Origin of the sequence: Allomesorhizobium aridi, assembly GCF_043769475.1 — a bacterium.
GTDB lineage: Bacteria > Pseudomonadota > Alphaproteobacteria > Rhizobiales > Rhizobiaceae > Allomesorhizobium.
The window spans coordinates 6066020-6123690 of the sequence record NZ_CP171729.1; the positions used below are offsets into that span (position 1 = coordinate 6066020).

Consider the following 57671-nt stretch of genomic DNA (forward strand, 5'->3'; position numbering starts at 1 on the left):
ACATGGTCGCCAGTTCGCGCCTGTATCTCGCCATCGCTCCAATGACGCTCTTTGCCCCCGGTATCTGCCTTGCCGTCACGGTCCTTGCGGTCAACCTGCTCGGGGACGGACTGCGCGACATGTTCGATCCCCGCGCGAAGCGGAGGCGCTAACATGCAGATGCATCAAACCGCAGGAAACGATGTGCTGCTGGACGTTCGAGATCTCGAGACGCACTTTTTCGGCGAAGAAAGCGTCACCCGTGCCTTGGGGGGCATCAGCTTCCAGGTGAAGAAAGGCGAGACGCTCGGCGTCGTAGGCAGATCGGGATGCGGAAAGAGCGTCACCGCCCTCTCCATTCTTCGCCTGCTGCCGAAGCTGACCGCCAGGACTGTCGCCGGCGAGGTGTGTTTTCACGGACGCGACCTCCTGGAACTGTCCGATCGGGAGATGCGACGGATCCGCGGCAACCAGATCGCGATGATTTTCCAGGAGCCGATGACGAGCCTCAACCCGGTCTACACGGTTGGCCGCCAGATCGCCGAGGCAGTGCAAATCCACACCAAAGCATCCCGCTCCGCGGCCATGAAGAAAGCAGAAGACATGCTGCGGCTAGTCCGCATCGCTGACCCGGAACGGCGCGTCCGCAACTATCCTCACGAAATGTCCGGCGGAATGCGCCAGCGCGCAATGATCGCCATGGCTCTCGCCTGCTCACCGGAACTTTTGATTGCCGACGAGCCAACCACTGCGCTTGACGTTACTATCCAGGCGCAGATCCTGCGGCTCATCGTGGATCTGAAAGAGCGCACGGGAACGGCCGTGATATTCATCACGCATGACCTGGGGGTTGTGGCCGAGACATGCCAACGCGTGATCGTGATGTATGCTGGCCGGATCGTAGAGCAGGCGACCGTAACTGATCTGTTCGCGCGTCCCGCGCATCCCTACACCCAGGGTCTTATGCGATCAGTGCCTGACCGGCGGCGCGGCCGACAGCGCCGCCTTCCAGAAATTTCCGGCATTGTCCCAAGCCTGCGCGAGCCCATCGTCGGGTGCAGCTTTGCTCCTCGCTGCCCGTTCGCCATCGACATTTGCCGCGATCAGACCCCCGCCCTACGTGTTGTTGGGTCGAGCCACGCCGCAGCTTGCTGGCGAGCCGAAGAGGTGATGGTCGGATGAACGGTCCTCTGCTGAAAGTTGAGAATCTGACCAAGCATTATCCGCTTGGCGCGGGAATCCTGAAGAAGACCATTCCGGTGATCCGGGCGGTGGAGGATGTATCCTTTTCCGTCGAGGCGGGCGAGACGCTTTGCATTGTCGGTGAATCTGGCTGCGGCAAGTCCACCGTCGCGCGGCTTCTGATGCGACTCGTGGAGCCGACGGGCGGTCGCGTGCTGGTCGACGGGATCGATATTGCGGGACTCAAGAAACATGCGCTTCGGAATTGGCGCCGGCGGATGCAGATGGTCTTTCAGGATCCTTACTCGTCGCTGAATCCGCGCCTCACCGCTGGACAGATCATCACCGAACCCGTCGAGAATTTCGACCGCTTCAGCCATAAGCAGCGCAATGCGCTTGCTGCGGACCTTCTCCAGAAGGTGGGAATGTCGCCCGAGATGATGCACAGGCTTCCGTCCGAGTTGTCCGGGGGCCAGCGGCAGCGACTCGGTATCGCGCGGGCGCTGGCCCTCCAGCCGTCGCTCATCATCGCAGACGAGGCGGTTTCAGCCCTTGACGTATCCGTGCAGGCGCAGATTTTGAATCTGCTTCTGGATCTCCAGCAGCAGATGAGTCTCGCCTACGTCTTCATCTCACATGACCTTAGCGTCGTAGAGCACATCGGCCATCGCGTTGCTGTCATGTATTTGGGGCGGATAGTGGAACTCGCCCCATGCGAGGCGCTCTTCGCCAAACCAGTGCACCCTTACACGGAGGCGCTTATCGCGGCGGCACCAGTGCCCGATCCCAAACGGGTTCGGCTGGAGGTGCCGGTGGAGGGCGAGGTGCCGAGCCCAATCAATCCGCCGAGCGGGTGTGCCTTTCACCCGCGCTGCCCACTCGCGGTCGAGCAGTGTCGCATCGAAGTGCCGCCATTGGTGCCGATGGCAGACGGGCGCGTCGTGGCCTGTCACGTGCGCGTTCCGGCCACTGGCATCCCGGTCCTACCGGCTGCAGCGGACGATCATCGCCTGCTCATATAGCTTAGCCTCATCCGGTGCCAATGCATCGAAAAACAATTAGAGCAGTGATACTGATGCACTTGAAACATAGGGAAACATGGATTCTCACGAAGATGGCCACCCTGCGATCCCGCGGGATGGTGGCTTTGATACGGTAGGTTCACTCGAAACGAACGTTGCAGACAGTTTCACGATGGCGGCAGCCGGCGACCTTCTTTACGCGCGGCCCGTAATAAAAGGCTATCACCCAGGCCTTGGCGATGTTCTCAGGATATTCCACGGGGCTGACGTGACGTTCGGCATGGAAACCAACATCCGCCCACCGCGACTGGCTGGTTGAGCGCTGCCGCAGTCAGGCCATCGCTCAACCATGTTCGTGTCATGGACGATCTCAGGGGTCGCCCAAGGGGCAAAGCAGTGCGCAACGCATTACCAGCCAGTGTCAGGCTCCTGCGAAAATGCTTGGCGATCTCAGCCCTGTCTGGATCAGTCCCGAAGTGCGTCACGGAAACTTTCATTTCAAACTTAACTGATCTGTGTGCTTCGCATTTCAGCAGCTGACGCACTTTGCCGCAAACCTGTCTCCCTCACACGTCATATTCCTAGAAGAGAAACAATCTCGTTGAGCAAAGCGCGAGCAGCGACAGCAGAAGCGTCTTAGCGCCTCGACTTTAAGCGGCGGCCGCCCAACGGGAATTTGTTTAACACAAAACGGGAGACGAAACATGTGGGAGTTTGCCAAGATGGATGAGCAAGGATGAAGATTGCGCTCGGACCCCGGCCCGTCAGGCTAGTGGAGAATGTGTGGATCCCGCTTTCCGATGGAACCCGTCTGGCTGCAAAGATCTGGCAGCCGGAGGATGCGGCATCCTGCCCCGTCCCAGCAATTGTCGACTACATTCCTTACCGCAAACGTGATGGCACGGTTCTGAGGGACGAACCGATGTATCGCTATTTCGCTGCGCATGGCTACGCGAGCATCCGTCTAGACATCCGGGGTACCGGCGATTCCGAGGGTCTGTTCGAGGATGAATACGTCAAGCAGGAACAGGACGACGCTGTTGAGGCCATCGAATGGATAACGCGACAGGTCTGGTGCAACGGCAGTGTGGGAATGATAGGCAAATCGTGGGGTGGGTTCAGCGCCTTGCAAGTAGCGGCGTGCCGGCCCAAGGGTCTTAAGGCGATTATCACGACCTGCTCGACCGACGATCGCTACGCCGATGATGCCCACTATATGGGGGGATGTGTCCTCAACGATACGTTGGTTTGGGGCACGCACTGTTTCGTGCTCATGGCGCAGTCGCCCGATCCCGATATTGTCGGAGAGGAGCGCTGGCACGCGATGTGGACGGAGCGGCTGGAAAATGCACGGCCGACATTGATTGATTGGCTCACTCATCAGCGCCGAGATGATTTCTGGAAGCATGGCTCGGTCTGCGAGGACTACGGTACAATTGATTGCGCGGTTTTCGCGGTCGGTGGATGGGCGGATGGCTATTCCAACGCCGTGTTCCGGCTTCTCGAAAAGCTTAAGGGGCCACGTAAAGGGCTGATTGGGCCTTGGGGTCATACATACCCTCATGAGGGTGTCCCCGGTCCCGCCATCGGATTCCTGCAGGAATGCCTACGCTGGTGGGACTACTGGTTGAAGGACAAAGATACCGGCATCATGCAGGAACCAATGCTGCGTAGCTGGATGCTGGACTGGGCGGAGCCCGCAGCGCATTATGATGTGCGGCCCGGGCATTGGGTCGCGGACCCGAGCTGGCCGTCTCTGCATGTAACATCACGGGTGTTCCAGCTGGGGACCGGCAGGTTGTCCGAGCAGGCGCTGCCGCAGGCGACTCTCGAAATCAGTTCGCCTGAGACCGTCGGGATTGCGGGTGGCGAGTGGAGCCCCTATGGAATGGGAGGACTTGGTCCGGAGATGCCGCTGGATCAGCGGTGGGACGATGGCGGCTCCCTGATCTTTGACAGCGAGCGCCTGACGGAAGCCACGCCGATCCTGGGCGCGTCTGTCGTTGATTTGGAGATCACTTGCGACAAGCCGACCGCGATGCTCGCGGCGCGTCTTTCCGATGTCAGCCCGTCCGGTGAAGTAACCCGGGTCACCTACGGATTGCTCAACCTGTCGCACCGCAGCAGCCACGAAGATCTGCAGCCGATGGAAGCTGGAAAATCATACCGTATCCGCCTCGCGATGAACGAGGTCGGCTATACTTTTCCGCCGGGTCACCGGATCCGGCTGTCCGTTTCCACCGCCTATTGGCCGATCGCATTTCCCGCCCCGGAGCGCGCCACATTGATGCTACAGGCGGAAGCAAGCCGTCTGCATCTTCCGATCCGAATGCCTCAACCGAGTGACGCGGAGTTGGCAGCCTTTGACGCGCCCGAGGGTTCTCCGCCCATAGAGACAACGGTGCTGAAATCCGGCAACGTCGAGCGTTTTGTACGCATGGACGTATTGCCGAAGCACGTCACCCTCACGGTTAAGCGCGACGATGGCTCCGTTCGTCTCGACCCCATTGGCGCCGTCGTTGGCCTCAAAGAGCACAAAATCTATACGGTCGCCGAAAACGATCCGACGACAGCCCGCACGGAAGTCTACTGCCGCTATGAGCTGGGCCGCGAAGCCTGGCAGACAGCGGTGGAGGGGCGGACAGTCATGACTACTACCCAGTCAACCTTCCACCTGCAGATCGATTTCAACGCTTTCGAAAAAGGCGAGCGCATCTTCGAGAGATCATGGTCGAAGAAGATTCCTCGTGATCTCGTCTGAATCGGGGAGAAAACGGCGCTCGCTCCGAAGGGAATCACCCAACAAAATGGACGAATTCGATGATGTAATATCGTAGACACTGTAAGCCGCGGGCCTTTCTCAAGGCCGATGCCGCGCTTGGGCCGGTATTGTCAGTGCCAGCATGCCCTTGTCCCAAGCCATCTGGATCGCCGAAGGCAAGGTACCGAAGGCGCGCCGATGCGGACCCCGGAAGTTCGATCAAGGCTTCCGGTTAAAATAATATCAGTATGAGCTCGCGGCGCTCGGCCGCTTGAGAACCGACAGGCCCCGGTCTTGGACGCGCCCGAGCGTCTTGACCAGGCGGCCACAGCGCCCGTCACTTAGCGGAATCGTTGCCGCTTTTTGCGAAATGCGCAATGATGCCGCTGTTCAAGAGTATTTTTCCAGACCGAATTTAGGGCGTTCGACCAGAACGACCCCGCCATTTAAAAGTCCCAAAGGAAGTCATCCCCGCTCGGCGCGAAACTAGTCACCTGGAACTGAAGTTCATTTCATTATAGGGTTGTGCTCGCGACTGAAGAAGGAGCGAGACGATGGCCAATACGACGGGGCGGCCGATTTCGCCGCTGGTGTTGAGTGCGGATGAGCGGGCCTATCTTGAGCGTCAGGTTCGCCGGCGTCGTGTGGCGCGGTCGATGTCTGAACGATGCCGGATCATTCTGCGGTGCGCAGATGGCCTTGCCAGCAAGTCCGTGGCAGCCGAGCTCGGCGTTCATGAGCATACCGTCGGCAAGTGGCGGCGGCGCTTTTTGAAGGAGCGCGTTGACGGCCTGCTGGATGAAGCGCGCCCTGGCAGGCCGCGCACGATCGATGACGATCAGGTCGCTGCCGTGATCGAGCGCACGCTGCGATCGACCCCGGCGGACGCCACCCACTGGTCGATCCGCTCCATGGGCAATGCCACTGGCTTTTCGCACACGACGATCCGCAGGATCTGGACCGCGTTCGGCTTGCAGCCGCATCGCTCGCAGACGTTCAAGCTTTCCAGCGATCCGCTGTTCGTCGATAAAGTCCGCGATATCGTCGGCCTCTACCTGTCACCGCCCAACAGGGCGCTGGTTCTCAGCGTCGATGAGAAGAGCCAGATCCAGGCGCTCGATCGCGAACAGCCCGTCCTGCCGATGATGCCCGGCATTCCCGAGCGCCGGACCCATAGCTATGTCCGTCACGGCACCACTTCCTTGTTCGCAGCCCTCGATATCGCCTCGGGCTTCGTGATCGGCAAATGCTACAAGCGCCACCGCGCGGCCGAGTTTCTCGACTTCCTCAAGCAGATCGACGCCAATGTCCCGCAAGGTCTCGATGTCCACATCATCATGGACAACTATGCCACGCATAAGACGGCGGCGATCCGGACCTGGCTGGCGCGGCGGCCCCACTATCATGTGCATTTCACGCCGACGTCGGCCTCCTGGATCAACCAGGTCGAACGCTGGTTCGCCGAGCTTACCCGCAAGCAGCTACGGCGCGGCGTTCACACCTCCACCAGCCAGCTCGAAGCCGATATCCGCACCTTCATCGAGCGGCACAACGAAAAACCCAAACCATACAAATGGACCAGGTCCGCCGACGAGATCCTCTCATCAGTCAAACGCTTCTGCCAAAAAACAGAGCAGACCTTATGTGGCGAACTTTAGATTCACGTGACTAGGCGCTGCTCGACTATCTCGCACGCGGCTGGCTCGAGGGCGCCAGCTCATGAAGGAGCAGCAGTGGCAAATCGAACTCTCGGTGGCGCACTCGTCCGTTGCCGGCCTTGGTGATGCCGCCGCGCCTGATTGTCTCGCCGCTCGAGCGCTCGCCAGGAACAAGACCGAGATAGGGCCATGAGTTGGCGCGGGCTCTCGAACCGTTTCACGTCGCCGACCTCCGTGACGAATGTCACGGCGACGAAGATCGACGCCACGCAATGTCTGCAGCGCCCGCACGATCGGCGCCAGCGACCAGGCCGCCGTAAGCAACTTTTCAATCGTGCGCTCCAGCCGTTCGACCCGCTCTTTCGAGATGCGCACCGCCTCGACCATCTTCTGGAGCGCGATCTGATGTGCCGGGTGATCGAACCGCTGCTCCTGGAACCAGCACAGACGGCGCATCGGCCAGCCCTTCTTGCGTGGATAGACGCGGCCGTGCTTGAGCATAAAGGCGGCCACCTGCTGGCGATGGACCCGCAGCGTCTCGACCACGGCCGCTCGCGGCGAACCAGATCGCGCTGGCCTCATGTCCTTCATCGGGAACCCATACCGCCGTCAGTTCGCCGGCGCGCTTCAGCCGGCCAGCGAAAGAGCATCCCGGGGTTCGTCTCCACCCGGTCGCCTGGCTTCCTCGGGATCAGCGACGGAGCGACGACGGTGCATTTGTGGCCAAACGAACGGATCGGCCGATAGAGACCATAGCCGGTCGGGGCCGGCCTCGTAACAGAAAGCATACAATCCAAACCTGCCGGCGATCCGCTGAATGACCCGGCGCATGCTTGCGGCCGACGCATCAACTTCGCCGAAAAAGCGAACTCTTTCTCTCGGCCGGCATCCGAAATCGCAAAGGCGTTCCTCAGCTTCGCGACTCGATTCCGACAAATGCTTCCCGACAGTCTGCTCCACGGCTCGTCCTCCTGTGATGTGGATCACCTCGGACCGCCCGAGGAAACCTCGGACGCGCAGTGTAGGGCGTGCCAACTCACCGGTAGAGGCGGGCATACGGTCTTACCTGCGCTGGTGCGGGGAGTAAGTGCCGCAGACCATTCCTATTCGCCAGGGGTCGGAAATGGTGTGATCGACCAATCGATCGAGTCGAAGGCGCGCTGAATTATCGCCTCGGTCCGAGCGACGCTTGGTGAAGCGGCGATGACATGTCCGATCCAGTCTCGGTAATCGCCTTTCCTGACGACCGGCGTCTTGGGTTCAACATAGAATTTGACCTCGGCTACACCTGGTACGGCAGCCGCCCGAGTGTCGCCGCTGATCCAATCAAGGATGCCATCGTGATCAGGAACGAGGATCCGCGCGGCTGCAGTGTGCGAATGCCTTCTGTGCAAATCGCATTCGTCGCCGATGGCAAGCTTGATATGCTCGGAAATGAGATCAACACCGTAAGCCAGCTGAACCAGTTCAGGATCGGGCGTGCCAGCAAGACGTGGATTGACTTCAATGACGACCGGGCCACGCTTCGTCCACCGGAATTCAATGTTCGTTGGTCCCCAGCCAAGGTCGAGAGCCCGCAAACAGTCCAGCGAGACATCGGCGATACGTTTGTATTCGTTATCATTCAGCGGGGCCGGAAAGGTGAATTCACGAAAGACGAAATCGGGTGGGGGGCCGAACTCAGCGGCACCAATCGCAATGACCTCATTTCCCATTATGTCAGCTTCGTAGTAAGGACCTTGTGCGAATTCTTCGACCAGTATCCTCGGCGCAGACGGCCATACATGCTTGCCGCCCAATAGGTAGGTCGTATGTTCGGCTAATTCGTCGACGTTGCGGCACAATCGGACACCGCAGCTGCCGCTGCCTACGGCTGGCTTGACAATGACCGGTAGGCCGATCTCCGCGGCAGAGGTTTCAACCTCCGCCGCATTCGCTGCCAAGCGATAAGCAGGTACTGGAACGCCGGCGCCCGCAAGAAGCTGACGTTGAGCGAACTTGTCGCAGCATCGTTCGATCGCTGTGGGGTTCGGTCCTGGTAGATCGAAATGCCGGCAGAGCTTGCCAGCCGTCACACAGGCCGACTCGTCGGCGCGCGAAAAGCCGATAATACCAGCAATGTCATGTGGCGCGCATAGTCGGGAACATTCGCGGATAAGCGAATCGAGATTGTCTGTATCGACACGGATTGCCTCACTTCCTTCCGCAGCAAGATAGTCGTACTGAGCTGGATCAGACGACAGGGTTATTGGATGAAGACCAAGACGTTGGGCCGCTTGGACGTATTGAAGACCCATACGCGTGTGACCTTCAACCAGAATGAGCGCTCTTCTTGCCACTGTTGACTCCGATGCTGCGTGCGGTGCGGGGCGGTCTGAACGTAATCGGCATTATCTGTGCCTGACCTCAGACTTTGCAGTTAAGTATCATTGTCGACCGGATGTGGTTGCAAAGATTCTGTAAATTTAGCTGAAGGCTTTGTGGCGACGTTTTGGTGCCGGCCGGGTGGCAGGGAGCCTCTTGACGAATTTTCGGAGGGTTCCGATGTTCGAAGGACGCCAGTTGGAGCGGCCAGTGATACTGCTTTCGCGTGATCCAATACCTGTTGCACAATCTCGGGCCTGCGTGAGCCCGAAGAGATGATGCTGAGAGGTTGGTTCTGCGGCAATCCTGACTGCGGTGACCCGTATGAATTAGTCGCAGAGGCAAGCGGGCAGGGCGGCTTGGCGCTGGACGATGCCTCGAATGACACGGCGTAGGTTCCATTCGCGCAAGCTTGTCTGGATGAAGTGCTCGGTCTTGCCGTTGGTGCGCAGCGCGTAAGGCTGCGCACGTGACTGATGCCCGTTCGGCGAGCGTCTTGCGAACCCGTTGGTTCTTGTAGCCCGATCCTTTGTCGTCATCACGCGTTCGACCCTGACGCTGCCGCTCGAAGAAGAGGGATGGGCAGATGCCATGGGCGGGTAGATGGCGCCCTGCTCTTTGGCAGAGTGGAGTTGTTCACCAACCACTCTGGAGACGACAATGCCTATTGGTAGCTGACCGACCCGGAGAGCCAACCGCCATCCGCACTGGTCTCGGTGCAATTTTCATTTCGTTGGAATCTAGCCGATCGAACTGCGCTGTCGCCGGGCAATGGAAAAAAGATGTCGAAGTACGTGGTGCGCGGCAGCAATGTCGGAATCGGGTGCGGCATGGCTTGGAACCGTATTCTGGGTCCATCGGATGGTTCAGAACGAGGATGTCGAAAAAGCCAGGGACTGTCGGATATTTTGTGCCTGAGGCCCGTTTTCCGTCATTGGCTGACGAACCTTTCGCCGAAGACGACGGCGAACTGGGTTTTGGCCTCGAACCACTCCGCGGCGGTCGTTTCCAATCATCGGCGGCGTGGTTCAGGACCAGATATAACAGTTTCATTGCGGCGTCGTCATTGGGGAAATGGCCTCGGGTGCAAACGGCGCGGCGCAGTTTCCAGTTCAGCGCCTCGAACGCGTTCGTAACCGGTATGATCATGACGGTGCCATCCGGTCCGCGCTGGAGATACGAGATTTTCGGCGTATGGTGCGACCATCCGGGACAGGGGCACCGGGAGCACGCCAAGTGCGGGCAGGCCGATCCATTCGATGAGCTGCGAGCTCGCGTTAGTAGCTGGCCGCCCCTGCGACCTGCCCGGTTGCGCCGAGAGCGCGGATCCGTAGGTGTCGCGTCGCCCGCCGGCTCCCGACCGTCTGAGGAGAGGAGCCGATGAGACGTGTGATTGGAATGGACATCCACCGCACCTTTGCGGAGGTGGTGGTTTGGGAAGACGGCCGGCTGCGTCATCACGGACGGGTCGACATGACCCGCTCGGGACTGGAAGGGTTCGGCCGCAGTCTGGGCAAGAAGGACGAGGTCGTTCTCGAGGCGACCGGCAATGCTATGGCGGTGGTGCGGGTGCTGTCGCCTTTCGTCGGCCGGGTGATTGTCGCCAACCCGATGCAGGTGAAGGCGATCGCCCACGCGAGGATCAAGACCGACAAGATCGATGCTGGCGTTCTGGCGCAGCTGCAGGCCAGTGGCTTTTTGCCGGAAGTGTGGGTTCCGGACGAGCGCACCGAGCGTCTTCGCCGCCTTGTCGCCCGGCGCAATCAGGTCGTATGGCACCGCACGCGGGTGAAGAACGAGGTGCACGACATCCTGCTAGCGCATCTGGTGCCGAAGTGCCCGCATGCCGATCTGTTCAACAATCGCGGCCGGGCCTGGCTCGAGCGTCAGGTGCTCCCCGACGATGAGCGGGCCGCCATCGCTCGCCACATTCGCGAGATTGATCGCCTGGCCGAGGACTTGGCAGACCTTGATGCTCCATGGTCAAGGGGCCCAATTCCGACGGAGAGGATCGCCGCCCATGACGCGCGAGCGCAAGGTGCTAACCAACGGCGGATTCGGCACGTCAATCGCACTAAAGGGTCGTTGTTCGCGCAAGTCATTACCGGCTACCCGCCCCACGATGACGCTTTGCAGAACGCCGCACACAACTGTGACGCCAACTGACATCTGGTCAGCCGTTTGTCAGGTCCACGACACAGGCCTGTTTAGCCAACTCTATATTTTGAGTCCGGCCAAATAGCTGAAGAAAATCACAAAAATGGCTTCTTCGCCTCGTTCGGCCACTTGGCACGAGTTTTGAAGCCTTCGGTGCGAGGCGGCATCAGGTGCCGACCGGCGCCGCCGATGACCATGTGCCTCTACATGGAGAAAACTGTGATGAATACCCTCGACCAACGGGCAGCACTTGAGCAAGCCGCGCGAACTCGCATCAAGGATTCCCACGCCCTCGACGGGGACGCCGGTCGCTTGGCCCATTTCTATCGCGGATGGGCCAGTTCCTACGATCTGCATGTGGGTTGCAATGGGTACTGCGCGCCGATGATCGTGGCGGAACTGGCAGCCGCCGTGCAGACGGCCTATTTGGCCAGGCATCGAGCAGCGATCGAAATCCTGGACGCTGGCTGCGGAACAGGCCTCGTCGGCGTGGAACTGGAAAGCCTCGGGTTCCGGTTGATCGACGGGTTCGATCTCTCCGAAGAGATGGTTGAAAAGGCACGGCAAACCCACGTCTACCGCCATGTCCTTGGCGATGTCGATCTTAACAGGCTTTCCTCGGAATACTTCAGTGCAGGCTATCATATTACGGTCTGCTGCGGTGTCTTCACGCTCGGACATGTCGGACCAGATGGGCTGCGCGAACTGGCTCGCGTCACGCGCCCGAATGGATTCGTAATCGCAAGCGTGCGCAAGAGCTATGCGGAGGCCACGTCCTTTGAAGACCAGGTGGGGCGCTTGCAGGATGAGGACGTCCTTATACCGGTACAGTGTCTAAGGAACGGCAGATACGCCGGCGAGGAGGACGCGCACTACTGGGTCTTTCAGGTGCCCGAGAAGGTCAGCGCGCCAACGGCGGAGTAACCACGATACCGCATATCTCGCTGACGACAACCTGGCAGCCGATCAAGTCGACACGAAGAGCGCTAGCGCCTACGCATGCCCTGCCAGAAGTTCGGGTTCTTCCACATCGTTGAGCATGGCACCACGAAAGAACGCATCGCACTAGCTATCCAGGCTTCCCGACGACTCTTCATACTGCCAGTCAAATAAGAAAATGCCCAAATACTTGAGCTCCAACGTCAGAGGAAGGTGTACTTATGCCTAAAGATCTCGTAGCCAGATTGGACGACAAACTGCGCGCGAAACGCGAAAGCTTTGACAAAATTCCCATGGTTGATATAGCGCCGCTTCTCGATGGCAGCGACAAGCAGAGAGTGGCCAAGGAGATACGTTGGGCGTTGTCGAACACGGGGTTCATGTATGTGAAGAACCATGGCGTTCCGCAGGATTTCGTGGATTCTGTGTTCGATGTCAGCCGCAGGTTCTTTGATCTTCCCATGTCGCAGAAGATGGCAATGCATATTAGCAAATCCGATGTGGCACTCCGTGGATACATTGAGCCGTTCGGGGAGAACACTGATCCGGGCAAGACGAAAGACCTGAAGGAGTGCTTTGACCTCGGACCTGAACGTTCGATGTTGGAGGGTCCGTTTTTTGGCCCCAACCAGTGGCCCTCAAGTCTGCCCGAGTGTCGGGAACTGGCATACGGATATCATCAAAAGATGGTGGGCCTCGCGAAAAAACTCTTGCAGGGAATTGCGCTCAGTCTGGATCTGTCGGAAAGTTATTTCGAGAACCTCATGCAGAACCCGATCAGCATTCAACGACTGCTTCATTACCCGCCGCAGAGCGGTTATATTAGCGAAGACATCATTGGAATTGGCGCCCACACGGATTACGGCAATTTGACCATCCTGGCACAGGACGACGTGGGTGGCCTTCAGGTCATGAACAGAGATGGCGATTGGGTACAGGGCACGCCGATCCGGGGCACTTTTATAATAAATATCGGCGATCTGATTCAGCGGCTTACCAACGATACCTACCTGGCGAACATACACCGCGTGGTGAATACCTCAGGGCGCGAGCGATACTCAATCCCTTTCTTTATCGACGGTGATTTCGATGCGATCGTTGCGCCTTTGGCCTCATGTGTCACGGATAGCAACCCGCGGCGCTACAAGCCGGTGACTTGTGGCGAATACAAACTTGAGCGTTTCGAAGCAATTTTCGCTCACTTGGCCAAAGCGTGAGAGAGCGGACAGGCACCAACTCACGTGACACTGCTTGCCGCGCTTCATTGTGGAGAGTTACAATGATTCAAAATTTCCGTGGCGAGCCCGTCCGCAATCAGGCGGGGCTTTCGAAGCCGCCCGGGGGCGGATTTCAGAAAACTCTATGTGTGAGTGCGTGTTTCAGTAAATCCCGGACCACCTTTTCCGGTAAGTCCCGGACACCGTTGGAGTGCACCCCCAGACTGAGACAAGGAAAATAGCGGACACCTCCCGTGTTAAGCTATGCAGCCTTTTCCGTCCGTCGCCCGCGCGAATGCTTCTGTTCGTATTCCTCTGGACTGAGGTAGTCGAGCGCCGAATGCAGGCGCTGCGTATTGTAAACGGTCTCTATGAAAGCGCCGATGTGCTTGCGGGCATCATCTGCATCCTTATAGGCGAGACCTTGCACCTCTTCCTGTTTCAGGGTTTTCATGAAGCTCTCCGCCTTCGCATTGTCGTAAGGATTGCCGACACGGCTCATGCTTGCCTGGATACCGTGTAGATGCAGAAGTTCGGAGTAGGCCCCGCAAGCGTATTGAACCCCGCGGTCGGAATGATGAATGAGGCTCCCGGGTACGGGCTGGCGATCAGCGATGGCCATCTCGAGAGCTTCGATGGCAAGGCTTGCTCTAAGATGCGTATCCAGCGCCCATCCGACAACCTTGCGGCTGAACGCGTCAAGGACAACGGCAAGGAAGGCAAACTCCTCAGCCAGATGCAGGAAGGTGATATCGGCAACCCATAGCTGGTTTACGCTATTGAGGATCATTCCCCTCGCGAGGTTCGGCACGACTTGCCAACCATGCCTGGAGTTGGTCGTCACAGGAACAAAGGGGCTGGCGCGCAGGCACAACAGATTGTCTTCACGCATGATCCGCAGAACGCATTTGTGATTGACTTGCCACCCCTCGCGCCGAAGCAGGGCGCCAATCCGGCGGTAGCCGTAGTGTGTGTTGCCGAGAGCCAGCTTCTGAATGAGATCGCGCAAACCCGTCTCGGCTCGACGAGGGGCTGAATCCAGCCAGTGACGGTAATAGCTCGCGCGGCTGACACCAGCGAGCCAGCACATTCTGTCGATGTTGAATTCGCCTTGCGACAGGCCGGTCATCATCTTTTCGATGACTTTGAAGATGCCGTTTCGCCAGGAGCGCTGCTCCGACGCTGATCTTCCTCGAAGTGCCGCAAGGCTTCGCGAAAAAAATCGAGATCGAGCTGCTGCTGCCCGACCTTCTGCTCCAGTTCCCTGATCCGGCGCCTGGCCTTGGTCAGTGCCTTTTCCTGAGGTGCCGGCACATCGACTGCACTCTGCAGCTGTGTGGTCCCGTCAACTCCTGCTGTCGATCTGGCCGGCCGGCCGCGCCGACGTGACTTCAGATTACCATGAAGCCTGAGATGATCACGCCACTCGTAAAGTCGTTGGCGACTGATACCAACCTCATCTGCCAACTTGCTGACGATTTCGCCCGCCTCCATGCGCCGGAGAAGCTCCAGCTTTTGGTCATCATCAATAACTCTTTGCCGTCCGGCCATGCCCCAGTTTCCTCTCCTTGCGGGGAAACTGTCCGCTATTTTCCTTGTCTCAGTCTGGGGGTGCACTCCACAACTGTCCGCGACTTAGCGGAATCGTTGTCCGGTTCTTGCGAAATGCGCAGGTGAGAGACAATACTGTCAGGCACAGCGGACGGGGGCGCGGTATCGAGAACGGTTAGGACCTTCGAGCGCAAGGACTTCAAGGATCGGGTGTCCCGCGCGAACAAGTGATGATTTGTCGCTCCATCGAACTGCTCGTGTTGCGGCTCGGCCAGTCTGCTAGGCCATAATCCGGACTTCTCGCCCAACAATCCACCGTTTCGTGGCTGACCTCCATCATGATGCGAAGCGGCGGAAGGTGCGGTTGAAGGGGCGGCTGCGCCCTTGCCCGCTACTAGGAAGCTGAGGTCATTTGCTCTTGTGCGAGTGGTGGAACAGAGAGACTGATGTGGCATCCGAGGTCGTGGAGCCTGCGCACCAAGCGTCGGATGGTGTTGTCGCGATGGCGCCGATCGAAGTGCTGCGGACCGAGGTCGTGGTAAGGCACGCCGTCGCGGAGCATGAAGTAGGCGGCGGTGAGCATCGAAGCGGCGACGGCCAGGATGGCCTTCTTTGCCCCGCGCCGTGCCTTCAGGCGCAAGAATTGGGCATGCAGATAGCTGGCCTTGACCCGCACCGCCGCCCAGGCGGCGGTAACCAGCGTGGTCTTCACCCAAGTGCAGCTCTCGCGCACGCGCGTGGAGCGGCGCTTGCCAGCGCTCTCGTCGTTGCGCGGACACAGGCCGGCCCAAGAGATGAGGTGGCCGGCGGTAGGGAAGCGCGCCATGTCGACGCCGATCTCCGCCACGACGACCTGGGCGACGAGGTCACTGATCCCCGGCATGGTCGTCAGCAGGCGGGCACGCTCGCGGATCGGCGCCAAGGCTTTTCCCACGGCGGCATCCACCTCGGCCAGCGCCCGTTCGAGGTCGGCGATGAGGTCCAGGTGCAGCTTGAGCATCATACTGTGGTGCGCGGTCACCCGGCCACGCAATGCCTCTATCAGCTCGGGTCGCTTGCGCCGCGCTGTTCCCCGCGCCAGATCGGTCAGCCGCTCGGGATCGCTGTCGCCGCCGATGATCGCCCAAAGTATCGCTCTGCCGGAGGCGGTCAGCACGTCGGACAGCACGCTGCCGAGCTTGATGTTGGCGTCCTCCAGGACCTTCTGGATGCGCAGCGCGTGCTGGGCGATCTCGCGCACGAGTTGCTTGCGGGTGCGTGTCAGATCGCGCAGTTCCTGGATTGCTGCCGGCGGCACGAAGCTTGCCCAGATCAGCCCGTGCGCCAGGAGATCGGCGATCCACATGGCGTCGTTGACGTCGGTCTTGCGGCCGGGGACGTTCTTGATGTGCTGGGCATTGGCCAGGATCAGCGCGAAGTCGTCCTCCAGAATGTGCCAGACCGGCCGCCAGTAGATACCCGTCGCCTCCATAGCGACATGCGTGCAGCCATGCGACCTCAGCCACTCGGACAATTCCAGCAGCTCTCGCGTCGTCATGGCAAAACTGCGAGTCGATAGAACACGTCCATGATTTCTCCTCCTTTGCGGTGCGACGCCGGGAAGAACCCTCGTTGTCGAAGTCTACTAGTCGCGATCACGGGCATCGCTGCCCGCCGTCAACAATTCGGGGTGCTCGCAGGGTTCCAGGTCCAACTACTGAACGGGCTCGAAGCACCAAACCGATGCCGACCTCGGTCCCGGCGCCGCGTCCAATCCTACCGCACAACAGTGCGGGTCGACCACAGGCCAGCTTCATCCTTCGGGGTCGGGCCTGTCCGATGGTGAACTACTGAGGTTTACGCGGCATGTGCGCCCTACCGACGCGTACGAGAGCTATGCTGGAATTGGGGTGACGAGGCTAATCAAGCGGCGCTCGATGGGGAAACGTAGAACGCCAGGGACGCATTCTGATCTTTGGTCAGGCAGGCTATCGCCTTGGCATATTTAGCGTCATAGTTTCGACGACGCCAATTGCCATCTCGGCCGAGGCCCGGGTTGGAAGCGAGATAGATCTCGCGCAGAACCCTTCATGCCGGCCTGCACCGATTTCGGCACCTTGTTGAGAACGTTGGCTGTCTCATGCACCCAGCATCGCTGGTGTTTGGTGCCAGGAAGGAGCTCCTCGAGCGCCTTCCAGAAGCCAAGCGCGCCGTCGCTCGCGGCAAAGTCGGAGCGCCAAGCTGGTCGATGGCGCCGGTCGTGGCGGCCTGTCAGGCGCTTCGCGGTGTCTCCTTCATCGTTGCCGATCGTTCTCAGCGAAGTCGGCAATGTCCGCCGCTTCGACAAGCCACGCCGGCAGATGCCCTCGGAACGGTCCACACTGTGAACTGGGGTGGGCTGACGCTGGCCGGCAATCGCCCCGCGCGCCGTGTCCTGGTGGAGGGCGCCTGGGTCATCGCCATCCCGCCCAGGTGACGGAGTCCATTCGCGTCCGACTCGAGGGCCTGCCGAAGGTCGTGCGTGAGATCGCCCGGAAGGCGCAGACCCGACTGTGCGCCCGGTAACTAACCGCAAGCAGCGCGGGCTCAGCAAACCGAGACCTTCGCATTCCTGGGATTTACGTTCATCTGCGAAAAATCCCGCTAAGGGCGCTACCTCATTAAAAGGAAGACCCGCGGCGACCGCATGCGGGCGAAGCTCAAGGACATCGAGGTGGAGCTACGGCGGCGCATGCATTGGCCGACCCCGCAGGGGAAATGGCTGGGGCAGATCGTGACAGGCCACTTCGCCTACTACGCGGTTCCAACGAACAGCCGGCCGCTCTTTACGTTCCGGCACCATGTGATCGGTTATAGCGACGCATGCTTCAGCGACGGAGCCAGCGAGATGACGAAGCTGGCCGGTGACTGGCTCCCCACGCCGCGTAGACGAGCGGTTCGCCGTCGAACACCCAAGGTAGGAGCCGAGTGCCCTAATTGGGCTCGCTCGAGTCTGTGCGGGTGGCGCAAGGAAACCTGCGTCCCTACCGCGAAAGAGTATGCTCGACCGTCGTCTCAAGGGTTCATACCGTCCCCGTGCTGTCCATCAACGGCAAACGTACCGTGGGCAAAGACATGGGGGGAAAGATCATCTACCCCGCTTGACAATACAAGACCTAGCCGTTCGCGGCCTGCACCCGCGGTGCACGAGGTCTTGTATCGAGGCGAAAACCGCCTCGACCCGCCGTCGGTTACCAACTCGGCCGCCGACGCAGCATCGATCCTGTCATTTTGTCGTTCGCTCAAATTGAACGTGGATTGTCCGAGCCTCCGCACAGCCAGGTTGGGAGGAGCAGATCCTAACTGGTCCACTCAGCGAATGCCACATCAGTCGGTCCGATTCCACTTATCGTTCGTTCCGGCTTTAGCGTTGCGCCCCGCGTAGGACAATCTTGTGGTTCACGACCGAACACGGAGACATCGGGTTCGACAAGCGCTCGGACTGATGCCGAAAGCTTGCCGAAAACACTTCGCGAAATGCGAGGCCGATGCGAAGCCACAGGCGATCGCGATCTCGACAATCGGCAACTCTGTCTGCTCGATGAGGCGTTTGGCGCGGGCCAGCCTCAAATCCAGGTAGTAGCGCATGGGAGATGACGAAACCGAGCGCTCGAAAAGCCGTTCGATGTGACGCTGTGAGCGGCCAACGCATTTTGCAATGTCGCGGAGGGGCAGCGGGTCCTCAATATGCTCCTCCATGATGCGAATGACTTGTGCCAGCGGCTTGCAGATGCGGACTTCGCCAGCATTGACGGTCGATTGCCTGTCAGAGGCGGAGCGCCAATGCCCGGCAGTCGTATGTCGGCAGACGTCCAACGCGATGTCTCTGCCAAGGCGTTCGCTAATCAGCTCCATAACGAGGTCGAAGGACGCGAATTCTCCTGCGCAAGTCACGAGGTGAGTATCACGAACGAACAGTCGGTCTGTCACCTGGAGGCGGCGGCCAAACTTTTCAGAGAGGGCGGCCCGCTTGTCCCAATGGATTGTACATGTTGTATCGTCTAGCATCCCGCTTTCCGCCAGGAGCCAGGTTGCGGTGCCTAACGCCGCGATTGTAACCCCGTACCGCCTGCAAAGGCGAAGAACATTGATGAGGGAGGGCGACGTGTGTTGCTCGACCCGCTCCCCAGCACAGACAACGACCATATTGGGTCCCTTGCCAGCCTGCACGCTTTGTCCCGCCCTCGTAAAATCGCTGCTGACCGACAGGCTGAAACCGCTTGCACATTCAACCGCATTGCCATCTTTGCTCGCAATCGTCCATTCGAAGAACGACCGGCCGGAGACGGAATTGGCAAGGCGAAGGGGATCAACAAACGATGAAAGGCTGAGTTGTGAAAATCCGGGAAGCGCCATGATGGCCAGTCGATACTCGTTGTCACACGAGTTGACCGCCTGCCGGCCGGGGGTCCATCCCACGATGCGCGAGCGGTCTCCCGCTGAGAATGGCGCATTCATAAGGTCATACATCCTCATTGACGGTGATCAACATCACGCGGCCGCATTGGCACCAGCGCATTGCGGGGTGGTGCCGCAGCCTTCAACTATTGGAGTTGTGCTTGCGCTTCATGAAATCCTTGGCGGTCTCCACCGCCACGGCCGCGTCGCGGCAGTAGGCGTCGGCGCCCACGGCCTTGCCGAATTCCTCGTTGAGCGGCGCGCCGCCGACCAGCACGACATAGTCGTCGCGAATGCCCTTTTCCTTCATCGTGTCGATGACGACCTTCATGTAGGGCATGGTCGTGGTCAGAAGCGCCGACATGCCGATAATGTCGGGCTGGTGCTGCTCGATCGCGTCGAGATATTTTTCGACCGGATTGTTGATGCCCAGGTCGATGACGTCGAAGCCCGCGCCCTCCATCATCATGCCGACCAGGTTCTTGCCGATGTCGTGGATGTCGCCCTTGACCGTGCCGATCACCATCTTGCCCTGCTTCGGCGCGCCGGTGGCGACGAGCAGCGGGCGCAGGATGAACATGCCGGCCTTCATCGCATTGGCCGAGAGCAGCACTTCGGGAACGAACAGGATGCCGTCGCGAAAATCCTCGCCGACGATGCGCATGCCTTCGACCAGCGCTTCGGTCAGCACCTTGTAGGGCTCCCAGCGGCGCTCCAGAAGGATGTTGGTGCCTTCCTCGATCTCTTCCTTCAGGCCGTCATAAAGGTCGTCGTGCATCTGCTGCACGAGCTCGTCGTCGGAAAGTTCGGAAAGGATGATCTCATCGTCGGACATGTCGGGTCTCGGTGCGTAGTTCAAAGGAGGTCGGTACCCCATGCTCGATAGGGCACCGACCAGGCTTCAGGTGGAACATTGGGAGTTTGATCAAGCTGCCGACCAGACGTTTTGCACATCCTCGATGGGCCGGATGCCATACCGCGGCTTTCTTTCGGCCTGCCGTGCAGTAACCACCAAAGACGGGCCTCCGCGGCGCCTGATTGCGAGAGCGTCAGTGTCCATCTTAGCCTCACCCCGCGGCGGTGAAACAATCAGCCGCAGCCATCCAAATACAAACGTGGCTTGGCCAACTGGTAAAGCCCACCTTGCTTGATCACACTGATGATAGGGAGCAGCGAAGGCCCTGAGAATTCGTAAAAGTTTGCGCTGGCCTTAAGCCCAATTTATATCTAGGTCGTTCGTGCGCACGTTGCGGCGAGGGCCAAGTCGGATCAAAGGCGCAGTTCTTCGGACTGGGCGAGGAACCAGTCCACCAACACCTTGCACCTCTTGTTCTTGCTAACATCGTCGCTGGCTAACAGAAAGAAGGCGCGGTCAGTCTTGATCTGAGTCGAGATGGGCCGAACCAGCAGACGGTTGTTAAGCAGGTGCTGGGCGGTCAAGGACCATCCCAAGGCGATTCCTTCACCAGCCAGAGCCGCTTGAAGCGTCAGCTGGTAGTCGTTGAAGACGATGTTTGGTCTGATCTCGCTGGCATCTCCGTCTGCAAGATCGACCCATTCTGGCCAGCCCATTCGCTTGCGAAAGGCATCGGAAGAATGAATGAGCTGGTGGTGAATCAGCTCCTCGACGGTCTGTGGAGCGGGGTGCGACAGAAGATAAACGGGAGAACAGACGGGGAAAATGATCTCGTCGCATACGAACCAGCTGTTGGTCCTATCAAAATCCCGTGGCCGCACCCAGACGGTCACGTCAACCTCGTGGTCGGGCTCGATGTCTCGATCGGTGGCGACAACCTTGATCTTAACGTCCGGATGCTCTTCCTGGAAATGGTAGAGCTGAGGCGCCAGCCAATGTGCCGCAAGAGATGTCGACGCCGCGAAAGTGATGTACTTGGTTCCTCGGTCGGAGATCGTCTCTAGTCGCAGTTCTAGACGGCGGAAGCTGGTGCGCACCTCGTCATAGAGCTGCCTGCCAGCCTCGGTCAGCTGCACTCCTCGATTATCTCGGGCAAACAGTGCGGTCCCGCAATGCTTTTCGAACATTTTGATCGAATGCGAGACACTCGGCTGTGTCACGTTGAGTTCGCTGGCCGCGCCTTTGAAACTCAGTGTGCGGGCCGCCGCTTCGAAGACAAAAAGCGAGTGCGTCGATGGTACCAGGTTGCGAAGCTTCGACATGAAGCAGGTCTATATCAGGTACGATCTTTTCCGTCTACCGAGCCTCCCACCGAATGGGCTATGTAGGCATCGACAAGACAGGCGGCGCCGTTACAGGCCGCCCATATTCAGCGAGTTGGCAGTGAATACGTTCAATCAAATTGTCGCGAAAAAGCGCATTGTCGTTGCGCCGCCTCATCCCGAGCCCACAATGTCAGGCTGGTACACCACGTCGGGACCGGAGCTGCGCCTGGTGCGGCAAGGAGGCGACGTCCCATGCGACTGCCTGGTCATTGGCGGCGGCTGGATGGGGCTTCACGCGGCCCGTCGATTTGCCGAACTAAATCCCCAGTCTTCGGTGATCCTGGTGGACGCTGCCCGCATTGGAAATAATGCATCCGGACGCTGCATGGGTTTCGTCATCGACCTTGCCCACAACCCTCGCAAGCGCGATTTTGTCGAAGACATCAAGGGGAACAAGGAGGAGCTGTTCGTTAATCTAGACGGGATTGCTTATATCCGCAGCGCCGTAGAGGAACATGGAGTAGATTGCGACTGGGACCCGCAGGGTAAATACCATAGCGCGGCCACGTCACACGGTATGGCAGACCTGCACCGCTTTTCGGAGGCGCTCGACAAGCTTGGGCAGAACTACAGCTGGGTTGAGACCCCGGAAATCCAGGCGATCACCGGCAGCAAGCACTACATCAAAGCCTTGCACCACCCCGGCACTGTCTTGGTCCAGCCTGCGAAGTATCTCAAGAACGCCGTAAAGAGCCTGCCCGCGAACGTTACCATCCATGAAAACACCCCCATTGTGGCGGCACAGTTCGGCGCGCCAAAGCACATCTGCGAAACGCCCACTGGAACAATCAGGGCCTCGAAGGTCATCATCTGCGCGTCAGGTTATCTGACGAAGTTTGGCTTCTTCGAGAGCCGCGCCATACCGCTCTACACTTTCGCGAGCATGACTCGACAGCTCACGCAGAGCGAGGTCTCCCAACTGGGCAGCAAGCGAGCCTATGGGCTGATTCCGGCCGACAGCTTTGGGACGACGGTGCGACGCACGATCGACGACCGTCTTTTTCTTAGAAATGTTTACTCGTACGCGAGGAATTTCAAGACAACGGAACAAGATGTCCTAAGGGCGCGAACCCAGCAGCAGGTAGCATTCGACCGTCGCTGGCCTGGGCTTTCTTCAATTGGCTTTGAGGCCAGTTGGGGTGGTCTGCTCACCCTCGCGCAAAATGGCGGAATGGTCTTCGGCGAGTTGGCGAAGAATGTCTATGGTGCCGCATTCTGCAATGGAACTGGCGTTGCTCGAGGGGCCGCGTTTGGCAAGGCCGTCGCCGAACTAGCCACGGGGCAATCTTCGGCTGTCATCGAAATTCTGAGGGCGCGGGCCAGTCCAAGCAGGACATACCCGAGACTTCTCACATCAATTGGCGTCCGGTTCGTCACGGCACTCCGTTTCAAGCGAGCGGGCGCCGAAGTCTAGCAATAAGAGGAACGGTAATGGCGGACCTGAAGGGCATCAATCTTGCAATGCAGACCCCGTTCGACGGAAACGGGGCTATCGACTACGGCCTCTTCGAGGAGTTGATCGAGAAATACATATCAGCGGGAGTTCATGGCCTGGTTCTTGGGGCCGGCACAGGGCAGCACCCTTACCTGACGGAATCTGAATGTAATCGACTCTACGAGCGAGGGGCGAAGCGCATCGCAGGCCGATGCAATGTTGTCTGCCAGACCTCCGCCCTCAACGTGGAGGAAGTCATGCGGCGTTCGCGGCAAGCTGAATCGGTCGGCGCGGACGCGCTGATGATTCTGCCACCCTATCTGGAAGGTCCATCAGACGAAGATGGCATCTTCAACTTCTACAAGGAAATTGACGCGGCGGTCGGCGTGGACATTGTCGGATACAACATCCCGCAGGCTACCGGCATCTCGGTCTCGCCACGGCTTTTGAATCGACTCAGCGGTCTTAACAATTTCAATTACATCAAGGACAGTGCCGGCGACTTCACCGTGCATCAGGAGTACCTGCAGACGAGAGGCACTGTGCTCAATGGCTGCGATACGACTACCATCTATGCGCTGATGGCTGGCGCGCGCGGCGTTATCTGGGGCGCAGCAAATTACATGCCCGGTGAGGCTGTCGAACTGTACAATCTTGTAGCGGCCAAGGATCACGAGCGGGCGCTGGTACTTTGGCAGCGCATGCTGCCCTCGTTGCTTTTCATCTGGCGGGCACCCTATACGCCGTCTGTTCTCAGAGCTGCGCAGCTGCGCGGATTCGGAACCGGCAACGTCCGCAAGCCACTGGCAAAGCTCTCGTCGGAGCAGGAGGTGGCACTCCGCGCCGCGATTGCACCGCTGTTTAAGGTCGCTTCCTAGCCGTCGCTTAATCTAAGAGGATCCTATGCGGATTGTCCTTGTTGGTTCGACCCGGGTGATTGGGTCGGCCGTGGCGGCCGAACTTAGTAAGCGGCACGATGTTGTAGCGGTCGGACGAACGAGCGGCTCGTTTCACGTCGACATCGCCGACCCGGACCACCTATTCGACAAGGTAGGTGCATTTGATGCATTGGTCTGCACGGCAGGTGCGGTGCACTACCTCCCCTGGACCAATTCACGAATGAACAGTTCGAAATAGGGCTGCGTAGTAAGCTGATGGGGCAGGTTAATCTCGTCATGAGGGGGTCTCATGCGCGTCGGTGACAATGGGTAATTTACATTGACTTCCGGTTTGACCAACGAAGATCCGATCCGGCAGGGAAGCTCCGCCGCCCTGTCAATGGCGCCTTGGACGGCTTTATAAGGAGCGCGGCGATCGAGCTTAAACGGGTTTGCGGATCAATCTGGTTAGTCCGACTCTCGTACAGGAATCGGTTCACCTCTACGGCGACTTCTTTCCCGGCGCCGGGACGATGCCGGTGAGAGAGGTGGCGCTCGGCTACGTCAAGAGCTTCAAGGGCGGTCAGACGGGCCGGGTCTACCGCATGGGATGGATCAGAGACGCCTGATCTCGCCAGCAATGGCATCGCGCTACCGGAACACCGGGGAATGCCAGCAAACTCTATATCGACGGAAAGTGGGGCTCGCCATTACAGGGCGGTACGTTCGATGTGACCAACCCCGCAACGGAGGAGGTCGTTCATAAGGCGTCGGTCGGGACAGCGGATGACATTGATGCGGCCGTAAAAGCCGCGCGCGGCGCCTTCGACCTCGATGGCTGGCCGAAGCTCTCGGGTCGCCAACGAGCGGGATATCTCCGCAACTCCGGGAAAGGCAGAGGGACCTCGCCCGGAGGGAGTGATCGACAATTGAAGGCCTTCCCGGAAGCGGATTGGGATATAAGCGATGCTGCCGGCTGCTTCGAATTCTATGCCGATCTGGCCGATCGGCTCGATAACCCCGGAGGAGACGATCGCTCTGGATGCGCTTTACCTCGAAGGCGGTACGCGAGCCGGTCGGAGTCGCGGGTGCGATCATTCCTTGGAACTATCCGTTCCTGATGGCCGCGTGGAAGGTTGCACCCGTGCTGGCTGCTGGATGCTCCATGGTGCTGAAGCCTTCCGAACTGACGTCGTTCACCGAGTTGGAGTTAGGCGCCATCGTCGATGAGGCCGGTTTGCCGTCAGGCGTGCTCAAAATCGTCACCGGCTTGGGTGCGCAGGCGGCGGTCAGGCGCTTATCGATCATCCGGACGTCGACAAGCTGGCCTTCGCCGGGCAGGACCGTCTACACGCAGATGCTGAACCGGCGCGGCGGCATCGAGAGCGAACCTGGCAGCCTCGCGCCTTTGGGACGCCAGTATGCCATTCCGACTATCGTCCCTTTTTAGGTTTCCTCGTCCTCGGCCGACTACACTTTGACCTTTTGGGGGGAGCCTTTTGCGGCGCCGCACAAAGAGTGCCGTAACAAACCTTCTCACCCTTGTAGTTGGCGACCTGCAGCAGATTCGGTAGAAGGTGCTGTTTCAGTCCGTCCGGGATGAGACTCCGGACCGTCCAAGGACTTCAGTGCCAGCTCGATCAGCTCGATCGCCCGATCTTTGTTGCCGCTCTCGTGATAGTACCGGGCGACCGCCGGATAAGGCAGGAACTTACAGCGGTCGCTCTCCGGGGGATTGAGTGCCAGGATGTGTTCGGACAGCTGTTTTCCCATCGCGAAGCGCTCAGCAGACGGAAAGTGCGAATGGTCAAAGTTTAGAGAGAAGAGTTGGTCTAGCGCCACAATCATCCAATACTCGGAGTTTCTGTCGATCGCGTCGCGAACGAATTGGCGCATGACCGGCAAGCCGGCCCGTATGTCGTGCATTCTGTGAAGCAGCAGATGCACGTGAGTCCGGCGGAAATTGAGGTTGTCCGGCATCAAGGCGATGCCCTCTTCGATCACCGAGAGCGCGGTCTTCCAATCCTCTGTCTCCACCGCCGCCCAATATCTCTCATTGATCGACTTCTTCAACGCTTGTTCGCGCGCTTCGGGTTGGTCGCGGGCGATCCGCTCCGTATCAGCGGACTTTCCTTGATGGCTGGCGCGCCAGCTGCCTGTGGAGTCGAACGCCATCCGATAGTTCAGATTCGAGAACTTTTCGGTCAACCAAGCGTCCAGCTTGCTTCGGGCCTCATCGGTCGTGGGAGCGCGTTTACTAGCCGCGACTCCGACGATCTCAACTCCGCTGTGCCTGTATTTCTCCTGCAGCTGCATCAGATAAGGCATCCCGTCCACACATGGTCCGCACCAACTTGCCCAAAATTCGACGATGTACACTTTGCCGGGCTCGAAGCTGGTGAGCGGCTCGCCACCCAGCCAGGTTTCCACTTGAATCGAAGGCGCCGGCGACTCCATCCGCAATACCATGCTAATTTCCAAAGCTATGCCAAGGTTGCGCGACTTCATGAGCGAGCTTGTTTCCTACTCAGAGACGGGAGGGCAGGAGAGAGCATCGCTCGTCGAGCGTCACCCTCACTCAGTGTTGCCGCACATCAATTAGCAAAGCCCGTGCCAACGCGCTCAGCGCGCAGCAAGCGCCTGTTTGCTTTGAAAACCTCCACACTTCCCAGATGTCGATTGTAACCTGACAGTGCCAATGCTTGTTCTGAACCTTACATGTTTTCTGCCGCTGTCCTTGGGCTTTGGACACGCACCAGGCGCTTCGCCGTCCACAAAAGCGTGGCCACGGGCAACGCAACATGTATTCGGGTTGAGGGACGAGCAGATGGACCGGTGAAGATGCGGTCTGCTCGCCCCTACCGGCTACGGGCGATGATAACGTGATTGGTCCCATAGATCGCCGCCACTCAGGCAGACCACAACCGTCCCAGCGTTCGGCTAGGCCGCGTCGATCAGTTTGTCCCGGCTGATCGTAGTGCGAAATGTGAGCGTTCTCGTCGAGGTACCGTGCGTCGCCGATCGAGGAGCGGCTGCACCAGCCAGAACTCGCCGGAGAGGTTAAACTCGCCAACGCGCCGTTCTTTGAAAGGCGCGTCAGCTCAAAGGCCGCGCCTCGTGGCGGCAGGGGGGCAGGTGCGAGGTCTGGTCGATGAAAACACGATACGGCTCCAGCAATCGCTCGCCATGCCGCCCATCTTGGCCGGCACAAGCCCGTCGCCTGATGGCGTTGAAACCCATTTCGCCACCAACAAAAACCGCAACGCCGAACCGCTCACCAACCGAACGGCTGCTCTCACCGGCCGACACCTCCCAACCACACGCTCACGAAATCATTGGGAAGAGGTCGGATCATCAGATGCTGGCCTTTAATCCAGCCACATCTTGAAGTATCGGACAGAAGGGTCGATTCGATTCAGTCAAACAGTGAACCGCTCTAGATCGACGGGATTCACGAAACCATCTGCATCTTTTGAGTCAACACCATCATGCAACCCGGTCGATATGGCCGGCTCGCACTTCGGACATTTCCAAGTGCTAAAGAGCGCCAAAAAATTTTAAAAAATCCTATTTTTCTCGGAAGCTGTCCGGGGTTTGTTAAGGTATGGTGCGTAGAATCCCGACACGAGTATCGGATGATCGCGAGGCAACTTGGAGAAGCCTCCAGCTGCACCTTGGCAATTTTCCGATGAACATAGACATACTGAGACCCCGATGCACTCGAACTCCGAGGTAGCGTAGTTCCAGGTTACTTCGATACCAGAGGAGATCTGCTCAATAGCGACGAAGTCATAAGCTCCGAAGCGATTAGGCACAATCGCTAGATTTGGATCACAAGAATGATTCACAATGACAGCCGGCTTCTCAAAGAGAGCATGGACATTCCAGTCCAATTGAAACGAGTTCGTCGTCCGAATCCGTTCCATGCGCTCAATTAGCCCAATGATAACAATCTCCCCCGGCAGGAAATCGCGAGCAGCGAATGCCCCGCGCCCCCTATCGCCACCCGTGTTGAGCACTCTTACGTTACGGGCATTGAGTTGCCTTGCGCAGGCGACATCCTCCGTCAAAATAGATAAGCATTCGTTTATGTGTGGAGTCGACATGGCCGATTTCTTTCCTTCCGGAGCGATGCTTTACTTTGAGTAGAGATACACAGCGAATTTTCGCCGTGTTTGGGGAGCGTCATTCGCTCGAATCCCAAAGAGCGCCGCGGCTATCTACGAGATAGTGGATTTGCTGATACCCCTTGCCGTTGAAGGCGATCTGACACAAACGTGACATTTAGTTATCCTTCCTTCGTTCCATCCATCGCGGCCGCCCGCTACATGAATGCCGGTCGGGCGGTTCTCGCCGCCCCACACCAAAGGACGTCAAAAATCGTGCCAATTTCACTGAGCGAGCCGAGAAACGAATTTTGTGATTGCCTTTCGGCTATTTGGTCTTAAGGCAAAATAAGGTTGGCTAAACAAAGCGCGTGTAGCGGATCCGACAGACCTGACACGAAATGTCGATGGCGCTGCTGGAGACCGCTGTGCATCGACCTCGGAGGCCGGAAGACGTAGGGCAGCGAGTCTGAGGGTTAGTTTCAGCGTGCCGTCTATGCTTCGCACAATTGAGCACGAGTTATGTACCTGCCGTTTTTGCGGGTGCATTAATTGACAAGTTTGGTTCACGGTCTACCCATATGGGCGGTCGACACCACTCGCCTTCGCGCCAATGGATCGCGTGCCGATATCCAGGACCGGGACGGCGCACCGGCTGCCCTCAAGACCATTCTCAAACGCCGGCCGTGGCTGCGATACGTCTTCGCCGACGGCGGCTATGCCGGGCCGAAGCTTGAGGGCGCGCTGCAAGTCGGCACGTTCAGCCTGGAGATCGTCAAGCGGACGGACAAAGCCAAAGGCTTCGAGGTTCTGCCGCGCCGCTGGGTCGTGGAGCGTAAATTCGCATGGCTCGGGCGATGGCGCAGGCTGGCCAAGGACTGGGAGAAATCCATCGCTTCCGCAGAAGCCCGGATATATGTCGCCCTTATCCGCCTGCTCACACGACGGCTGCCGGCGGTGCTCCCCCGGTTCTCATACCCACCGCCACTGGGTCGGGCAATCCTTGCCACGTAATGAGCCTCCGCTGTCGACCCAGGTATAAACTGGGTTTAATGCCAGCGAAGCCTTTTGCGAGTTCTCAGGAGAATTGCTGGCCCCTATGATCAGCATCAATGAACAGGGACCGCATCCCGTATCGCGGCCCGAAAAAAGTTCTGTTGGCGGGACCTTTTGTGCCCCTCTGGGAAGACGCGATGATGAATACTAACGTTCCCGTACTTCGACGCCGCGGAGGACGCGCGTCGGTCGTAGCTGCCAGGGAAGCAGGGAAGAGGCCTCGCGTCTCAACCGTCAAGTACGGCATTCGACCTGTGGAAGCCGTCACTGCTGAGCAGCTTGAGCGCATTCACCAGGCTTCGCTGGCGATCCTGCGCGAGATCGGGATCGAATTCAGGGATGAAACGGCGATCCAGCAATGGAAGGAGGCTGGAGCCGACGTCCAAGGCCAACGCGTGCGCCTCGATGGCGAGATGCTGATGCATCTCATCTCCAAGGCCCCATCCCGCTTTGAAATGACATCTCGCGATCCGTCGCAGCGTTTTGAGATCGCGCCAGACACGATGACCTTCAGCGCCATGCAAGGCGCGCCAAACATCCGCGATCTTCAGGGCGTGCGACGCGCATCCACGATCGAGGATCTGCGGAATATGAACCGGCTGACCCAGATGCTGCCCGGGTTCCATATCGCCGGCGGGTTCACCTGCGAGCCGACCGATATCGCTGTTCCATGGCGCCATCTGCACATCAACCATTCGAGCCTGGTGGAGACGGACATGCCCTTCTTCGGTCTGACGACCGGGAAGCAGCGTGCCGAGGACTCGATCGCCATGAGTCAGATCGTCCACGGCAAGGGATTCATGGATCAGAACGCGGTGATGCTCGGTCACGTGTCCGGAAACTCGCCTCTTGTCTGGGATGCGACCATGCTGGAAGGGCTTCGGGCATTCGTCGAGGCGAACCAGGTCGTCCTGCTGTCTCCATTTGTGCTCGGCGCCGCCAACACTCCCGCCGACATCCCCGCCACGATCGCTCAGGTGAACGCCGAGACTCTCGCCGCCCTCGCTTATACTCAGCTTGTCGCGCCTGGTGCAAAGATGATCTACGGTCAGTATTCGGTCTCAGTGTCGATGCGCAGCGGCGCTCCGATGTCCGGCATGCCCGAAGTCACGCTCATCAACGCGGTCATCGGCCAACTGGCGAGGCGGTACGGTGTGCCGTGGCGAACCACTGCGTCTCAATCCTCCGCCAAAACCTTCGATGCTCAGTCCGGCTATGAATCAGCGGTGGCCTACATGTCAGGCGCGAGTGCCTGCGCGAATCTGATGATGCATGCGGGCGGCTGGGATGAGGCCGGTCTTGTGTGCTGCATGGCGAAGTTCGTCGCGGATGCGGAACAGAACCTGCTGATCGAGAAATACGCTCGGGGCATTTCCTTCGAACATTTCGACGACGCTCTCGAGGCCGTTCGGCGCATCGGTCCAGGCGGCCACTATCTAGGAGATTCCTTCACGCTCAAGCGCTTCAAGGACGCATTCATTGCGCCGGAGATCCTCGATTACCTGAGCTACGAGCAGTGGAAGGTCAAAGGTTCCAAGGACATGGCGCAGCGCTGCCGTGAGAAGGCGAAATCGATAATTGCGAGCTACGAGCAGCCGCCGATGGATCCCGCCGTGCGCGAGGAACTCGATGCGTTTGTGGCACAACGTCAGGAGGAAATTTCGCCAAGCCTTGTCTAAGTCTCGGCCACCACGAGCCCATGAGATCACTGAACCGGGAAGACTAAAAAGGGAGAAGAAGATGGGCTTTTCAAAAGCGACGGGGAGGCTGTCGATCATCCTTTGCTGACGGCAAGTCCTTTACATGCTCACGTATCAAGATTGACGCCGAAAGCCTCAGTAATAGATCTCGATATTGCGTCTTTGTGCGAACGCGATCGGGTGGTATTCGAGACGCAGATTCTGCCTGGGCCGCGGGCCGATCTGCTGGATCACCAGCCCGGCCGCCAGCGAGCCGAGGTCGCCGAAATCCTGGAGGCTGCGCGCACTCGCCGTCCGGCGTCACGAAGATCATTGAACGGGCGGTGGCCGGCTCGCCCGGAGCGGCTTGGTGTCGAAGGCCACCCTGGGCATGGATGTCGTGGGTGTAGATCTCGCCGAGCGCGTCGTTGGATAGGTGACCGACCAGTGTCATCATTGGTCAGCATCCAAGCCACTTAGAAGACCGAGCACTCGTCCTACGGATTTGTCATTTGGCGTTCTCCGCAGACGTTTCAGGTGTCGCCGAATTTATGTTGTTGCTGAGCATTCCTAGCGGTTTGGATTTGCTAAGAGTCTATGATTTTTTTGAAGGATCTGTTGCAACGCCTGCACGCGGAGCGAGTTGACGGCCTGCTGGATGAAGCGCGACCTGGCAGACCGTCGCATCTACACGTCATTGTAGCGCGCTGCCGACGGATCGCGGGATTGACCTCGGAGCAATGGCGAAGGACATGCAAATTGTCTTTGAGACATTTCTGGAAAAGCTGTCGGAAAGCGTCGATGAGGCGGATTTGCGAGACGCCATGGCTGGTACGCCGCGTGCTTTGATCTGCTCACCTTTGCCTATCTGTCCTTGCCGCCGCAGCGTTCAGGCAAGCCCAAGCTGATCTCGAACTATCCGGCTCGCTGGACCGCGCACTACCTGCAAAACCGCTATCAGAAGATCGATCCGGTCATCATGCGTGCGCGTTGTGGCGGATGCCCGTTTCGGTGGGGATCGGATATACGCGACGGTGTGACATCGCAGGTTCAGCGGAGGCTGTTCGACGAAGCGGCCGAGTTCAGCATCCGCTGTGGTTTGACGATCCCGATTGTCGATCGCCGCGGCTCGGTGACAGCGATGACTTTTGCCGCTGATGAGCCCAATCCGGCATTTCTCCGGGTCGCCGAACGGTATGAACAAGCTCTTCAGCTCATGGCGACCTGCTTTCACATTCACGTTCGCCGCAAGCTGTCCGGAAATCGCATGGTGGACGGCGTTTTGCTGACGCCGCGTGAATATGAGTGCCTGCAATGGGCCGCGCGCGGCAAGTCCGCGTCCGACATCGGCTGCATCTTGGGCATCGCGCCGCGCACCGCCGCCTTCCATCTGGACAATGCCAAGAAGAAGCTCGGCGTGCGCACGATCACCCAGGCGGCCGCGCGACTAGGCTTAGGCTAGCCGACGCCAGATCTGGAATCCACTGACAAGCCATTTCTGCTTGCATAGGTGCACAGGCTGTTTCGGCGGGCGCATTCGCCTCCAATGGCAGGGTCATTCCTGCGAGGAGGCCCTCATGATCCAGCTGATCGCACCGGGTTGGTACAACGACTGACGAACTGCATGAAATGCACCGTCTGTGATACCGCGTTTTCCCGGAGCGGCTCGGCTGGGACGTACGGACGAATGGCGGGTACGAGATCGATTCCTTGATGCGCTCAAGCCGCATTATCTGGTCTTGCGCGGCTGCGACGGCCATGTCGACGGGTGCGTCCGAGTGCTTCCGTCGAACGGGCCGACGATGCTTCGCGACACCTTTCCGGTGCTGTTGGAGGGCAAGACGGCGCCCGCGGAACCGAGCGTCTGGGAAAACAGCCGTTTCGCCCTTGATCTTCCGCCATCCGCCCCGAAATGAGCTGGCGGAATTGCCCTCGGCGCTTACGACCTCTTCGCCGGCATGATCGAGTTCGGCCTGTCGCGCTCTCTCAGCCGAATTGTCACCGTCACCGATCTTCGCATGGAGAGGATCCTGCCGGCTGGCCGCTTGTGCGGATCGGCGAACCGCACACAATCGGCACCACCCGCGCCGTGGCCGGATATCTCGACGTCTCCACCGAGAGGCTGGAGGCTGTTCGATGGAACGGCGGTTTTCATGGCCCGTGCTGTGGGCGCCGATGGCCTGCAGGGCCGCCTGATGTCTGGTCGTTGCCTCCGCACTGCAGGTGGGGCCTGGGTCATGAGCGTGGTAGAATGCAGCGCCGCCGACTGGCCGGATTGGTGGGATACGAGCTCGTACGGCTACACCGCTCATCTGACCCGGCGCGACTGGGCCTGGGAGTTCTTGCGGCGCAATGCGGCATTCCGGCATGATCTGGCCCAGGCACTGGAGCGGGCCGAATGGCTGGAAAGTCGGTCGTCGCTGGACATCATTGCTTCGCGCGTTGACCTGGCGCGCCGGGGCGTTCTGTTTCGCGGACTCCCTCGGGCGTGATGCGGCCGTATTCTGGTGTCCACGCCGGTGCGCATACGCCTTGCCGGCTGTCGCGGAACAGGTGTCCTCATCGTCGGCGACGCCGCCGTTCGATCTGAGGGCGCTGCCATGCCGTGCAACGGTCCTGCTGGCGGGCGACGGGCACCAACATGTTCTGTTGCGGCGTGCCGAGCAGCACGTCCAACCTGTCATGTCTTGCGCTAGCGTTTTGCTGCCCGTCCGACTTCATATCAATGCAATCTGGCCCGCCGAACAGTTGAAACACCGGCTATAGGGACTCGAATGTCTCAACAGTCTTACGGCGTACGGGCGACTGCCGCGAACCTTATTTCCGTCGGAAGCGCGTGGTCGCCGCCTCCGCTTCGTCCTCCAGGCGCTCGACGGTTCGCTTGCGGGGCTTCACATTGGGAAATCGCCGAAACGCTGGTCGGCGAACCACGGGTCCAGGCCGACTGGACAGATCCTCACGATCATCTGCGTGACCGCATCCGCCGCGCCATTCACCGCGGCCATGCGCTGATGAATGGTGGATACAGGGCGTTGGTTGCTAAAGCGCGACGGAACGCATTGCCATTTCGTCAGCTGGCGAACAAGTCCTTGTAGCCAGCAGTCACCATCCAGTTCGCACGGTCGAGATGACTGCGAAGAGCCTTCCGGGCGCGCTCCGGTTCGCGTGCCGGATCGATGCCGAGGATCAGATGGGCCATTTCCTCTTCAGTGGCGTTGTCGGCGGAAGCATCGAGCAGCTGCATATAGGTCGTGAAATGCTCCTTGTCGTAGGCCGTGAGGCCGTCCGACCAGGGGATTTCTTCTATGATTTCAGGCTTCATGACGGACTTTAAACCTTTTCGGGTTTCCAGCGCATGTAGGGCGGTTCGGTGGTGATCCGCACAAAGGGCTCTGTCGAGCGGTCCTCTATAGCGAATAGGAACGATCATTCCTAGAACGATAGTTCCCGTTCAGGTCCCTATCTCGCTGTGGATCTCAAGGAGATCATGGCGATCAATATGCGTCGTTTGCGCGCAAGAAGAGCTAGCTGCGCGCGCTGAGCTTAGCATGCGCTACGTGGGCTCGATCGAACGCGCCCGTGTTTCCGCGAGCGTAAGCGTGCTCGGGCGGTTGGCGGCCGCACTGAACGCTGATCCCTGCGATTTGATCAGGCCGCCGCAGAAATAGGTGCAGTGTTCGCGGTCCGGTCGCCCGAAACTGATCGTTAGCGAACTCGAGCCGCAGCTGACCGGCGCCCGCGCGCCTGGCGGCGCGCCGGATGCTCGTGAGCCGAGCCCGCTTTTCTTCGCCAGGCTCAGGCGGTCTCGGCCATCCGGCTTCGCGAACCGGAGCGCGGCACCGTGCCGTGGGCAAGCCGTGGGGCAGGGCGAATGCCGACCTTGGGCTCCCGAGCAATGCAGCCACCGGTTGCTCTATTACGGCATCAACATTCCTGATCCTGTGGGGTGCGGTCATCGAGCGTGGTCACCCCAGCCAGAACTGGCTGACCTTCCGGCAGGCGCTTGCCCTCGGCGATGACACCTTTGACCTCCATCAGCTTCGACGCCTTCAGGCCTGTTTCGTGATGAGCGGACTGGCTGCAATAGTCGTTTGGCGCTCCAAGCATGCCACCTGGTTGGAAAACGCTGCGCCAGATCGGGAACTCGTTAAATTCTGCAATGTAGTCTCGTGGACGCTCTCTATGTTGATGCGCCATACTCCGGCATATCCCGGCGCGGTTTACCCGTTTGCGGTCGTGCGCTGACAGTTGCCTTCCTAGCTGTCGCGAGGGTTCGCAGCCTCCGCCCAGCCGCGGTCTTCAGATGAACAGAGTCGAAACAACCGTTCCAGAGATTTGAGCAAGCCCTTGGGCATCGTTGCAATCGGTCTTGGGCCGGACTGTAACCTCATATGGAAGACGATATCTGGCCGGTAAGGGCGCCCAAGGCTGGTGGCGTTTCAAACCTCGCCGGTCGCTGCAGCCCGTATTTCACAGGCCAACGTATTTTGGCGCAAACTCTCGTCCCTGGTTACTATAATTCGCAAAACGTCGCCGCCCGATTAGTCGTTAGAGTCCGTTTGGGAATTGGTTCCATGGCCGATCCTACCGTGCAAGATGCTTCCCATGGCGACGTGGATCATGGCTTCGGAGCCGTCGCTGCGCTGTTCGTAGTCGCGCATCGGATGGGCGGGGCAATAACGCCAGTCCAGGAAATGGAAAGGAGGTGATTCACATGGCGAACAAGGAAGTTACGAGCGCGAAGGCGGCTTCGGCGGCTGCGAAGGTGCTCAGCAACCCCAACTCGAGCAAGGCTGCCAAGACTGCAGCAGCATCGGCTCTCACGCAACGTCCCAACAAGAAGTAGGGCGGACTTCATGGCGGGCCGGAGGTCTTCGGCCCGCCACCCTCAAGTGCGATCGGCTCAAGGGAGGCCAACGATGATTTACGCGATCAACTACGACCTCAAGCGACCGGGTCAGAATTACGAGGCGCTTCATGAAGCCATCAAGAACTGCGGTGATTGGTGGCACTATTTGGGTTCGACGTGGCTCGTTGATAGCGCGCTGAATGCGCAAGGCGTCTGGAGCCGTCTCGAACAGAGTATCGACGAGAGCGACTCCTTCCTCGTGATCGGCGTGACCAGTGACTATCAGGGTTGGCTGCCTCAGGAGGCTTGGGATTGGATCGATAGCCGCAGTGCAAAGCTGGCGGCATAAGGAGAGCCACTATGCGCGTCCAAGGTGCTGTCGTCGCGAACAAGGTCAGACCTTCGCTGTCGTGGTTACCCCCCAAGGCAGCACAAACCGCTCCGAAGCGGCGAAGACTATTCAAGGCTTTATGCCAGTCTTCGGCGTGGCTGTGGTTCGAGGGCTCAGGACAGCCACAGCTCCCGGCCTACTATGGTCCCGCGACACCGTGAAATTCATGTCAACAGTACCGTTGCACAGGACTCCGTGGGAGCGGATGCACGCGGCCGTTCCCGGTCATGCGGGCTTCGGTTCCGGCATCGGGATGAGCTTTGCGAGTTCCCTGAGGTTTTGGGCGGTGGCTGCGAGGTGGAACTCGTCGCGGGCGCCATTCGGTCCTCGTAGTCGGAGGCGGTCGAGCGTCCGCGCGCCCTCATGGATTGAGCGCAGGATCTTGCGGGCGGGTGCGTTCGGACAGCACCGGGGCTTCAGCGAACATCCGTCGCAGTCCAGCTTGCTGGCGCGATAGCGCATCATGCCGTTCTCATCGACGAGAGGGAGCGGCACCCGGTAAGCTTTCTGGCGCTGCCTGAGTTCCTTCCCGGCAGGGCAGATGTAGGCATCGGCCTTGTGATCGTAGGTGAAGTCGGCTCTGCTGAAGGTGCCGTCGTCGCGCTGTGACTTATCGACGACCGGAATATGCGGCTCGATCCCGCGCTCATGGACCAGCCAGGCGAGCATCTCGGCCGAGCCACAGGCGCTGTCGGCGGCCAACTCTGGCACATCGCCTTCCAGGCCCAGCCTGCAGAGATGGGGTAGGCGGGCGCCGGCTCGGCGTCGATTATGGGCCGCGGCTCACCCGCTGAACTTATTGAGGAGGAACTGATGGATTACTTCGCCGGTCTCGACGCATCGCTGGAAACCGTTAACATCTGTATTGTCGATCAGGACGGCAATGTCCTTGTTGAACGCAAGGTCGATGCCGAACCAGATGCGATCGGCACCGTGCTGCGAAGCTTCGGCCGCCCTTTCAAGCGTGTCGGACTTGAAGCTGGCCCGACCTCCTCCTGGCTCCATGGCGAGCTGTGTGCGGCGGGCTACCCGGCGATTTGCCTCGAGTGCCGGCACGTCAAGGCCGGTTTGAGCGCCATGCGCAACAAGACCGACCGCAATGATGCGCGAGGAATCGCGCAACTCGTTCGGCTTGGCTGGTGCCGACAGGTCTTCGTCAAGAGCGGCGAGGCACAGCGGGTGCGGATGCTGTTGGTCAATCGCGAGCAACTGCTCAACAAGCTGCAGGATGTCGAGAACTCGGTAAGAGGCTCACTGAAGGTCTTCGGGCTCCGGATCGGGCGCGTGACCAAAAGCTCGTTCGAAGCTCGTGTCCTGGAACTCATTGAGGCGGCTCCTAGTCTGCTGGCGACCACGGAGCCGATGCTGCGCGTCCGCCAGACGCTCCTTGAGGAGTTTGCCCGACTGGACCGCCTCGCGCAGCAATTAGCTCGGCGAGATCCGATCTGCCGGCGGCTGATGACGGTTCCTGGCGTCGGAGTGGTCGTCGCGCTCACCTATCGGACTGGTATCGACGCGCCGGAGCGCTTCGCGCGATCACGGAACGTTGGTGCCCACTTTGGACTGACGCCGCGGCGGTACAGCTCCGGCCAGACCGACTACGATGGTCGTATCAGTCGGTGCGGCGATGAGATGGTTCGAACCGCCCTCTATCAGGCGGCGAACGTCCTGCTGCATCACGGACGCTGGTCGGCGCTCCGCGCTTGGGCGATGCGGATCGCGAAGCGAAGCAGTGCAAAGGCGGCCAAGGTCGCCCTCGCCCGGAGGCTCTCGGTTATCATGCATCGCATGTGGGTCGACGGCACCGACTTCCATTGGTCAGCCGCTAAGTCGTCAACGGTCATGGCAGCTTAGGCAGAGGTCGAGGACTCATTCCACATCCGTATCCGCCTCCTCGGCGGTACCAGGCTATAGCGCGACGATCAGGATGAGACGCGCGCGACAATCTGGATGAGACTCTCAGAGCGCGGTCACGGGCAAATTATCATGCTGATTGTCGCTGGCAAGGCTTTCGTCGTTTTCTGATTGCCGCTCCGCGACAAGTTTGTGCGTATTTTTAATTGTCGCGTAGGAGGCGGGTCTGCCGCGCTGGCGTTTGGCCTCTACGGCAGATCTGCGCCGGTAGCTTTCGACATTCATCTCGAAGATCGTTGCGTGATGAACAAGCCGATCGACCGCGGCCAGGGTCATGGCGGGATCCGGAAAGACCCTGTTCCATTCTCCAAAGGGCTGATTGGCGGTGATCATGATGGAGCGCCGCTCATATCTTGCGCAGATGAGTTCGAAGAGCACGCTCGTTTCGGCTTGGTCCTTGGTCACGTAAGCCAGGTCGTCGAGGATGAGCAGATCGAACTTGTCGAGCTTTGCGATGGCGGATTCGAGCTGGAGCTCCCGCCGCGCGACCTGAAGCTTCTGGACGAGATCGGTCGTGCGGGTGAACAGCACACGCCAGCCGTTCTCGATTAGGGCGAGGCCGATGGCCGCGGCGAGATGGCTCTTTCCGCCGCCGGGCGGGCCAAACAACAGGATGTTGGCGCCCTTTGCGAGCCAGCTGTCGCCGGCGGCGATCGCCATCACCTGGGCCTTGGAGACCATCGGCACGGCGTCGAAGGCAAAGCTGTCGAGGGTCTTCCCGGGCGGCAGGTGCGCCTCGGCGAGGTGGCGTTCGATCCGGCGGTGCGCCCGCTCGGCCAGCTCATGCTCGGCGATGGCCGAGAGGAACCGGGCGGCGGGCCATCCCTCTCTGTCGGCCTGTTCGGCGAACTGCGGCCACAGCGTCTTGATTGTCGGCAGGCCGGAGCTCGTTGAGCATGATGCCGAGGCGTGCTTCATCGATGCAATGGGCTTGTCTCATGCGACCTCTCCCGCGCAGGCCGTCCCGATCAGGGCTTCATAGCCATTGAGCGATGCGAGTTGCACATGAGCAGTCGGCAACCGGGCCGGATCCGGGCCGAAGAGCGCTCTCAGGGCTGCCAGATCAGGCAGTTCGCCGGCGTCGAGCGTTCTGGCAAGCTCTTCAGCCAGTTCACGCTCGCAGCCACGATCATGAGCCAGCGCCAACAGTTCGACGGCAATCTTGCAAGCCTGTTTGTCAGGCAGTTGCTCGATGAGAACGTCGAAGGCTCTACGATATTCCAGCCGGGGAAAGAGCTTGTCGCGATAGACGAGATCCCGAAGCGCCATCGGCTTCTTGCGCAGGGAATGAATGACGTGCCGGTAGTTTGACGACTTGGTCGTGCCGGCCGTCGGCATGGCCGCGTCCTCGGGGCAACGTCATCAGATGCGTCCCGCCGATGAAGACCTCGAGGCGATCGTCGAACAGCCGGACGCGAAGCCGATGTCCGATCAGGCGGGAAGGCACAGTGTAGAAGACCTTGCGCAAGGTGAAGCCGCCCGTGCGCGACACCGTGACGACCACCTCTTCGAAGTCGGTGGTGCGGCGGTCGGGAAGTTCCTGCAAATGCGGGCGCTCAGCGTCAATGCGCTTGCCATGTGCGGCATTACGGCGGCTGACGATCTCATCGATGAAGGCGCGGTAGGAGCCGAGATCGTCGAAGTCCCTGGTGCCGCGCATCAGTAGCGCATCGCGGACCGCATTCTTGAGATGGCCGTGGGAGCTTTCGGTTGAGCCGTTCTCGTGCGCGACGCCCTTGTTGTTGCGCGTCGCCGTCATGCGATAATGGCCGCACAGTTCCTCGTAGCGATGCGTCAGATCGACCTTGGCGTCGGCATCAAGATTACGGAACGCGGCCGACAAGCTGTCGCTGCGATGATAAAGCGGCGAACCGCCGACCGACCACAGCGCGTTCTGCAGGCCCTCTGCCAGAGCGACGAAGCTTTCGCCGCCAAGGATGACATGGGCGTGCTCGAAGCCCGACCAGACCAGCCGGAAGTGATAGAGCAAATGGTCGAGCGGCTGGCCGGCGATCGTCACGCCGAGGCTGCCCATGTCGGTAAAATCCGACAGTCCGAGCCGACCGGGTTCGTGCGTCTGACGGAAGATCACTTCCTGCTCCTGACCGTGAACAGCCCGCCATGATCGGATACGCCGCTCAAGCGTGCGGCGAATACCTTCGGATAGTTCCGGATGACGCCGCAGCATCTCATTGTAAACGGCGACCACACGGATGCCGGGAGCGGCCTTGAGGAGCGGAACAACCTCAGCATCGAAGATATGCTCAAGAGGATCGGGGCGACGCCGGTCGCGCGGCGGCCTGCTCTGTGATGGAAGACGCACTTCCTTCTCAATGCGGTAAGCTGTCGCCCGGCTGATCGACGCTTTGGCGGCGGAGACCTCAATGGAATTGTTTTGTCGGTACTTCATAAAAAGCCTCGTCTGATGATCGGTTACATGGCGACCCGGCACAAAGGTGATTCTCCCTTCTCAGAAAATCACCCACGCTACCGGGCCAACCGCGATCATGAGACGCCGAAAATGCGCCGCGGCGGGAGTGTAACTCCGGTCGGGCTAGGCCCTCCCTCCGTCACACCCCCGCCGCCGAGTCTCATCCTGATTGACGCTGAGTCTCACCTTGATTGTCGCCGCGCAACCAGGCGCCCGGAAGGGTGCGAGGGCTGGACGAGATCGCATCGTTGGTTGCAACGGATCAACTTCTTGATTGAGTGCGCGGCAGAGCTTGGCCGTCCATCCCTTCTCAACCCATCCTGTCCGCCGGCGTCGTCGGACGCCGAGCACGCAAAGAAGCATGAAACCTTCCGGACGCCCTTCGATCGATTGAGGAGCCTGACAAAGGGAGTTGACACTCGATGCCCGCCTAACGAAACCACCGGTAGGCCAGGTTCAGATGCACCTCCTCGCACAGCCGCCGCTCCGAACGGATGCCGAAGCAATAGCCGATGATCAGCATCCGGATCATCAGTTCCGGGTCGATCGAGGGGCGGCCGATCTCGCTATAGAACGGCCGCAGATGCGTGCGGATGCCGGACAGGTCGACGAACCGATCAATCGACCGAAGCAGGTGATCAGCCGGCACGTGGCGCTCCAGGCTGAACTGGTAGAACAGCGCAACCTTACCGGGGAACATCTATGACCACCGCCACGCCGCTCGCTCGCTTCAGCGCTGTTGAGGGCGCGCTCGCGAGCGGCTTCGTCACCGCCGATCTACGCCACTCAGCGGGGCACGACCCTGCATTCCGCTTTGTCTGCAATCTAACAATGTCGGATATGAGACACGGCAGTCAGGGAGCTATCATGTTGATAGCAAACTTTCACCTTTGGCACGGAACATGCTCGAATAGCTGCAGACGCATTGCAGTTAGCGACTAGGTTTGCCCTGAACCTCAGGGCCGCCACTCAGCATGACCCAAAGGCAGACACGTGGAAATTTACGATTGGTGTCGATCCAGAGCTGTCTAAGCCAGCCCTGCCACCACGTCTCGCGAGCCACACCCGCCATGACACCGATACGTTGTGCGTTTGACGGCGGTCGCATCACCTCGGATGGTGGCGTCATGCTTTTGGCCGCGGCCGAGCGACGCCTGCAACTGGCCGACACGCTGGCCGCTGCGATCCACGATCCGCGCGACCCACAGCGGGTGACGCACGTCCTGATCAAACTCAATGCTAAGATTTTGCCCGAGTGCCGGTTAGACGGGAGCGCCGATTGTGGAATACTAGCAAGGCTGGCGGCCTTGGCGCATTTCTAAGGCGAATGCCGTTGAAGAAGTCGCTCGCGGTCGAGCGCTGAGCGTGATTCCATTGGGCTCCGAAGCGGTTCGGAGACGATGGGTGCGCGGCGGCGACCATCGGAACTGGCGAGCTGTTCAGATCCTATGAGGAGGTGGATAGCGACGGACGCGGTCGCAAAGTGAGGTCGCCAAAACATCTCACCTTGGAGGCTAAACATGCCAGTCGCAGCTTTGCCAACCGGAAGCACCGACCGCTATCCGCACCCATCTTTGGCGCAATTTTCGTGTCGTTGGAATTGTGGCCTGCCCCCTGAAAAAGCGGTCCTCCCTGAGGTCCGCGCTTAGCTATGACTGCCGAGGCACCTTAAGTAGGGCGCCGGCTCGACGTGTGTCCGGTCTAGGGAATGCCTATTCCGAAATACCGCGTGTGGGCGGCATCGAGGATGCGATTGATCAAGCTCGAGTAGCTGTGTCCGGCAGTCGTCGCGGCCAGGGAGTACAAGGATTGCATACCGAGCCATGGCATGGAGTTGATCTCAAGGACAAAGGGTTGGCCGGAGCGATCGATCCGGAGGTCGACGCGGGCATAGTCCCGGCACTGGCAGGCACGGAAAGTCGCAGCCGAAATATCCCGCAGCAGCGTCGTAAGCTTGCTCGCGATTCGCGCCGGGCAAATCTTCGGCGGCGCCGCGACCGCTTCCCTAGTCAGAAGACGCGTTTCGCGGTCGCCGAAGTCGTGCTCCACAAAAGGCAAGACCTCGAGCTCTCCGTTTCCGAGCAGCGCGACGGTGATTTCCCGCCCCTCGATGTATTCTTCCACGAGCGCATCCTGCGCATATTGCATAACGATCACTTCTACAGCCTGCCTCAACTGAGCGGGCTCATTTATGAGCTGCAATCCGAAGCTGGCGAATCCGTGACGCGGCTTCACTACCACTGGGAATCGCAGGTCTCCGGTACTCTCGGTTCCGCGACGCATCACGCGAAAGTTCGGCGTCGGCACGCCGGCATCGCGGATGAGCCTCTTGGCGATGACCTTGTCGAGCGCCAGCCCATGCCCGAGCGGGCTCGATCCGGTGTAGGGGACGCCGGCCATTTCGAGCATGGCCGGAAGGTGGGTGAGACGGCACTCGCCCTGAATTCCGTACGCCATGTTGAAGACAATTCCCGATGGACGAGCTTCTGGATCGGGTGGCATGAACCGCTCAAGCGCAGAGAGCAGTCTTTTGTCGCCTTCGCACAGCAGCGTCTCGTGGCCGCCGTCTTGCAGTGCCGCCACGACGCCTTCGACTGTCTCGTGGCCGTCCTCCTCCGGACGAGACTGACCGAACCGGTTGATCACGCCCGTACGATCACCATTCCATACGACGGCTACCCGCATGAGTTACTCCTTTGCATTTATCCCTGCTGTCACGTTCATGCGCTCGGATTTGGTCGATCGAAGACAACAACTCGTCTGAACCCCGCGCCTACACCGTGTCCCAATGCATTTGGCGTGCCACCGAAGAGGTTGTGCGAGCAATAGGGAAAAAAACATGTGTTTCGGGCCGCACCGGCGGAATACTTGCGCCTCAGTGTATCGGGTTTGGAACATCGACGTCTTCAATCGGACACGGCTGAACACGAGAACATGGAAGATCGAATGACGACGGTCGCCTCTCGTGCCAAACTCGAACGTCTCGCGCTCCAACTGGATTGATCTATTTCACGATCAAGCAGGCGGTCCCCTTCGACCGCGCGTCTTGTATCGTTTCGAGGCGTTGTAGGTCTCGCACTCGCCCTACTGACTTTGTCATTTGGTTCTCCGCAGATGCTTCAGGTTTTCGACCAATTATGTTGTTGCTTACTATTCGCAGCGGTTTTGAGTTGCTATCTTTGAAGGATCTGTTGCAAAGCCTGCACGCGGATTGGCGAGGTGCTGATCAGGCAGCGAGGCCATATCGGTGTCGGGGTCTTCTCCACGAGCGTGCGCAGGTTCATCATGTGGTTCGGTCATCGAGTTTGCGCTGAACGTAGTACCCAGGCGCTGTGGTCGCCTTGGCTTTTGTCGCGACCATCGATACCCCTGCCGCTTTCGAAGCGCGAAGGCCGTAGGGCCAGCCCTCGGATTGACGCCGATCGAGCATCAATTGGAGCAGAGCAACCGGTGAGGCCGGATGGCATCGCATCACGCGATACCTGATGTGAACACTACCGATCCAAGAAACCCGACAGTAGGTATTAGTTTCCCGACGTTTTCCCAGGAATGGCCAACAGATCCCTCCGCCAGCGAAGCCTTTGCCGAGACACATGTGCGGCCGACTGGAAACGATCCGCCTAATCGGCGGCGTCGAGCGCGAGGCCGACGGCACATGGGTGATCGCGCCGATCCTCCTCGTAGCCTGGTCCGATATCGAGGTGCTGCAGCATGGCGCCTGGATCGGTCCGCTGCTCGTAGCCGCACTGTTGCGTCAGCAAGGTCTCGCCGCGGGCCATCTCGCGTGCTTGCATCTCGGGGCCAAAAACATTAAGCGCGAGCGCCGGCGGGCGCGGAACAGCGGGACTCGACGTGACCGTCCTGGGCGGGGCGATCGTGGTCAACGGTGCCCCTACGACAATGTTATGATCGAGGTGTCGGGGCAGGGGGCTCGCATTGTCTATCGCGAGCGGATACCGGTTCCGGTTTCCATGTGGCAGCCCTGGACCAGTGGCGGGGCGACTGCGAATTTCTTCGTAAACCCGGTTGTCGAGTTTTCTGGCACATGGATCGCGCCGCTGATCTGCTATGAGCAGCTTCTTGTCTGGCCGGTCCTGCAGTCGATGTTGTTCGATCCGCAGGTAATTGGTGCCACTGGCAATGGATGGTGGACTGGCAAGACCGGCATTGTCGAAAGCGAGTGCTCCGGCTGCCCTTGGTGTTTGCCTTTAACGAGCAGGGGTATCCGAGATCGCGCGCACTGGTCATCCCGTCTGACGGCTCTTCGATGGCGCGAGGAACTGGGTCGCTGCAGGAGCATCCGGACATAGCGGCTAATCGAAGTCTACCTGAGTTGGCATTCTGCTCCACCGGGGGCCGGGGCGCGGTGGTCTGCTATTCGAGGCGTCTTTCAGTCCCTCAAGGCCTTTTGTGTTAGAGCGAAAAATGGCATTGAACCCTATTTAAACTGATGTATGTAGTAAATCAATTGGAGGACAAATGTGCAATTTGCACTAGTGCCTTCCCAAGGATGAGGGAGCGAGCCACGAAGATCGCCTGCATCTCTCCTAGATAGTTTTTCATGCTGACCTTAAGCAAGGGCAGCTACAAACAGGAGAAATCCCATGGCTGAACAACGTTCCGTCGCCGTCATTGGCGGGGGCGTAATCGGCGTTAGTTGCGCGCTTATGCTGGCGCGGGAAGGACACCGTGTCACCGTGATCGAGGAGGGTCGCATCGGCCATGGTTGCTCTTGGGGCAACGGCGCCCAATACAATGCGGGATCGTCTTTTCCCATGGCTCATCCCGGTGTCATGTGGCGTGCGCTGCGCTGGCTCGCCGACACTAAAGGCCCGGTCCGCCTCGCCCCGCGTGAGCTTCCCCGCACCCTCCCATGGCTCATCCGCTTCCTGCGCACCGGACGCCCAAAGGCTTGGGAGGCGGCTTATACGGCGTTGCACACTCTCAACGCCCCGTGTGCCGCGCTCTATCGCGACATGCTCGGCGATACCGACTGGAAACGGGTGTTCCGGCCGAGCGGCGCCCTGCATGTCTGGCGCGATGCATCACCCGGCGCTCTGGATGCGACGGTGGATAGCCTGAGGACCAGGCATGATGTGGCCTTTGAGAGGCTCAACGCCGAGCAGCTGCACGACTTGGAGCCCGCTTTGTCCGACGACTACCGACGCGGGATCTTCTTTCCCGACAGCGGCCATGTGACTTCACCTCTGGCCCTGGTGGAGGGCCTGATGGATCGAGCCGCTGCGATTGGCGTTTCAATTCGCACGGCGCAGGTCGAAGCTATAGAGCCCGGCACAGAAGGTGTAACGCTTCAGACAAATACGGGGCCCCACCGCTGCGACACAGTGGTCATCGCAGCTGGTATCGCCAGCCGCGACCTCGCTCGCTCCCTTGGAGTTTCCCTGTCGCTGGCTAGCGAGCGTGGCTATCACATCACCGTGCCCGGCATTTCCGGTGCTGTCAGTCGCCCTGTCACCGACGCTGCTTCGGCCTTTGTCGCCACGCCGCTCAACCAAGGGCTGCGCATTGTAGGCATCGCCGAATTCGATGCGCCCGATGCGCCGCGCGACGCAGCGCAGAGCAACAAGCTGCAGGCATGCGCCCGCGCCATGCTGCCAGACATACCCATCAACCGGGTGACCGATTGGATGGGCGTAAGACCATCGACGCCGGACAGCCTGCCTATCATCGGTCCCCATCCCAAGCATGCCGCCATCCTGTTCGCGACTGGCCATGGTCACATGGGTATCAGCGGCGCCCCAATGACCGCGACCATTATCTGCGACCTCGTCGCGGGCCGCGCGCCCCGGATTTCCTGCGCTCCTTATCGGGTGCGGTAAAGGCAGTGAGCCTATGCGCAAAGTTTAATCTTGTGCTATGTCACGAAAATGATATAGTCCATTTGAACATTGATACAATTCAAGACGATTATGGGAGGGTCGAATGACTCGTTGGGCCAGTCCGATGTTTGCCGCCGCCATTGGCGCACTCGCCTTGTTCGGTCGGCCACTGCTTCAGTTCCGGCCGAAAACCACTCCCTGGCGTTTGACCGCAACCGCTGGGGTCTCGCCTGCTCGCGCATCACCCGTTACATGCTCGAGCGTGGCATTGACATGAAGGTGGTTCCCCAGTCCGGAAAGTACTGCTGAGCATGCGCACGAGCCGAGTCTTCACCGTCATCGACAGCCATACCGCAGGGCACCCCACCCGAACGGTCACCGCAGGCATCCCCCCATTGCGCGGGCACAGCGTGCGCGAACAGCGGGACGATTTCCGCGCGGTCCACGATGGGTTGAGGGGGCTGCTGCTTCACGAACCGCGCGGGCATGCCGCCATGGCGGCGGCTGTGCCCGTGCCTTCCCGCGAGGCAGATCAGGGGCTGTTTTTCATCTTCTCGTATGCCTACGCCGACATGTGCGGCCATGCGACGATCGGCTACATCGCCAGCCTGGCCGCTATGGGTGCGCTTCCTGCAGGCTTCGAACAAAACGGCATGTCCATCGAGACGCCGGCGGGCATCGTCCACGTGACCGGTACCTTCGAAGCCGGCCGGCTGACCTCAGTAGTGCTGCGCAACGTGCCCTCCTACCTCGCCTCTGCCGATGTAACCGTCGAGGCCGAGGGCCTTGGCACGGTGACCTGCGACATCGCCTATGGCGGCATCCTGTATGCCCTCGTCGATGCGAACCAGATCGATCTTCCCTTCGGCATCGACCACGCCAGCCGTTGGTGTCGCGCCGGCATGGCCATCAAAGAGGCGCTTAACGCCGCCAGCGGTCATCCGCAGGTTAGCAGCGTGCTATTCCACCAAGCTATCGAGGGCGGCGCCCGCCATCTGGTTATTTTGGCAGGCAACAAGTTCGACCGTTCGCCCTGCGGCACCGGTACCTCCGCGCGGCTGGCCCAACTCCACGCACGCGGGGAGTTGGCGACTGGCGCGCCCTATCGGGCCGAGAACATCCTCGGCGTGCCCTTCACGGCGAAGGTCGCGGAGTTGGCTCGGGGCAGTAACGGCCAGCCCGCCGTGATCCCGGAGGTGCGCGGCATGGCTCATATCAGCGCATTTTCCACCCTCGTGCTGGAAGCGGACGATCCGCTGTCAGCCGGCTTCCTTCCCAGCTGAAGGGAGAGCGATATGAAATTCGACCCGTCGTTGCTTTGGAGGACTAAAACATCACGTGTGCCGGGGTAGCCTAGATGAGAAACATCATCGCTTTGGTGGACTCGCGCAGCACCCGGCACCAACTTTCGAGCGCGTTGAACGCCTAGTCTGAGGTACTAATCATGTCCAGTTACTTGTTCAAAAATGCCCGAATCGTTGACGGAGGTGCGGCTGAGCCGACGGAGCCGATGCAGGTGCTCGTCGAGGGTGGCAACATCCGCGAAGTTGGCAAGAATATCACTGCGCCAACCGAGGAGACGATTGATCTCACCGGTAAGATTTTGATGCCGGGCCTTATCGACTGCCATGTCCATACCATTGCTGTTAACGCGTCGTTTGCGCGCAATGCTGAGCTGCCGGATTCCTTGGTAGCCGCTCGATCCTCGCTCATTATGCGAGGTATGTTGATGAGAGGCTTCACAACCGTCCGCGACGCCGGCGGAGCTGATTTCGGTATCAAGTGCGCCGTCAACGAGGGGACCTTTTTAGGCCCGCGTCTAGTGATTTCCGGCAAGGCACTCAGCCAAACCGGCGGGCATTGTGACTTTCGAGGCCGTTTTAACAGCCGTCCCGAGATACGCTCGGGCTTCCCTCTCGGTGCTCTTGGCCGGGTTTGCGATGGGGTATCGGACATTCGCCTGGCTGCACGTGAGGAAATCAAAGGCGGCGCGGATTTCATCAAGATCATGGCGAACGGGGGGCGGCGTCGCCTACAGATCCGATTCACTTCCTCGGCTTCTCCCGCGAAGAACTGGTGGCAGTGGTTGAAGAGGCAAAGAACGCTGGGACTTACGTAGCTGCTCACCTTTATACCGACGCCGCAATTCGGCGGGCTGCAGAAGCTGGTATTCACTCGCTGGAGCACTGCAACCTCATTCAGCCAGAAACGGCAAAATATGCAGCAAGTCAGGGCGCGATCGCCGTTCCAACTCTTGTTACATTCGAGAAGCTTTTGAGCGAGGGCGCCAGCAATGGCTACCCGGCCGACGCTCTTGCTAAGGTCGAAGTTGTTCAGTCCGCCGGCATCGAGTCTCTCGCCATCATGAGGGAAGCTGGACTACCTATGGCCTACGGCAGCGATCTCCTTGGTGAGATGCATCGGCATCAATCCGAGGAGTTCATCATCCGCGGGCGGGTCCTTCCAGCGCACGAGGTTATCGCCTCCGCGACGTCAGTTGCTGCCAAGCTGTGCCAGATGCAGGGCAGAGTTGGAACCATCGCACCGGACGCATTTGCTGACTTGATCGTTGTCGACGGCAATCCACTCGAAGATCTAACTCTCCTTACCCACAAAGGAAGATCCATGCCGCTTATCATGCGTGAGGGAGTAATCGTGAAAAGCGCTGGTTTGAACGGACGCTGAATATCCACCAAACAGAAAAAAAGGGGAATAACATGATGAACCGCAGACAGATACTAGCAACCATGGCGAGCGCCACGTTCCTTGCGTCGGCCGGTAAAGGTTTTGCCCAAGCAAATCAACCTTTCCGCATTGCCGCTCTAAATCCGATCACTGGAGCAGGTGCTCCTTACGGTACGGGCATGCAGAAGATGATTTTGGCAGCGGTGGACGAGGTTAACGCCGCGGGCGGCGCCGGAGGGCGCATGATCGAAGTGGTGGCCGACGACTACCAAAGCCAGCCTCAAGAAGCAGTCCTTGTGGCTAAGAAACTCATCGAGATCGACAAGGTGAACGCTCTCGTAGGTATGTGGTCGTCGGGTGCGGTGCTCGCGACAATTCCATTGGCGAACGATGCCAATATCCTTCTCATGTGCACCTCCGGCGCTCCCGAAATCACTAGCCCTTCGATCAATTCGAAGGGCCTCGTGTACCGTTTCAATACTACAGGTGATGGGTTCGGCAAAGCTTTCGCCGAGGCCTGCGAGCGTCAAGGCTTCAAACGCCCCGCGACAATGGCCTTCAACAATGCCTCTGCCCTTGGCATCGTAGAAGGGTTCCGCAAGGCCTGGGAAGAAAAGGGCGGCGAGGTCGTCGAGACTGTCGTCTATGAGCCGAAACAGCCCAGTTACCGGTCGGAGCTTCAGCGGGTGCTTGCCGCCGACCCCGACGTCATTGTGGCCGGTTCCTATTTGCCAGATACAACCATAATTTTGCGCGAGTGGTTCCAGACGGGTGAAACTCAGAAGTGGTTCCTCCCAGGTCATGCAGCCGGTCCAGATCTGTTTAACGCCATCGGCCCAGACGCCAGCGAGGGCCTGTTCGTGGTGAACTCAATCTCCGCTGAAACGTCGACCGCGTATCAGAGTTTCGATGCCGCCTACCGTAAGGCAATGAACCAACCAGGGACAACCAACATCTATGCTGCGATGGCGTGGGATATGGTCATTGTTCTCGCGTTGGCAATGGAAGCAGCCGGGCCGAACGCCGATGTCGCGCAGATCAACGCAAAGATTAGAGAGATCGCAAACCCTCCTGGAAAGCAGGTCTCCAGTTTCGCTGAAGGCAAAGAAGTACTTAAAACCGGCGAGGTGAATTATGATGGCGCCTCGTCATCGGTCGACTTCAACGAGCACGCAGACGTCCTGCCTGATTTTGACGTTTCGGTAGTCTCAAATGGCGAGGCACGCCGAGAGTACGTGATCAAGATCTGAAGTCTGCGAGGGAGGGGCGAAGCAGTTTAGGTCGCCGCGCCCCTCCTTTATGGAGTTGTGATGATATTCTTTGTTGAACTTCTCATCGGCGGCCTCATCTCGGGTATGGTCGTTGGTCTGGCCGCACTTGCCATTACCCTAGTATTTGGCATCGCGCGGTTTCCCAACGCCGCCACAGGGGACATGATGACGGCGGGGGCTTTTGTTGCGTTGGGCATATCCGGCACCACAGGGTTGGTCATCGTTGGCGGCGTTGTTAGCGCAATTGTGAGCGCCGGGGTTGGCATGGCTATGTATGTTCTGGTGTTCCGGAAACTGGCCGGCAGAACCAAGGTGGCAAATCTTCTCGCCTCCATAGGCGTGGCCTTCTTCATCCGCGCAGTCGTTGCCTTGACTTTCGGACATCAGCAAGAGGTTTTCCAACTCCCGCTTGTTCGTCCGTGGCGTCTCTTTGACATCCGCATTCAACCGATTGACGTCTATTCGGCAATCGTCGCGGCTATAACGTTGGCTGTAGTGTTCTCGATCTTATATGCGACGCCCATCGGTCGACGCATGCGCGCTGTTGCCGATAACCCCGGACTTGCACAAGTCTCCGGTATCTCTCCGACTCAGGTGATGGTCGCACTCTGGGCATTGGCCGGTGCGGTTTCGGGCGTTGCGGGCGTGATGTATGGCATTAAGACGGTTGTCACTCCGGAAATGGGCTGGGACATGTTGATACCAGCTTTCGCGGCTGCAATTCTGGGCGGTATAGGGAATCCAATCGGCGCTATCTGTGCGGGACTCCTCTTGGGTACTCTGCAGGAGGTTGCCACTCCATTTGTTGGCTTCACGTATAAGATAGCGATTTCATTCGTCGTGCTGTTGATTGTGCTGCTGGTACGGCCGGCGGGCTTGTTCGGGCAGACTGAGGGAGCTCGTTGATGGAAGCCTACTTTATCGCAATCGGGATCATCACCGCAATCTACGTCCTTCTGGGACTTGGCCTGAACCTGCAATACGGCCTTACCGGCATCATTAATTTTGGTCATGTCGGTTTCTTTTGCATCGGCGCCTATACAGCTGCCTTAATGGCTCAGGTTGGGATTCCTTGGCCGATCTCATTTCTAGCGGCCGCCGCCCTTGCTGCGCTTGCCGCTTGGCCTCTTGGATTGGTCAGTCTGAGGCTACAGAGCGATTACTTTGCCATCGTGTCACTCGGATTTTCAGAGGTTGTGAGGATCATCGTCACAAGCGAAGGCTGGTTGACGAACGGAGTACAGGGCATCACGGGCATCCCGAAACTGATGGGGTTCATGGGTACCGGCCAGGCGCAGTCTTTCGCGGTGTTGATTGTACTTATCGCGGTCAATGTGCTGGCAGGTCTCGCGAAGTTCCGAATCGCGCGCTCGCCCTTTGGACGCATGATCGAAGCGATCCGCGACAACGAGGATGCCGTGAAGGCTCTTGGTAAGGATCCGGCTCGTTTCAAGATCCAGGTCCTAGCGCTCGGAGCCGCGCTTGCTGGCGTGGCTGGAGGATTTTACGCTCACTACATCGGCTTCATAGAGCCTGAGATGTTCATTCCCCTTATCACGTTTTACGTTTGGATGGCGATTATCATCGGTGGTGTCGGACACACCCTCGGTGCCCTCGTCGGCACGACTATCTTCATGGTCCTCATGGAAGGATCCCGTTTTTTGCGTGACGTGATTCCGTTTGTTTCAGAAGTCGAAATGACGAGTATTCGCCTCGGCGTAATCGGTCTGACCCTGGTACTCTTCATGCTCTACCGCCCGCAGGGCCTCATGGGGGATTTCACGAAGCGATGATACTTGCAATCGAGGGTCTCACAAAGGTCTACGGCGGACTGCGCGTGGTAGACAATGTATCTTTCACGGTGCCAAACGGGGATATTGTCGGGGTGATCGGCCCCAATGGCGCGGGAAAATCGACGCTGTTCTCCCTCGTAACCGGCTTCTTGAACGCGACCGAGGGACAGGTGCGCCTGGATGACAAGCCGGTTGGACATCTTGCCCCCGCCGAACGAGCTCAGACAGGCATGGTGCGGACCTTCCAGGTGCCTCGGGAATTCAGTTACCTTACCGTCCGACAGAACCTCATGGCGGCCGTACCGAAGCAAAGTGGCGAAAGTCTCGTCAATCTCATATTCAGTCCGGGTCGCATTCGGGCTGAGGAAGAAAAGATATCTCGCGACGTCGACGCCATGCTCGATTTCCTTCGACTGTCTCCCATCGCAGACACGCCTGCAGGCCGCCTCTCTGGTGGACAGAAGAAGCTGGTGGAACTCGGACGCGCACTTATGACCGGCGCGAGACTGATCTTGTTGGATGAACCCTTCGCGGGCGTCAATCCCGTGCTGATTGAGGAGATCGCAGAGCGTATTCGAGAATTGAATGCGCAGGGGCTTGGCTTTCTCATCATTGAGCATGACTTAGGCGCCCTGACGCGTTTAGTCACGACATTGCACGTGATGGACCGTGGCCGTCTTATCGCCTCCGGAGTACCCGCCGATGTGCTGTCGAATAATCAGGTGCGTGAAGCCTACCTAGGAGGTACATCATGACGGTTCTGACTGTCGAGGGCCTCAAGGGTGGCTATAGCGAGGTCGACATTCTGAACGGAATCGACTTGGTGCTCAATCAAGGTGAAATCCTGACGATTGCTGGAACAAACGGAGCCGGTAAGTCGACTGTCGCAAAAGCCATCGTGGGACTGCTGCCGCGCGTCCGTGGATCCGTTCGGCTTGGGGGTAAGGATATCACATTCATGGCACCCGAAAGTCGGGCGCAGAATGGTATCGGCTATGTGCCGCAAGTCGCCAACATATTTCCCTCACTCACGATCACCGAGAACCTTGAAGTCGTCAAAGGCGTGCAGGATCGCAATGCCCGGATCGGGGAAATGTTCCGCCTCTTCCCCGCCTTGGCCGAGCGCAAGCGCTCACGGGCTGGACGTCTCTCGGGTGGTGAGCGGCAACAGCTTGCTTATGCGCGTGCATTGATGACACGGCCTAAGGTCGTCGTGCTGGATGAGCCAACAGCGGCGCTTTCTCCCACGCTCGTGGCGGACAGCTTCGCTCGCATTGCGAGCTTGGCGTCCGATGGAACTAGTATCCTGCTGATTGAGCAGCGCGCCCGTCAGGCGCTGGCGATCTCCGATCGAGGAGCCATCATGGACGGTGGGAGGATTGCCATGGAAGGGCCGGCGTCCGAGCTGCTGAGCAACGAGAAGGCCGCTGACCTCTACCTTGGGCACTATTCCCCCTAACTGAAATCGCCTGTCAATCTAACGGGAACGTTCATCGGGGGTACGTTTGCTGCGCTCCTGATGAACGTGACAGACATGCCGCAGCGGTCATCGCGGTCCCAAATATGAAGGGGGAGTAACATTGAATCGCTGGGTCGGTCCGATCATTGCCGCCGCCATTGGCGCACCCGACTTATTCGGTCCGGCCTCCGCGCCATCTCGGGCCGAAAACCACGCCTTGGCGCTCGACCGGTACGGCGAATGACAAACTGAAGTTACACACACAAGTGCGGCGGGTCGGACTACAGGGGCTTCCTGGTCTTACCCAGCAGCCGACTCCAAAACTGGCTGGGTCGCCTGCGATAGCGCTGTATCCCGCCCAGTGCCGCGGAGTGCTCATCGACTTAACTGGACTCTCACTCTTCACTTCATACCTACGAGGCTTTTCCGATGATCAAAACCGACGCCAGTGTCGACGAATACTTGAACCGTGTGGGCATCTTAGGTGCAGGAAGGCTTGGCTCCGCACTCGCAAGTCGATTGGGGTCTACAGGGGCAAATGTACCCCTCTGGAGCCGAAGGCACGAGCGCGGTGATCAGTTGATCCCCCAGGGCGGAGAAGCCTGCGGTGCCGTGGATTTTGATACAATTGCAAAGTCGTACGTTTTGCTTTCGGCCATTCCTAATCAAGCTCTTCTCCAACTCTCTTCACGCCAACGGTTACGCAACTTCGATGGCGTCGTATGCGCAATGGGAATAGACACATCCGTCCGATGCGTGCGAGAGGCATTCCCACAAGCGCTAGTTCTTCGACTGAGTCCGGGAATCCCACAAGCTGGTGGAGACATCACATCCGTCGGACTTTTGGACGCATACGCATTGCGTGATTCCCGGGTTGATGTCGCAAAGGCGGTTTTAGAGTTACTGGGACCTGTGGTGTGGATCGACGAAGAGAACCTTTATGATCTTACTTCGCTTCTCGCTGGCCCGCTTCTGACGCTTCTCAAGTCGGCCATTTCGAGAACAGTTGAGGTGAGCCTCGAGGCTAATGGGCTCCCGAGTCAATTCAAGGAGGAGCTGGAGCGCATCGTTTTCAACGAATTGGCGAGGCGATCACTTGGCATTAGCGAGGGCTCGCGACAAGTCGAAAGAGACAGGGCGACGCCTGGTGGAGTAACAGAGGTGGCGCTCCGCCATCAAGAGCAGATTAGCGGTCAGCTTTTGGGGATTGTTGAGTTGATGTTAAAGCGTATGGCGCGCTTGCGATGACGCGTGGAAATCTGAAAGCGGCCAACATACAAGGTGCGAGCCACTCTAAGCCCGGGAATCGCGCCGACCGTCTGCCTTGGCTCAGCCTCATCTCAGCGCCGCGAAGCTGCCGATCTGTTCGGGTTTATACGTTGGCAACGGGTGCGTGAGGGTGCCTTCATCGCGTATTGCACGTCCCGCGGTCCAGCGCAGCCAGGCCATGGGAATGGCGCCTGCGCTCCGTCGGAGCCTCTCCCTGCCTCAATCCCGATAGCGCTCGCAAGGAAGTGGAACAGCATCATGAAGCCTTGATCGGATGCCGGCGGCGAGATCGTTGCCCACGCCATGACCCTGATCGAGACGGCTAAACTCTGCGGCCTCAATCCACACGATTGCCTCGCAGATGCGCTCGGGCGGATCAACGATCACGAGATCAACCGGCTTGATGACTTCTGCCCTGGAACTGGAAGCCCATGGCTGTCCCTCAGGATCAGGCGGCCCGATCATGGCGGGGATTGCGCACGTACTCACGCTGGCTCGTGTCGCCGAACTCCCGGGCGAGGATGAGGACCTGCTGCATGAGATCAGCATTGAGATGGAGCCTGAGGACGGCGTGATCGGTGTCCATGGGATCGGCGACGCCTATACCCCGGCCTTCACCGACTTTGGCCTGGAGAATGCAGATTCCGAGGCATGCCGCCCCCGGGATTCCGAAATGATGCCGCCCCCTCATTCCGAGAATTAACCGCCCCCTGATTCCGAGATTATTCCGCCCCGTGAGAGGTGGATGGTTGGGCCCGGGTGCTCTGCCGGTTGAAGGTTCTCTTCCTTTGGGTTGCCGAGGAAAGGACCGAGATGGCGGCGGAGAGACTGAGCATGCGGCGTGTCCGCGAGATTTTGAGATATCGATTTTTGGAGGGGCTTGGCCACAAGGCGATCTCGTATCGGGTGGGGGCAGCGCCCTCGACGGTGCGCGAGACGCTGCGGCGTGCGGAGGTGGCAGGACTTTCCTGGCCGCTTGGCGAGGAGGTCAGCGACGCGGTTCTGGAGGTCGCGCTCTACAAGGCGGCGGGCACCAAGACGGGCCATCGCCGCGCGCCGGAGCCGGACTGGGCGGAGGTCCACCGGGAGCTGAAGCGTAAGCATGTGACGCTGCAGGTCCTCTGGGACGAATACATCGAGCGCCACCCGGACGGTTACCGCTACAGCCGTTTCTGCGATCTTTACCGGGGCTGGGCAGCCAATCTGCCGGTCACGATGCGGCAGAACCATGGTGCCGGGGAAAAGCTGTTCGTCGACTATGCCGGCGACACGGTCCCGGTGGTGATTGACCGGCGGACCGGCAAGACGCGGGCGGCACATATCTTTGTCGCGGTGCTGGGCGCTTCGAGCCTGTCTTTTGCCGAGGCACGCTGGGGAGAGGCGCTGGCGGACTGGGTGGAATGCCACGTTCATGCGGTGGAGACCTTCGGCGGCGCGCCGGCGCTGCTTGTTCCCGACAACGCCAAGGTGGCGGTGATCAAGGCCTGCCTCTACGACCCGCAGGTCAACCGCTCGTATGGCGAGATGGCGGCGCATTACGGCAGCTCGGTTTTGCCAGCCCGGCCGCGGCGACCGCGCGACAAGGCGAAAGTCGAGGCTGCGGTGCGGATTGTGGAGCGCTGGCTTCTGGGCCGGCTGCGCCACCGTGTCTTCTACAGCTTGGCCGAGGTCAACGCCGCGATCGGCGCGCTGATGACCGATCTGAACGATCGCCGGGTGCTGCGCCGCGTCGGCCGGACCCGGCGGCAATTGTTCGAGGAGGTCGACCGTCCGGCATTACGTGCACTGCCGGCCGAGCGCTATGTCTACGCCGAATGGCGCATCCGCCGCGCCGGCCTCGACTATCATGTCGAGATCGACCGGCACTATTACTCGGTCCCCTGGCGCTTCGCGCGCGAACAGGTCGAAGCGCGCATCACGGCCAACACCATCGAGCTGTTCCGCAAGGGCGAGCGGATCGCTGTCCACCGGCGCTCCAGCGGCAACGGAAAGCACAGCACCGTGCCCGAGCACATGCCGTCCACGCATCGGCGCTTCGCCGACTGGACGATCGAGCGGATCAGCCGGGAAGCCTCAGCCATCGGCTCCGACGCGGCGCTGCTCGTCGAGAAGATCCTGGCCGATCGGCCGCACCCCGAGCAGGGCTTCCGCGCCTGCCTGGGCATCATCCGCCTGGCCAGGGGCTTTGGCCGGGAAAGGGTCAATGCCGCCTGCGGCCGCGCGCTCGAGATCGGCGCGCGGACCTACGGCTCGGTGCGCTCCATCCTCGACAACCGTCTCGACCGGGGGCCGGCGTCGCCCACGACGGTCGGCCAAGCCGATCGACCACCCCAACATCCGTGGTCCCCGCTACTACCACTGAGAAGGAGAACGACATGCTTACCCATCCCACCCTCGACCGGCTGAACGCCATGGGCTTAACCGGCATGGCCCGGGCATTCGACGAACTGGCCGCCAATGGCGAGGCCGAACAGCTCAGTCACGCCGAATGGCTCGGCCTGGTCATCGACCGGGAATGGAGCTCGCGCTACGACCGCAAGCTCGCCGCCCGCCTGCGCTTTGCCAAGCTGCGCCATCAGGCAGCCCCCGAGGATGTCGACTATCGCTCAGAGCGCGGCCTGGAGCGCCCTCTGTTCCTCAAGCTCATCGCCGGCGACTGGATCGACGCCCATGACAATCTGGCCATTTGCGGGCCGTCAGGCGTCGGCAAAAGTTGGCTGGCCTGCGCGCTTGGCCACAAGGCCTGCCGCGACGATCGCTCCGTTCTCTATCAGCGCGTGCCGCGCCTGTTCGCCAATCTGGCGCTCGCCCGCGGCGATGGCCGCTACGCGCGGTTCACACGCAAGCTCGGTAGCGTCCAGTTGTTGATCCTTGACGATTGGGGCCTGGAGCCGCTCGACGACCAGGCCCGTCACGACCTCCTCGAAATCCTCGATGATCGCCATGGCCGCGCTTCCACAATCGTCACCAGCCAAATCCCCGTACAACACTGGCACGACGTCATCGGCGAACCGAAGTTGTCATGATGCCTCCAATGAAAGAACTCAAGGGGGCTAATCGCGTCCACCTGGCGGATTTCCTTGGGTTCGGTTGCGTTTTGACCGGCACTGTGGCTGGTCGGCTAAATC

39 protein-coding genes and 22 pseudogenes (1 of these 61 cut by a window edge) are annotated in these 57671 nt (G+C 59.6%); 41 read left to right on the top strand and 20 right to left on the bottom strand.

The features are described from left to right. The 6 genes from ACG873_RS31885 to ACG873_RS31910 form a co-directional block, all read left to right on the top strand. On the top strand, window positions 1-152 hold the 3' end of the coding sequence (locus ACG873_RS31885; RefSeq protein WP_394889966.1) for an ABC transporter permease. Its footprint begins 730 nt before the window's first position; only the last 152 of its 882 coding nucleotides appear in the window; the start codon falls outside the window, past its left edge; its stop codon occupies window positions 150-152. Between the two features lies 1 nt (window position 153). Next, window positions 154-1161, top strand: a complete 1008-nt coding sequence (locus ACG873_RS31890) for an ABC transporter ATP-binding protein (RefSeq protein ID WP_394889968.1) — start codon at window positions 154-156, stop codon at window positions 1159-1161. Beyond that, window positions 1158-2183, top strand: coding sequence for an ABC transporter ATP-binding protein (locus ACG873_RS31895; RefSeq protein ID WP_394889969.1), 1026 nt, complete (start codon window positions 1158-1160; stop codon window positions 2181-2183). The genes ACG873_RS31890 and ACG873_RS31895 overlap by 4 nt, the downstream gene beginning before the upstream one ends. A 76-nt stretch (window positions 2184-2259) precedes the next feature. Beyond that, window positions 2260-2502, top strand: a complete 243-nt coding sequence (locus ACG873_RS31900) for a hypothetical protein (RefSeq protein WP_394889970.1) — start codon at window positions 2260-2262, stop codon at window positions 2500-2502. 417 nt (window positions 2503-2919) lie between these two features. Continuing rightward, the gene (locus ACG873_RS31905; RefSeq protein WP_394889972.1) at window positions 2920-4944 is read left to right on the top strand and encodes a CocE/NonD family hydrolase; all 2025 of its coding nucleotides are present in this window, start codon (window positions 2920-2922) and stop codon (window positions 4942-4944) included. 554 nt (window positions 4945-5498) lie between these two features. Then, on the top strand, window positions 5499-6602 hold the full coding sequence (locus tag ACG873_RS31910; protein WP_394889974.1) for an IS630 family transposase: 1104 nt from the start codon (window positions 5499-5501) through the stop codon (window positions 6600-6602). 94 nt (window positions 6603-6696) lie between these two features. On the opposite strand, the pseudogene ACG873_RS31915 reads toward ACG873_RS31910, so the two are convergent. From ACG873_RS31915 to ACG873_RS31925, 3 genes and pseudogenes are all read right to left on the bottom strand, one after another. Next, window positions 6697-7530: pseudogene (locus ACG873_RS31915) on the bottom strand (IS110 family transposase); the annotation flags it as partial. Between the two features lie 175 nt (window positions 7531-7705). Then, complete coding sequence (locus ACG873_RS31920) at window positions 7706-8941, bottom strand: ATP-grasp domain-containing protein (RefSeq protein ID WP_394889976.1); 1236 nt, start codon at window positions 8939-8941, stop codon at window positions 7706-7708. Window positions 8942-9897: 956 nt separating this feature from the next. After that, a pseudogene (locus tag ACG873_RS31925) lies at window positions 9898-10112 on the bottom strand (transposase); the annotation flags it as partial. Window positions 10113-10346: 234 nt separating this feature from the next. Here ACG873_RS31925 and ACG873_RS31930 point away from each other — a divergent pair. From ACG873_RS31930 to ACG873_RS31945, 4 genes and pseudogenes are all read left to right on the top strand, one after another. Continuing rightward, window positions 10347-11024: pseudogene (locus ACG873_RS31930) on the top strand (IS110 family transposase); the annotation flags it as partial. A gap of 321 nt (window positions 11025-11345) precedes the next feature. After that, window positions 11346-12047, top strand: a complete 702-nt coding sequence (locus tag ACG873_RS31935) for a class I SAM-dependent DNA methyltransferase (RefSeq protein ID WP_394889978.1) — start codon at window positions 11346-11348, stop codon at window positions 12045-12047. Between the two features lie 75 nt (window positions 12048-12122). Next, on the top strand, window positions 12123-12236 hold the full coding sequence (locus ACG873_RS31940; RefSeq protein ID WP_394889979.1) for a 2-oxoglutarate and iron-dependent oxygenase domain-containing protein: 114 nt from the start codon (window positions 12123-12125) through the stop codon (window positions 12234-12236). Window positions 12237-12283: 47 nt separating this feature from the next. Then, the gene (locus tag ACG873_RS31945) at window positions 12284-13279 is read left to right on the top strand and encodes an isopenicillin N synthase family dioxygenase (protein ID WP_394889980.1); all 996 of its coding nucleotides are present in this window, start codon (window positions 12284-12286) and stop codon (window positions 13277-13279) included. A 262-nt stretch (window positions 13280-13541) separates the two neighbouring features. Here ACG873_RS31945 and ACG873_RS31950 read toward each other — a convergent pair whose 3' ends face one another. The 4 genes and pseudogenes from ACG873_RS31950 to ACG873_RS31965 form a co-directional block, all read right to left on the bottom strand. Next, on the bottom strand, window positions 13542-14411 hold the full coding sequence (locus ACG873_RS31950; RefSeq protein ID WP_394889982.1) for an IS3 family transposase: 870 nt from the start codon (window positions 14409-14411) through the stop codon (window positions 13542-13544). Then, window positions 14408-14830, bottom strand: a complete 423-nt coding sequence (locus ACG873_RS31955) for a helix-turn-helix domain-containing protein (protein WP_394889983.1) — start codon at window positions 14828-14830, stop codon at window positions 14408-14410. Before ACG873_RS31955 ends, ACG873_RS31950 begins: the two co-directional genes overlap by 4 nt. 394 nt (window positions 14831-15224) lie before the next feature. Then, window positions 15225-16379: pseudogene (locus ACG873_RS31960) on the bottom strand (IS110 family transposase); the annotation flags it as partial. Window positions 16380-16744: 365 nt separating this feature from the next. Then, window positions 16745-17039, bottom strand: a pseudogene (locus ACG873_RS31965) (transposase); the annotation flags it as partial. A gap of 3 nt (window positions 17040-17042) precedes the next feature. Here ACG873_RS31965 and ACG873_RS31970 point away from each other — a divergent pair. Continuing rightward, window positions 17043-17371: pseudogene (locus ACG873_RS31970) on the top strand (IS110 family transposase); the annotation flags it as partial. Between the two features lie 876 nt (window positions 17372-18247). Here the strand turns inward: ACG873_RS31970 and ACG873_RS31975 are convergent. The 3 genes from ACG873_RS31975 to ACG873_RS31985 all read right to left on the bottom strand — a co-directional run bounded on the left by ACG873_RS31975 (window position 18248) and on the right by ACG873_RS31985 (window position 21424). Continuing rightward, window positions 18248-19306 (bottom strand): GlxA family transcriptional regulator, encoded by a 1059-nt coding sequence (locus ACG873_RS31975; protein ID WP_394889985.1) that lies wholly within the window; start codon window positions 19304-19306, stop codon window positions 18248-18250. A gap of 82 nt (window positions 19307-19388) precedes the next feature. Next, window positions 19389-20081 (bottom strand): corrinoid protein, encoded by a 693-nt coding sequence (locus ACG873_RS31980; protein WP_394889987.1) that lies wholly within the window; start codon window positions 20079-20081, stop codon window positions 19389-19391. A 434-nt stretch (window positions 20082-20515) separates the two neighbouring features. Further along, window positions 20516-21424 (bottom strand): LysR substrate-binding domain-containing protein, encoded by a 909-nt coding sequence (locus ACG873_RS31985; protein ID WP_394889989.1) that lies wholly within the window; start codon window positions 21422-21424, stop codon window positions 20516-20518. A gap of 121 nt (window positions 21425-21545) precedes the next feature. Between ACG873_RS31985 and ACG873_RS31990 the strand changes: the two genes are divergently transcribed. From ACG873_RS31990 to ACG873_RS32005, 4 genes and pseudogenes are all read left to right on the top strand, one after another. After that, a complete protein-coding gene (locus tag ACG873_RS31990; protein ID WP_394889990.1) occupies window positions 21546-22901 on the top strand; it encodes an NAD(P)/FAD-dependent oxidoreductase in 1356 nt (451 codons plus the stop codon). A gap of 17 nt (window positions 22902-22918) precedes the next feature. Beyond that, a complete protein-coding gene (locus ACG873_RS31995) occupies window positions 22919-23800 on the top strand; it encodes a dihydrodipicolinate synthase family protein (protein ID WP_394889992.1) in 882 nt (293 codons plus the stop codon). A gap of 452 nt (window positions 23801-24252) precedes the next feature. Beyond that, complete coding sequence (locus tag ACG873_RS32000; protein ID WP_394889994.1) at window positions 24253-24429, top strand: hypothetical protein; 177 nt, start codon at window positions 24253-24255, stop codon at window positions 24427-24429. Window positions 24430-24486: 57 nt separating this feature from the next. Beyond that, window positions 24487-25138: pseudogene (locus tag ACG873_RS32005) on the top strand (aldehyde dehydrogenase family protein); the annotation flags it as partial. 95 nt (window positions 25139-25233) lie between these two features. Here the strand turns inward: ACG873_RS32005 and ACG873_RS32010 are convergent. Together ACG873_RS32010 and ACG873_RS32015 are read right to left on the bottom strand one after the other, a co-directional pair. Then, a pseudogene (locus ACG873_RS32010) lies at window positions 25234-26269 on the bottom strand (TlpA disulfide reductase family protein). A 1088-nt stretch (window positions 26270-27357) separates the two neighbouring features. After that, window positions 27358-27906 (bottom strand): SET domain-containing protein-lysine N-methyltransferase, encoded by a 549-nt coding sequence (locus ACG873_RS32015; RefSeq protein WP_394889996.1) that lies wholly within the window; start codon window positions 27904-27906, stop codon window positions 27358-27360. A gap of 624 nt (window positions 27907-28530) precedes the next feature. Here ACG873_RS32015 and ACG873_RS32020 point away from each other — a divergent pair. Both ACG873_RS32020 and ACG873_RS32025 read left to right on the top strand, forming a co-directional pair. Further along, window positions 28531-28920, top strand: a pseudogene (locus ACG873_RS32020) (transposase); the annotation flags it as partial. 98 nt (window positions 28921-29018) lie between these two features. After that, window positions 29019-30641: a trimethylamine methyltransferase family protein gene (locus ACG873_RS32025; RefSeq protein ID WP_394889998.1), complete on the top strand. Its 1623-nt coding sequence runs from the start codon at window positions 29019-29021 to the stop codon at window positions 30639-30641. A 307-nt stretch (window positions 30642-30948) separates the two neighbouring features. Here ACG873_RS32025 and ACG873_RS32030 read toward each other — a convergent pair. After that, a pseudogene (locus ACG873_RS32030) lies at window positions 30949-31083 on the bottom strand (adenosine kinase); the annotation flags it as partial. A gap of 310 nt (window positions 31084-31393) precedes the next feature. On the opposite strand from ACG873_RS32030, the pseudogene ACG873_RS32035 reads away from it, so the two are divergent. The 4 genes and pseudogenes from ACG873_RS32035 (at window position 31394) to ACG873_RS32050 (ending at window position 33736) form a co-directional block, all read left to right on the top strand. Beyond that, window positions 31394-32103 (top strand): annotated as a pseudogene (locus tag ACG873_RS32035) (LuxR family transcriptional regulator). A 178-nt stretch (window positions 32104-32281) separates the two neighbouring features. Beyond that, entirely contained in the window at window positions 32282-32557 is a 276-nt protein-coding gene (locus ACG873_RS32040; protein WP_394890000.1) for an acyl-homoserine-lactone synthase, read from the top strand. A 42-nt stretch (window positions 32558-32599) separates the two neighbouring features. Further along, complete coding sequence (locus ACG873_RS32045) at window positions 32600-33133, top strand: transcriptional regulator domain-containing protein (RefSeq protein ID WP_394890001.1); 534 nt, start codon at window positions 32600-32602, stop codon at window positions 33131-33133. A 282-nt stretch (window positions 33134-33415) separates the two neighbouring features. Next, window positions 33416-33736 (top strand): DNA -binding domain-containing protein, encoded by a 321-nt coding sequence (locus tag ACG873_RS32050; protein WP_394890002.1) that lies wholly within the window; start codon window positions 33416-33418, stop codon window positions 33734-33736. On the opposite strand, the gene ACG873_RS32055 is transcribed toward ACG873_RS32050, so the two are convergent. Next, window positions 33712-33963: a DNA -binding domain-containing protein gene (locus ACG873_RS32055; protein ID WP_394890004.1), complete on the bottom strand. Its 252-nt coding sequence runs from the start codon at window positions 33961-33963 to the stop codon at window positions 33712-33714. The genes ACG873_RS32050 and ACG873_RS32055 overlap by 25 nt on opposite strands. A 147-nt stretch (window positions 33964-34110) precedes the next feature. Between ACG873_RS32055 and ACG873_RS32060 the strand changes: the two are divergent. Next, a pseudogene (locus ACG873_RS32060) lies at window positions 34111-34309 on the top strand (helix-turn-helix domain-containing protein). A gap of 91 nt (window positions 34310-34400) precedes the next feature. Beyond that, window positions 34401-34595 (top strand): annotated as a pseudogene (locus ACG873_RS32065) (hypothetical protein); the annotation flags it as partial. A gap of 45 nt (window positions 34596-34640) precedes the next feature. Here the strand turns inward: ACG873_RS32065 and ACG873_RS32070 are convergent. Next, a pseudogene (locus ACG873_RS32070) lies at window positions 34641-34742 on the bottom strand (biotin synthase); the annotation flags it as partial. Window positions 34743-35355: 613 nt separating this feature from the next. Here ACG873_RS32070 and ACG873_RS32075 point away from each other — a divergent pair. After that, window positions 35356-35487 carry a hypothetical protein gene (locus ACG873_RS32075; protein WP_008835993.1) on the top strand — a complete coding sequence of 44 codons (132 nt, stop codon included), beginning with the start codon at window positions 35356-35358 and terminating at the stop codon, window positions 35485-35487. A gap of 73 nt (window positions 35488-35560) precedes the next feature. Beyond that, on the top strand, window positions 35561-35839 hold the full coding sequence (locus ACG873_RS32080) for a hypothetical protein (protein WP_394890006.1): 279 nt from the start codon (window positions 35561-35563) through the stop codon (window positions 35837-35839). A gap of 267 nt (window positions 35840-36106) precedes the next feature. Here the strand turns inward: ACG873_RS32080 and ACG873_RS32085 are convergent. Further along, a pseudogene (locus ACG873_RS32085) lies at window positions 36107-36583 on the bottom strand (IS5/IS1182 family transposase); the annotation flags it as partial. A gap of 111 nt (window positions 36584-36694) precedes the next feature. On the opposite strand from ACG873_RS32085, the gene ACG873_RS32090 reads away from it, so the two are divergent. Next, window positions 36695-37735 (top strand): IS110 family transposase, encoded by a 1041-nt coding sequence (locus tag ACG873_RS32090; protein WP_394890007.1) that lies wholly within the window; start codon window positions 36695-36697, stop codon window positions 37733-37735. Between the two features lie 105 nt (window positions 37736-37840). Here ACG873_RS32090 and istB (ACG873_RS32095) read toward each other — a convergent pair. The 3 pseudogenes from istB (ACG873_RS32095) to ACG873_RS32105 all read right to left on the bottom strand — a co-directional run. Further along, window positions 37841-38735, bottom strand: a pseudogene (gene istB, locus ACG873_RS32095) (IS21-like element helper ATPase IstB). After that, a pseudogene (gene istA, locus ACG873_RS32100) lies at window positions 38732-40247 on the bottom strand (IS21 family transposase). Before istA (ACG873_RS32100) ends, istB (ACG873_RS32095) begins: the two co-directional pseudogenes overlap by 4 nt. Window positions 40248-40662: 415 nt before the next feature. Further along, a pseudogene (locus ACG873_RS32105) lies at window positions 40663-40926 on the bottom strand (transposase); the annotation flags it as partial. Between the two features lie 370 nt (window positions 40927-41296). Between ACG873_RS32105 and ACG873_RS32110 the strand changes: the two are divergent. Beyond that, a pseudogene (locus ACG873_RS32110) lies at window positions 41297-41461 on the top strand (transposase); the annotation flags it as partial. A gap of 466 nt (window positions 41462-41927) precedes the next feature. Here the strand turns inward: ACG873_RS32110 and ACG873_RS32115 are convergent. Then, entirely contained in the window at window positions 41928-42911 is a 984-nt protein-coding gene (locus ACG873_RS32115; RefSeq protein WP_394890009.1) for a D-alanine--D-alanine ligase family protein, read from the bottom strand. A 908-nt stretch (window positions 42912-43819) separates the two neighbouring features. Here ACG873_RS32115 and ACG873_RS32120 point away from each other — a divergent pair. From ACG873_RS32120 to istB (ACG873_RS32185), 14 genes and pseudogenes are all read left to right on the top strand, one after another. After that, window positions 43820-44536, top strand: coding sequence for a DUF1612 domain-containing protein (locus ACG873_RS32120; RefSeq protein WP_394890011.1), 717 nt, complete (start codon window positions 43820-43822; stop codon window positions 44534-44536). Between the two features lie 294 nt (window positions 44537-44830). Continuing rightward, window positions 44831-46066: an NAD(P)/FAD-dependent oxidoreductase gene (locus ACG873_RS32125; protein ID WP_394890012.1), complete on the top strand. Its 1236-nt coding sequence runs from the start codon at window positions 44831-44833 to the stop codon at window positions 46064-46066. Between the two features lie 311 nt (window positions 46067-46377). Continuing rightward, window positions 46378-47349, top strand: a complete 972-nt coding sequence (locus ACG873_RS32130) for a proline racemase family protein (protein ID WP_394890014.1) — start codon at window positions 46378-46380, stop codon at window positions 47347-47349. Between the two features lie 323 nt (window positions 47350-47672). After that, window positions 47673-48751: pseudogene (locus tag ACG873_RS32135) on the top strand (metal-dependent hydrolase family protein). Window positions 48752-48783: 32 nt separating this feature from the next. Further along, the gene (locus ACG873_RS32140) at window positions 48784-50001 is read left to right on the top strand and encodes an ABC transporter substrate-binding protein (RefSeq protein ID WP_394890016.1); all 1218 of its coding nucleotides are present in this window, start codon (window positions 48784-48786) and stop codon (window positions 49999-50001) included. A 60-nt stretch (window positions 50002-50061) separates the two neighbouring features. Continuing rightward, a complete protein-coding gene (locus ACG873_RS32145) occupies window positions 50062-50928 on the top strand; it encodes a branched-chain amino acid ABC transporter permease (protein WP_394890018.1) in 867 nt (288 codons plus the stop codon). Continuing rightward, window positions 50928-51815 (top strand): branched-chain amino acid ABC transporter permease, encoded by an 888-nt coding sequence (locus tag ACG873_RS32150; protein ID WP_394890020.1) that lies wholly within the window; start codon window positions 50928-50930, stop codon window positions 51813-51815. The genes ACG873_RS32145 and ACG873_RS32150 overlap by 1 nt, the downstream gene beginning before the upstream one ends. Then, window positions 51812-52570, top strand: a complete 759-nt coding sequence (locus ACG873_RS32155; RefSeq protein WP_394890022.1) for an ABC transporter ATP-binding protein — start codon at window positions 51812-51814, stop codon at window positions 52568-52570. The genes ACG873_RS32150 and ACG873_RS32155 overlap by 4 nt, the downstream gene beginning before the upstream one ends. Then, a complete protein-coding gene (locus ACG873_RS32160) occupies window positions 52567-53274 on the top strand; it encodes an ABC transporter ATP-binding protein (RefSeq protein WP_394890024.1) in 708 nt (235 codons plus the stop codon). Before ACG873_RS32155 ends, ACG873_RS32160 begins: the two co-directional genes overlap by 4 nt. A gap of 429 nt (window positions 53275-53703) precedes the next feature. Continuing rightward, window positions 53704-54522 (top strand): NAD(P)-binding domain-containing protein, encoded by an 819-nt coding sequence (locus tag ACG873_RS32165; protein WP_394890026.1) that lies wholly within the window; start codon window positions 53704-53706, stop codon window positions 54520-54522. A gap of 324 nt (window positions 54523-54846) precedes the next feature. Continuing rightward, complete coding sequence (locus ACG873_RS32170; protein WP_394890028.1) at window positions 54847-55068, top strand: transposase domain-containing protein; 222 nt, start codon at window positions 54847-54849, stop codon at window positions 55066-55068. Further along, window positions 55007-55246, top strand: coding sequence for a hypothetical protein (locus ACG873_RS32175; protein ID WP_394890029.1), 240 nt, complete (start codon window positions 55007-55009; stop codon window positions 55244-55246). Before ACG873_RS32170 ends, ACG873_RS32175 begins: the two co-directional genes overlap by 62 nt. Before the next feature lie 131 nt (window positions 55247-55377). Beyond that, window positions 55378-56905, top strand: a pseudogene (istA, locus tag ACG873_RS32180) (IS21 family transposase). Between the two features lie 13 nt (window positions 56906-56918). Continuing rightward, a pseudogene (gene istB, locus ACG873_RS32185) lies at window positions 56919-57557 on the top strand (IS21-like element helper ATPase IstB); the annotation flags it as partial. Between the last annotated feature and the right edge of the window lie 114 nt (window positions 57558-57671).

What these genes read in the sequence shown, in the direction of transcription:
- ACG873_RS31890 (WP_394889968.1), top strand. Translation starts at nt 154, where the DNA reads ATGCAGATGCATCAAACCGCAGGAAACGATGTGCTGCTGGACGTTCGA.
- ACG873_RS32145 (WP_394890018.1), top strand. Translation starts at nt 50,062, where the DNA reads ATGATATTCTTTGTTGAACTTCTCATCGGCGGCCTCATCTCGGGTATG.
- ACG873_RS32055 (WP_394890004.1), bottom strand. Translation starts at nt 33,963, where the DNA reads ATGAAGCCTGAAATCATAGAAGAAATCCCCTGGTCGGACGGCCTCACG.
- ACG873_RS32080 (WP_394890006.1), top strand. Translation starts at nt 35,561, where the DNA reads ATGATTTACGCGATCAACTACGACCTCAAGCGACCGGGTCAGAATTAC.
- ACG873_RS32015 (WP_394889996.1), bottom strand. Translation starts at nt 27,906, where the DNA reads ATGTCGACTCCACACATAAACGAATGCTTATCTATTTTGACGGAGGAT.
- ACG873_RS32140 (WP_394890016.1), top strand. Translation starts at nt 48,784, where the DNA reads ATGATGAACCGCAGACAGATACTAGCAACCATGGCGAGCGCCACGTTC.
- ACG873_RS32125 (WP_394890012.1), top strand. Translation starts at nt 44,831, where the DNA reads ATGGCTGAACAACGTTCCGTCGCCGTCATTGGCGGGGGCGTAATCGGC.
- ACG873_RS32160 (WP_394890024.1), top strand. Translation starts at nt 52,567, where the DNA reads ATGACGGTTCTGACTGTCGAGGGCCTCAAGGGTGGCTATAGCGAGGTC.
- ACG873_RS32175 (WP_394890029.1), top strand. Translation starts at nt 55,007, where the DNA reads ATGGCGGGGATTGCGCACGTACTCACGCTGGCTCGTGTCGCCGAACTC.
- ACG873_RS32075 (WP_008835993.1), top strand. Translation starts at nt 35,356, where the DNA reads ATGGCGAACAAGGAAGTTACGAGCGCGAAGGCGGCTTCGGCGGCTGCG.
- ACG873_RS32150 (WP_394890020.1), top strand. Translation starts at nt 50,928, where the DNA reads ATGGAAGCCTACTTTATCGCAATCGGGATCATCACCGCAATCTACGTC.
- ACG873_RS31910 (WP_394889974.1), top strand. Translation starts at nt 5,499, where the DNA reads ATGGCCAATACGACGGGGCGGCCGATTTCGCCGCTGGTGTTGAGTGCG.
- ACG873_RS32050 (WP_394890002.1), top strand. Translation starts at nt 33,416, where the DNA reads ATGTCTCAACAGTCTTACGGCGTACGGGCGACTGCCGCGAACCTTATT.
- ACG873_RS32120 (WP_394890011.1), top strand. Translation starts at nt 43,820, where the DNA reads ATGTGCGGCCGACTGGAAACGATCCGCCTAATCGGCGGCGTCGAGCGC.
- ACG873_RS32115 (WP_394890009.1), bottom strand. Translation starts at nt 42,911, where the DNA reads ATGCGGGTAGCCGTCGTATGGAATGGTGATCGTACGGGCGTGATCAAC.
- ACG873_RS32025 (WP_394889998.1), top strand. Translation starts at nt 29,019, where the DNA reads ATGAACAGGGACCGCATCCCGTATCGCGGCCCGAAAAAAGTTCTGTTG.
- ACG873_RS31955 (WP_394889983.1), bottom strand. Translation starts at nt 14,830, where the DNA reads ATGGCCGGACGGCAAAGAGTTATTGATGATGACCAAAAGCTGGAGCTT.
- ACG873_RS31935 (WP_394889978.1), top strand. Translation starts at nt 11,346, where the DNA reads ATGAATACCCTCGACCAACGGGCAGCACTTGAGCAAGCCGCGCGAACT.
- ACG873_RS31985 (WP_394889989.1), bottom strand. Translation starts at nt 21,424, where the DNA reads ATGTCGAAGCTTCGCAACCTGGTACCATCGACGCACTCGCTTTTTGTC.
- ACG873_RS31980 (WP_394889987.1), bottom strand. Translation starts at nt 20,081, where the DNA reads ATGTCCGACGATGAGATCATCCTTTCCGAACTTTCCGACGACGAGCTC.
- ACG873_RS32155 (WP_394890022.1), top strand. Translation starts at nt 51,812, where the DNA reads ATGATACTTGCAATCGAGGGTCTCACAAAGGTCTACGGCGGACTGCGC.
- ACG873_RS32165 (WP_394890026.1), top strand. Translation starts at nt 53,704, where the DNA reads ATGATCAAAACCGACGCCAGTGTCGACGAATACTTGAACCGTGTGGGC.
- ACG873_RS31995 (WP_394889992.1), top strand. Translation starts at nt 22,919, where the DNA reads ATGGCGGACCTGAAGGGCATCAATCTTGCAATGCAGACCCCGTTCGAC.
- ACG873_RS31905 (WP_394889972.1), top strand. Translation starts at nt 2,920, where the DNA reads ATGAAGATTGCGCTCGGACCCCGGCCCGTCAGGCTAGTGGAGAATGTG.
- ACG873_RS32090 (WP_394890007.1), top strand. Translation starts at nt 36,695, where the DNA reads ATGGATTACTTCGCCGGTCTCGACGCATCGCTGGAAACCGTTAACATC.
- ACG873_RS31975 (WP_394889985.1), bottom strand. Translation starts at nt 19,306, where the DNA reads ATGAATGCGCCATTCTCAGCGGGAGACCGCTCGCGCATCGTGGGATGG.
- ACG873_RS31900 (WP_394889970.1), top strand. Translation starts at nt 2,260, where the DNA reads ATGGATTCTCACGAAGATGGCCACCCTGCGATCCCGCGGGATGGTGGC.
- ACG873_RS32045 (WP_394890001.1), top strand. Translation starts at nt 32,600, where the DNA reads ATGATCGAGTTCGGCCTGTCGCGCTCTCTCAGCCGAATTGTCACCGTC.
- ACG873_RS32170 (WP_394890028.1), top strand. Translation starts at nt 54,847, where the DNA reads ATGACCCTGATCGAGACGGCTAAACTCTGCGGCCTCAATCCACACGAT.
- ACG873_RS31950 (WP_394889982.1), bottom strand. Translation starts at nt 14,411, where the DNA reads ATGATGACCGGCCTGTCGCAAGGCGAATTCAACATCGACAGAATGTGC.
- ACG873_RS31895 (WP_394889969.1), top strand. Translation starts at nt 1,158, where the DNA reads ATGAACGGTCCTCTGCTGAAAGTTGAGAATCTGACCAAGCATTATCCG.
- ACG873_RS32130 (WP_394890014.1), top strand. Translation starts at nt 46,378, where the DNA reads ATGCGCACGAGCCGAGTCTTCACCGTCATCGACAGCCATACCGCAGGG.
- ACG873_RS31945 (WP_394889980.1), top strand. Translation starts at nt 12,284, where the DNA reads ATGCCTAAAGATCTCGTAGCCAGATTGGACGACAAACTGCGCGCGAAA.
- ACG873_RS31940 (WP_394889979.1), top strand. Translation starts at nt 12,123, where the DNA reads ATGCCCTGCCAGAAGTTCGGGTTCTTCCACATCGTTGAGCATGGCACC.